The 57,281-nt window shown below is 61.8% G+C and carries 51 protein-coding genes and 1 pseudogene (2 of these 52 cut by a window edge); 30 read left to right on the plus strand and 22 right to left on the minus strand.

What is annotated here, in order from left to right:
* Window positions 1-649, minus strand: partial view of a LacI family DNA-binding transcriptional regulator gene (locus J2J99_RS24080; protein ID WP_168301110.1) — the 5' portion only. It extends 389 nt beyond the left edge of the window; the window shows 649 of its 1,038 coding nt (coding positions 1-649); the start codon lies at window positions 647-649; the stop codon falls past the left edge of the window.
* A gap of 170 nt (window positions 650-819) precedes the next feature.
* On the minus strand, window positions 820-1,452 hold the full coding sequence (locus J2J99_RS24085) for a TetR/AcrR family transcriptional regulator (protein WP_168301108.1): 633 nt from the start codon (window positions 1,450-1,452) through the stop codon (window positions 820-822).
* 111 nt (window positions 1,453-1,563) lie between these two features.
* Here J2J99_RS24085 and J2J99_RS24090 point away from each other — a divergent pair, with 111 nt between their 5' ends.
* From J2J99_RS24090 to J2J99_RS24105, 4 genes are all read left to right on the plus strand, one after another.
* Entirely contained in the window at window positions 1,564-2,637 is a 1,074-nt protein-coding gene (locus J2J99_RS24090; protein WP_168301105.1) for an efflux RND transporter periplasmic adaptor subunit, read from the plus strand.
* Window positions 2,634-3,722 (plus strand): efflux RND transporter periplasmic adaptor subunit, encoded by a 1,089-nt coding sequence (locus J2J99_RS24095; RefSeq protein ID WP_168301103.1) that lies wholly within the window; start codon window positions 2,634-2,636, stop codon window positions 3,720-3,722. Before J2J99_RS24090 ends, J2J99_RS24095 begins: the two co-directional genes overlap by 4 nt.
* Window positions 3,719-6,790 (plus strand): efflux RND transporter permease subunit, encoded by a 3,072-nt coding sequence (locus J2J99_RS24100; protein ID WP_168301099.1) that lies wholly within the window; start codon window positions 3,719-3,721, stop codon window positions 6,788-6,790. The genes J2J99_RS24095 and J2J99_RS24100 overlap by 4 nt, the downstream gene beginning before the upstream one ends.
* Before the next feature lie 313 nt (window positions 6,791-7,103).
* Window positions 7,104-8,555 (plus strand): NCS1 family nucleobase:cation symporter-1, encoded by a 1,452-nt coding sequence (locus J2J99_RS24105; protein WP_168301084.1) that lies wholly within the window; start codon window positions 7,104-7,106, stop codon window positions 8,553-8,555.
* Between the two features lie 64 nt (window positions 8,556-8,619).
* On the opposite strand, the gene J2J99_RS24110 is transcribed toward J2J99_RS24105, so the two are convergent.
* Window positions 8,620-10,503 carry a methyl-accepting chemotaxis protein gene (locus J2J99_RS24110; RefSeq protein WP_168301075.1) on the minus strand — a complete coding sequence of 628 codons (1,884 nt, stop codon included), beginning with the start codon at window positions 10,501-10,503 and terminating at the stop codon, window positions 8,620-8,622.
* A gap of 274 nt (window positions 10,504-10,777) precedes the next feature.
* On the opposite strand from J2J99_RS24110, the pseudogene J2J99_RS34605 reads away from it, so the two are divergent.
* Window positions 10,778-10,871, plus strand: a pseudogene (locus tag J2J99_RS34605) (DUF4272 domain-containing protein); the annotation flags it as partial.
* Window positions 10,872-11,007: 136 nt separating this feature from the next.
* Window positions 11,008-12,051, plus strand: a complete 1,044-nt coding sequence (locus J2J99_RS24115) for a magnesium and cobalt transport protein CorA (RefSeq protein WP_168301217.1) — start codon at window positions 11,008-11,010, stop codon at window positions 12,049-12,051.
* A gap of 7 nt (window positions 12,052-12,058) precedes the next feature.
* Here the strand turns inward: J2J99_RS24115 and J2J99_RS24120 are convergent, their stop codons facing one another.
* From J2J99_RS24120 to J2J99_RS24130, 3 genes are all read right to left on the minus strand, one after another.
* Window positions 12,059-12,832 (minus strand): phosphotransferase enzyme family protein, encoded by a 774-nt coding sequence (locus J2J99_RS24120; protein WP_207600978.1) that lies wholly within the window; start codon window positions 12,830-12,832, stop codon window positions 12,059-12,061.
* A gap of 1 nt (window position 12,833) precedes the next feature.
* On the minus strand, window positions 12,834-13,739 hold the full coding sequence (locus J2J99_RS24125) for an MBL fold metallo-hydrolase (protein WP_168300873.1): 906 nt from the start codon (window positions 13,737-13,739) through the stop codon (window positions 12,834-12,836).
* Window positions 13,740-13,808: 69 nt separating this feature from the next.
* Entirely contained in the window at window positions 13,809-14,279 is a 471-nt protein-coding gene (locus J2J99_RS24130) for a hypothetical protein (RefSeq protein WP_311043914.1), read from the minus strand.
* Window positions 14,280-14,328: 49 nt separating this feature from the next.
* Between J2J99_RS24130 and J2J99_RS24135 the strand changes: the two genes are divergently transcribed.
* From J2J99_RS24135 to glgB, 3 genes are read left to right on the plus strand one after another with little or no spacing between them, the layout of a single operon-like run.
* Window positions 14,329-17,553: an alpha-1,4-glucan--maltose-1-phosphate maltosyltransferase gene (locus J2J99_RS24135; RefSeq protein ID WP_168300872.1), complete on the plus strand. Its 3,225-nt coding sequence runs from the start codon at window positions 14,329-14,331 to the stop codon at window positions 17,551-17,553.
* Window positions 17,554-20,835: a maltose alpha-D-glucosyltransferase gene (treS, locus tag J2J99_RS24140; RefSeq protein WP_168300871.1), complete on the plus strand. Its 3,282-nt coding sequence runs from the start codon at window positions 17,554-17,556 to the stop codon at window positions 20,833-20,835.
* Entirely contained in the window at window positions 20,832-23,042 is a 2,211-nt protein-coding gene (glgB, locus tag J2J99_RS24145) for a 1,4-alpha-glucan branching protein GlgB (protein WP_168300870.1), read from the plus strand. Before treS ends, glgB begins: the two co-directional genes overlap by 4 nt.
* A gap of 6 nt (window positions 23,043-23,048) precedes the next feature.
* Here the strand turns inward: glgB and J2J99_RS24150 are convergent, their stop codons facing one another.
* Together J2J99_RS24150 and J2J99_RS24155 are read right to left on the minus strand one after the other, a co-directional pair.
* On the minus strand, window positions 23,049-24,677 hold the full coding sequence (locus J2J99_RS24150) for a thiamine pyrophosphate-dependent enzyme (RefSeq protein ID WP_168300869.1): 1,629 nt from the start codon (window positions 24,675-24,677) through the stop codon (window positions 23,049-23,051).
* A 31-nt stretch (window positions 24,678-24,708) separates the two neighbouring features.
* On the minus strand, window positions 24,709-25,890 hold the full coding sequence (locus J2J99_RS24155) for an amino acid aminotransferase (RefSeq protein WP_168300868.1): 1,182 nt from the start codon (window positions 25,888-25,890) through the stop codon (window positions 24,709-24,711).
* 149 nt (window positions 25,891-26,039) lie between these two features.
* Here J2J99_RS24155 and J2J99_RS24160 point away from each other — a divergent pair, with 149 nt between their 5' ends.
* Window positions 26,040-26,507: an Lrp/AsnC family transcriptional regulator gene (locus tag J2J99_RS24160; protein WP_168300867.1), complete on the plus strand. Its 468-nt coding sequence runs from the start codon at window positions 26,040-26,042 to the stop codon at window positions 26,505-26,507.
* A 23-nt stretch (window positions 26,508-26,530) separates the two neighbouring features.
* Here J2J99_RS24160 and J2J99_RS24165 read toward each other — a convergent pair whose 3' ends face one another.
* The 5 genes from J2J99_RS24165 to J2J99_RS24185 form a co-directional block, all read right to left on the minus strand.
* Window positions 26,531-27,292 carry an ABC transporter ATP-binding protein gene (locus tag J2J99_RS24165; RefSeq protein ID WP_168300866.1) on the minus strand — a complete coding sequence of 254 codons (762 nt, stop codon included), beginning with the start codon at window positions 27,290-27,292 and terminating at the stop codon, window positions 26,531-26,533.
* Window positions 27,289-28,329, minus strand: a complete 1,041-nt coding sequence (locus J2J99_RS24170; RefSeq protein WP_168300865.1) for a FecCD family ABC transporter permease — start codon at window positions 28,327-28,329, stop codon at window positions 27,289-27,291. Before J2J99_RS24170 ends, J2J99_RS24165 begins: the two co-directional genes overlap by 4 nt.
* Window positions 28,326-29,351, minus strand: coding sequence for an ABC transporter substrate-binding protein (locus tag J2J99_RS24175; protein WP_168300864.1), 1,026 nt, complete (start codon window positions 29,349-29,351; stop codon window positions 28,326-28,328). Before J2J99_RS24175 ends, J2J99_RS24170 begins: the two co-directional genes overlap by 4 nt.
* A 160-nt stretch (window positions 29,352-29,511) precedes the next feature.
* Window positions 29,512-29,793 carry a hypothetical protein gene (locus J2J99_RS24180; RefSeq protein ID WP_168300863.1) on the minus strand — a complete coding sequence of 94 codons (282 nt, stop codon included), beginning with the start codon at window positions 29,791-29,793 and terminating at the stop codon, window positions 29,512-29,514.
* A gap of 25 nt (window positions 29,794-29,818) precedes the next feature.
* Window positions 29,819-30,271: a hypothetical protein gene (locus J2J99_RS24185; protein ID WP_168300862.1), complete on the minus strand. Its 453-nt coding sequence runs from the start codon at window positions 30,269-30,271 to the stop codon at window positions 29,819-29,821.
* A gap of 167 nt (window positions 30,272-30,438) precedes the next feature.
* Here J2J99_RS24185 and J2J99_RS24190 point away from each other — a divergent pair, with 167 nt between their 5' ends.
* Together J2J99_RS24190 and J2J99_RS24195 are read left to right on the plus strand one after the other, a co-directional pair.
* Window positions 30,439-36,741 carry a HAMP domain-containing protein gene (locus J2J99_RS24190; RefSeq protein ID WP_168300861.1) on the plus strand — a complete coding sequence of 2,101 codons (6,303 nt, stop codon included), beginning with the start codon at window positions 30,439-30,441 and terminating at the stop codon, window positions 36,739-36,741.
* A 10-nt stretch (window positions 36,742-36,751) separates the two neighbouring features.
* Complete coding sequence (locus J2J99_RS24195) at window positions 36,752-38,419, plus strand: response regulator (RefSeq protein WP_168300860.1); 1,668 nt, start codon at window positions 36,752-36,754, stop codon at window positions 38,417-38,419.
* Between the two features lie 76 nt (window positions 38,420-38,495).
* On the opposite strand, the gene J2J99_RS24200 is transcribed toward J2J99_RS24195, so the two are convergent.
* Together J2J99_RS24200 and J2J99_RS24205 are read right to left on the minus strand one after the other, a co-directional pair.
* Window positions 38,496-38,801 carry a type II toxin-antitoxin system RelE/ParE family toxin gene (locus tag J2J99_RS24200; protein WP_168300859.1) on the minus strand — a complete coding sequence of 102 codons (306 nt, stop codon included), beginning with the start codon at window positions 38,799-38,801 and terminating at the stop codon, window positions 38,496-38,498.
* A complete protein-coding gene (locus J2J99_RS24205; protein WP_168300858.1) occupies window positions 38,801-39,082 on the minus strand; it encodes a type II toxin-antitoxin system ParD family antitoxin in 282 nt (93 codons plus the stop codon). Before J2J99_RS24205 ends, J2J99_RS24200 begins: the two co-directional genes overlap by 1 nt.
* 169 nt (window positions 39,083-39,251) lie before the next feature.
* Here J2J99_RS24205 and treZ point away from each other — a divergent pair, with 169 nt between their 5' ends.
* The 7 genes from treZ (at window position 39,252) to J2J99_RS24240 (ending at window position 44,105) form a co-directional block, all read left to right on the plus strand.
* Window positions 39,252-41,033 (plus strand): malto-oligosyltrehalose trehalohydrolase, encoded by a 1,782-nt coding sequence (treZ, locus tag J2J99_RS24210; protein ID WP_168300857.1) that lies wholly within the window; start codon window positions 39,252-39,254, stop codon window positions 41,031-41,033.
* 13 nt (window positions 41,034-41,046) lie between these two features.
* Window positions 41,047-42,969: a 4-alpha-glucanotransferase gene (malQ, locus tag J2J99_RS24215; protein WP_168300856.1), complete on the plus strand. Its 1,923-nt coding sequence runs from the start codon at window positions 41,047-41,049 to the stop codon at window positions 42,967-42,969.
* Between the two features lie 11 nt (window positions 42,970-42,980).
* Complete coding sequence (locus J2J99_RS24220; RefSeq protein WP_168300855.1) at window positions 42,981-43,181, plus strand: hypothetical protein; 201 nt, start codon at window positions 42,981-42,983, stop codon at window positions 43,179-43,181.
* A gap of 83 nt (window positions 43,182-43,264) precedes the next feature.
* Window positions 43,265-43,480, plus strand: coding sequence for a hypothetical protein (locus tag J2J99_RS24225; RefSeq protein ID WP_168300854.1), 216 nt, complete (start codon window positions 43,265-43,267; stop codon window positions 43,478-43,480).
* A gap of 10 nt (window positions 43,481-43,490) precedes the next feature.
* Window positions 43,491-43,676 carry a hypothetical protein gene (locus J2J99_RS24230; protein ID WP_168300853.1) on the plus strand — a complete coding sequence of 62 codons (186 nt, stop codon included), beginning with the start codon at window positions 43,491-43,493 and terminating at the stop codon, window positions 43,674-43,676.
* A gap of 9 nt (window positions 43,677-43,685) precedes the next feature.
* The gene (locus J2J99_RS24235; protein ID WP_168300852.1) at window positions 43,686-43,868 is read left to right on the plus strand and encodes a hypothetical protein; all 183 of its coding nucleotides are present in this window, start codon (window positions 43,686-43,688) and stop codon (window positions 43,866-43,868) included.
* A gap of 75 nt (window positions 43,869-43,943) precedes the next feature.
* The gene (locus J2J99_RS24240; RefSeq protein ID WP_168300851.1) at window positions 43,944-44,105 is read left to right on the plus strand and encodes a hypothetical protein; all 162 of its coding nucleotides are present in this window, start codon (window positions 43,944-43,946) and stop codon (window positions 44,103-44,105) included.
* A gap of 308 nt (window positions 44,106-44,413) precedes the next feature.
* Here J2J99_RS24240 and J2J99_RS24245 read toward each other — a convergent pair whose 3' ends face one another.
* The 3 genes from J2J99_RS24245 to J2J99_RS24255 form a co-directional block, all read right to left on the minus strand.
* Window positions 44,414-44,587: a hypothetical protein gene (locus tag J2J99_RS24245; protein ID WP_207600979.1), complete on the minus strand. Its 174-nt coding sequence runs from the start codon at window positions 44,585-44,587 to the stop codon at window positions 44,414-44,416.
* Window positions 44,588-44,634: 47 nt separating this feature from the next.
* A complete protein-coding gene (locus J2J99_RS34145) occupies window positions 44,635-45,357 on the minus strand; it encodes a hypothetical protein (RefSeq protein ID WP_246735428.1) in 723 nt (240 codons plus the stop codon).
* 112 nt (window positions 45,358-45,469) lie between these two features.
* Entirely contained in the window at window positions 45,470-45,730 is a 261-nt protein-coding gene (locus J2J99_RS24255; protein ID WP_168300849.1) for a DUF982 domain-containing protein, read from the minus strand.
* 276 nt (window positions 45,731-46,006) lie between these two features.
* Here J2J99_RS24255 and J2J99_RS24260 point away from each other — a divergent pair, with 276 nt between their 5' ends.
* The 5 genes from J2J99_RS24260 (at window position 46,007) to J2J99_RS24280 (ending at window position 47,835) form a co-directional block, all read left to right on the plus strand.
* Window positions 46,007-46,297, plus strand: a complete 291-nt coding sequence (locus J2J99_RS24260; protein ID WP_168300848.1) for a hypothetical protein — start codon at window positions 46,007-46,009, stop codon at window positions 46,295-46,297.
* A gap of 15 nt (window positions 46,298-46,312) precedes the next feature.
* On the plus strand, window positions 46,313-46,720 hold the full coding sequence (locus tag J2J99_RS24265) for a hypothetical protein (protein ID WP_168300847.1): 408 nt from the start codon (window positions 46,313-46,315) through the stop codon (window positions 46,718-46,720).
* Window positions 46,721-46,786: 66 nt separating this feature from the next.
* Window positions 46,787-47,035, plus strand: a complete 249-nt coding sequence (locus tag J2J99_RS24270) for a hypothetical protein (RefSeq protein WP_168300846.1) — start codon at window positions 46,787-46,789, stop codon at window positions 47,033-47,035.
* Between the two features lie 206 nt (window positions 47,036-47,241).
* Window positions 47,242-47,472, plus strand: a complete 231-nt coding sequence (locus J2J99_RS24275) for a hypothetical protein (RefSeq protein ID WP_168300876.1) — start codon at window positions 47,242-47,244, stop codon at window positions 47,470-47,472.
* 99 nt (window positions 47,473-47,571) lie between these two features.
* Window positions 47,572-47,835 (plus strand): hypothetical protein, encoded by a 264-nt coding sequence (locus tag J2J99_RS24280; protein ID WP_168300845.1) that lies wholly within the window; start codon window positions 47,572-47,574, stop codon window positions 47,833-47,835.
* 93 nt (window positions 47,836-47,928) lie between these two features.
* Here the strand turns inward: J2J99_RS24280 and J2J99_RS24285 are convergent, their stop codons facing one another.
* Window positions 47,929-48,999: a LacI family DNA-binding transcriptional regulator gene (locus tag J2J99_RS24285; RefSeq protein ID WP_168300844.1), complete on the minus strand. Its 1,071-nt coding sequence runs from the start codon at window positions 48,997-48,999 to the stop codon at window positions 47,929-47,931.
* Between the two features lie 175 nt (window positions 49,000-49,174).
* Between J2J99_RS24285 and J2J99_RS24290 the strand changes: the two genes are divergently transcribed.
* The 5 genes from J2J99_RS24290 (at window position 49,175) to J2J99_RS24310 (ending at window position 53,719) form a co-directional block, all read left to right on the plus strand.
* Window positions 49,175-50,002: an ABC transporter substrate-binding protein gene (locus J2J99_RS24290; protein ID WP_168300843.1), complete on the plus strand. Its 828-nt coding sequence runs from the start codon at window positions 49,175-49,177 to the stop codon at window positions 50,000-50,002.
* Window positions 50,003-50,079: 77 nt separating this feature from the next.
* The gene (locus tag J2J99_RS34515; RefSeq protein WP_168300842.1) at window positions 50,080-51,597 is read left to right on the plus strand and encodes an amino acid ABC transporter permease/ATP-binding protein; all 1,518 of its coding nucleotides are present in this window, start codon (window positions 50,080-50,082) and stop codon (window positions 51,595-51,597) included.
* 57 nt (window positions 51,598-51,654) lie between these two features.
* Window positions 51,655-52,791, plus strand: a complete 1,137-nt coding sequence (locus J2J99_RS24300) for an NAD(P)/FAD-dependent oxidoreductase (protein WP_168300841.1) — start codon at window positions 51,655-51,657, stop codon at window positions 52,789-52,791.
* A 90-nt stretch (window positions 52,792-52,881) separates the two neighbouring features.
* Entirely contained in the window at window positions 52,882-53,385 is a 504-nt protein-coding gene (locus J2J99_RS24305; RefSeq protein ID WP_168300840.1) for a hypothetical protein, read from the plus strand.
* Window positions 53,386-53,467: 82 nt separating this feature from the next.
* Entirely contained in the window at window positions 53,468-53,719 is a 252-nt protein-coding gene (locus tag J2J99_RS24310) for a hypothetical protein (protein ID WP_168300839.1), read from the plus strand.
* A gap of 17 nt (window positions 53,720-53,736) precedes the next feature.
* On the opposite strand, the gene J2J99_RS24315 is transcribed toward J2J99_RS24310, so the two are convergent.
* The gene (locus J2J99_RS24315; protein WP_246735426.1) at window positions 53,737-53,988 is read right to left on the minus strand and encodes a hypothetical protein; all 252 of its coding nucleotides are present in this window, start codon (window positions 53,986-53,988) and stop codon (window positions 53,737-53,739) included.
* Between the two features lie 77 nt (window positions 53,989-54,065).
* Window positions 54,066-54,794 carry an endonuclease/exonuclease/phosphatase family protein gene (locus tag J2J99_RS24320; RefSeq protein WP_168300838.1) on the minus strand — a complete coding sequence of 243 codons (729 nt, stop codon included), beginning with the start codon at window positions 54,792-54,794 and terminating at the stop codon, window positions 54,066-54,068.
* A gap of 123 nt (window positions 54,795-54,917) precedes the next feature.
* Between J2J99_RS24320 and J2J99_RS24325 the strand changes: the two genes are divergently transcribed.
* Window positions 54,918-55,880, plus strand: a complete 963-nt coding sequence (locus J2J99_RS24325; protein ID WP_168300837.1) for a lysylphosphatidylglycerol synthase domain-containing protein — start codon at window positions 54,918-54,920, stop codon at window positions 55,878-55,880.
* On the opposite strand, the gene J2J99_RS24330 is transcribed toward J2J99_RS24325, so the two are convergent.
* On the minus strand, window positions 55,827-57,281 hold the 3' portion of the coding sequence (locus J2J99_RS24330) for a phospholipase D-like domain-containing protein (RefSeq protein ID WP_168300836.1). It continues 72 nt past the right edge of the window; 1,455 of the gene's 1,527 nt are visible here — the last part of the coding sequence; its start codon lies off the right edge, out of view; its stop codon occupies window positions 55,827-55,829. The genes J2J99_RS24325 and J2J99_RS24330 overlap by 54 nt on opposite strands.

Consider the following 57,281-nt stretch of genomic DNA (forward strand, 5'->3'; position numbering starts at 1 on the left):
CCGGGACCGGAAGCTGTGCCGCGAGATAGGCATCGGAGAAGCCGTCATACCGGCGCTGGATGGTCGTGCGCCCCTTCCAGGTCAGGTGCAGGATGCGGCGATGCCCGAGCGCCAGCAGGTGCTCGATGCCGAGCCGCGCGCCGAAGCGGTTTTCAGGTGTCACGGTATCGACCAGCATGGTCGGGTCCTCGCCGTTGACGATGACGACGGGCATGTCGGCGGAGGCCAGGCTGCGGATAAGTTCCGGCTGATCGTCGTTCAGGACCACGATGCCGTCAGCGCGCTCCGCTTGCGCGATCCGCCTGACCTGCGCGCCGTCAATACGCCGGCCAGTGCTGACAAAAGGCACGATCCTGATGCCGCGGCGCTCGCATTCCCTCCGCAGACCGTTGAGGATCGTCCAACTGACCAGGTTAAGGTCGCTCTCCGGCGCCGCATCGTCAGGAATGGCGAGAAGCAGAACATGCAGGGCGGCGATCGTCGCCTTCTTTCTCCGGCGGTCGAGGTAACCCAGGCGTTTTGCCGAATCCAGAACCCTTTCGCGCACCTCGATCGTCAGCGGCGCGGTTCCGTTCAAGGCGTGCGAGGCCGTGCTCAGCGACACGTCGGCATCGCGCGCGACATCTTTGAGATTGACTTTGCGTTCCACTTTTTCCGTCACGAATTCAGGTGGGTCCTTCGCAGGCCCTTCTAACCCGATGTTTTCACATGAAAACCCTGAAAAAGCTACGTATCTTTTGCCTTATTTTTGCTCTTTCGCGAGCAGGGTGCCGCACAGCGACAACGAGCGATGATCGCGGCAGCTCGAAGTCATAGAAATCAAAGAGGCTTGGCAAGCAGGCCATTGAGAAGCAGGTCGAAATAGGCCCGCAGGAATTCCTCCTTGTTGGGAATGGCCACGCGGCGGTTGTCGAATATCAGCCGCAGAACCGTCGTCGTCAGGATGGGCGCGACCACGATGTCGGAGAACTCCACCGGAATTTCGCGAAACTCCCCAGACGCCACTCCCTCCAGAATCAGAGCGTCGACCTTGGCGATGATCGGCTCGATGAATTGATCGTGGTGGCGGTCAATGAGGTCGGGAAACCGGTGTCCTTCCGCAATGACGAGCCGTGTCAGTTCGCGGGTTGGGCGATCCTCGGCGATTTGTTCGTAGAGCAGGCCGAGAATGGACGTCAGCCGGTCGGTGGCGCTGCCACTGAGCGCGTCGGTGACCGCCAGCAGTTCCTGAAATGGCACGGAGAAATGATTGATCATCGCTTCGAAGAGCTTTTCCTTCGTCTCGAAGTAAACGTAGACCGTGCCCTTGGTGACGTTGACCCTGTCGGCGATGTCTTCCACGCGCGTGCCTGCAAAACCGCTTTTGACGAATTCTTCGAAAGCCGCATCCAGAATCTGGATGGGTCGCAACGCTTTCTGTTCCGCGCGTGTGAGCTTCTTCGGACCTGCCATTTTTCCTCGCCTCCCTTGTCGTGCACACCCTCTTCGCCGCGGCACAAAGTTTCATTGACTAATACGTCAGTCAATTATATAGCAGCTGCCGTTGAGAGCAAGAGGTCACCTATGAGAACCATTCTGATCGCCACGGCGATCGTATGCGCCGTCGGTCTCGCATCATGCAGCGATGAGGGCAGGCCGGCTGAGCCGGCCCCGCGGCAGGTCGGTATCGTCGTCGCCAAGCCTGAGCCGCTGGTTCAGGGGGGCGCGATCACGGGAGAAGTGCGGGCGCGTGTCCAGACCGATCTGTCCTTCCGCGTCAGCGGCAAGATCATCGAACGGCTGGTCGAGGTCGGTCAGTCCGTGAAAGCGGGGCAGCTTCTCGCGCGCATCGATCCGGAAGAGCAAAAGGCCGACCTGGATGTGGCGGCGGCCAATCTTCAGTCGGCCGAGGCGCAGCAGACCCAGGCGCAGCTTGCATTCGACCGGCAGCAGAGCCTGTTTCGGACGCAGGTGACGACCCGCGCTGCTCTCGATCAGGCGCAGGAGGCGCTTCTGACTGCGCAGGCATCGACAAAGTCGGCGCAGGCACTCTTCGAAACGGCGCAGGACACCTTGTCCTACACCGAGCTGAAAGCGGATGCCGATGGGGTGATCACCGCCCGCAATGCCGAGGTCGGGGAGGTGGCGCAGGCTGCTCAGGTCGTTTTCACGCTCGCGCATGATGGCGACCGCGATGCCGTCTTCGAGGTGGTGGAAAGCGCCTTCCTGCGTCCGATCGACGGCGACGGCACCGTAACTCTTTTGTCGGACCCGACGCAGAAGATCACGGCGAAGGTTCGCGAGATTTCGCCGACGATCGATTCCGCAACCGGCACCATCAAGGTCAAGGTGGCGATCTCGAGCGATGCTCCCATTCCGCTGGGCGTTCCCGTCGTTGGACGGTTCAATTACCTCGCACAGGACGTCATCCAGCTGCCCTGGTCGGCAATGACCTCGAAGGACGGCAAGCCGGCCGTCTGGATCGTCGATCCGGCATCCTCCGTGGTCTCGGCCCGGACGATCGAAGTTGCCGGCTACGAAACCGGCAGCTTCGTCGTGAAGTCGGGCGTGTCGGCAGGAGAGGTCGTCGTGAGCGACGGCACCAAGTTCCTCAGGCCCGGTGAGATCGTGTCCTACGTCAAGGAAGCTTCCAAGTGAGTATTCGTCTAAAGATAATCGCACTTATCCTGGGCACGGCCCTCGTCTCCTCCTGCGCGCCGAACGCAGAAGAGAGTAAGGACGAAACGCCTCGTCCGGTGCTGTCGACGACAGTCAGGCAGACGCCCGCCTCGAGTCTCAGCCTGACTGGCACCATCGAGCCGACCATCGAAACCGAACTCGGCTTTCGGATTCTCGGGCGGATGATTGCCCGCAATGTCAATGTCGGCGACGTCGTCAAGAAGGGTGACGTCGTCGCCGCCATCGATCCCGTGGCGCTGGAGCTTGCCGTTCGCAATGCCCAGTCCGATGTGGAAAACAGCGATGCCCAGCTTAGAAACGCCGTGACCACGGAGCAGCGCCAGCGCGCGCTGGTGCTATCGCGCTCGGGCACGGAAGCCTCGCTCGAAGAGGCCGAGCAGGCGAGGCGAACGGCCGCGGCCGCCGTCGCCAAGGCGCAGGCCAATCTCGACAAGGCCAAGGAGCAACTGGGCTATGCGCAGCTTCGGGCGGAATTCGACGGGGTTGTGACGGCGACTTCGGCCGAGGTCGGACAGGTCGTGTCGGCCGGCCAGACGGTCGTGACCATTGCCCGGCCGGACAAACGCGACGCCGTCGTAGACGTGCCGCAGGCAGCCGCTCAGAAACTGAAGATCGGCGCCCCCTTCGAAGTGACGCTACAGCTCGATCCGACGATCCGCACCTCGGGGATCGTGCGTGAAATCGCGCCGGAGGCGGAGTCCGCCACCCGTACGAGCAGGACCAAGATCGCGCTCACCGAACCACCGGAAGCCTTCCGGCTCGGAGCGGTCATCACCGCCTCGGCAACGATTGCCGCCGAGCCGGAGATCGTGCTGCCTTCCTCGGCGATCCTTGCCGGCGGCGACAGGCAGAGCGTCTGTATCGTCGACGTGCCCGGCAAGAAGGTGTCGCTGCGCCGCGTAAAGATCGCCGGCGACGTCGTCGACGGCGGCACTGTCCGCGTAACCGAAGGGCTCGCACCCGGAGAACGGGTGGTCGTGGCGGGCGTGCATAAACTTGAAGATGGCCAGCCCATCAGGATCGACCAGGAGATCAGCCAGTGAAGTCCTTCAATCTTTCCGACTGGGCGCTCGAACGCCGTTCGCTCGTCTGGTACTTCATGATCGTCTTCCTTCTCGCAGGCGCCTTCTCCTATCTGAACCTCGGCCGCGAGGAAGACCCGAACTTCACGATCAAGACGATGGTGATCACGGCCCAGTGGCCCGGTGCCTCCGCCGAAGAGGTGACGCGGCAGGTGACCGACAGAATCGAGAAGAAGCTGCAGGAACTGGAATCGCTCGACTATACCAAGAGCGAGACCGTGGCCGGCCAGGCGACCGTCTTCGTCGAACTGCTGCCGACGACCAAGGCTCGGGATGTCGCGCCGACCTGGCTGCGCATCCGCAACATGATCGCCGACATCAAGGGCGATTTTCCGAGCGGCGTCGTCGGTCCGTTCTTCAATGACCGCTTCGGCGATGTTTTCGGAAACATCTACGCCTTCACCGGCGACGGTTTGACCCAGCGGCAGCTTCGCGATCTTGTCGAAAACGCTCGCTCTGAGGTCCTGAAGGTGCCTGATGTCGGCAAGGTCGACGTGATTGGCGCGCAGGACGAGGCGATTTATCTCGAATTCTCCACCCGCCAGATCGCCGCCCTTGGCATCGACCAGCAGTCGGTCATCCAGACCTTACAGGCCCAGAATGCCGTGACGCAATCCGGCTTCGTCGATGCCGGGCCGGAGCGCATCGCCTTGCGGGTGAGCGGACAGTTCACCTCCGAGGAAAGCCTGCGGTCGATCAATCTGCGCATCAACGACCGCTTCTTCCCGCTGACCGACGTCGCCACGATCACGCGCGGTTACGTCGATCCGCCGTCGGCGCTGTTCCGCTTCAACGGTCGGCCGGCAATCGGGCTTGCCATCGGCATGAAGCAGGGGGCCAACCTCCTACAGTTCGGCGAGGCGCTCGATGGGGAGATGAAACAGGTCGTCGCCGATCTTCCTGTTGGTGTGGATGTCCACCGCGTATCCGATCAGCCGGCGGTGGTCGACGAAGCTGTTTCGGGCTTTACCCGTGCGCTCTTCGAAGCGATCGTCATCGTGCTCGTCATCAGCTTCATCAGTCTCGGCCTTCGCGCCGGCATGGTGGTAGCGATCTCCATCCCCCTCGTGCTCGCCATCACCTTCGTCGTGATGGAATATTCCGGCATTTCGCTCCAGCGCATCTCGCTCGGCGCACTCATCATTGCGCTCGGCCTGCTCGTCGACGACGCCATGATCGCCGTCGAAATGATGGTGGCTCGCCTGGAAGCAGGCGACGATCTCAGGAAAGCGGCGACCCATGTCTATACATCGACGGCGTTTCCGATGCTGACCGGAACGCTCGTCACGGTCGCGGGCTTCATCCCGGTCGGTCTCAACAACAGCGCCGCCGGCGAATTCACCTTCACGCTGTTCGTGGTGATCGCGGTTTCGCTGGTCGTCTCCTGGATCGTGGCAGTGCTGTTCACGCCGCTTCTCGGCGTCACCATCCTGCCGAAGACGATGAAGTCGCATCACGAGAAGAAGGGACGCTTTGCCGCCATCTTCTCCTGGCTGCTGAAGCTCGCCATGCGCTGGCGCTGGATCACCATCGTGCTGACGGTCGGCGTCTTCGCCCTTTCGGTCGGCGGCATGAGGCTGGTGCAGCAGCAGTTCTTCCCGAATTCGGACAGAACCGAGCTCGTCATCGATTGGAATTTGCCGCACAACAGTTCGATTGCCGAGACCAACCGGCAGATGGCCAAGTTCGAAAAGGATATGCTGGCCGACAACAAGGATATCGATCACTGGACCACCTATGTCGGCCAGGGCGCACCGCGCTTCATCCTCTCCTTCGACGTGCAGACGCCCGACGTGTCGTTCGGACAGACGGTGATCGTCACGAAGGGGCTGGAGGTGCGCGACAAGGTGCGCGCAGAGCTGCAGGCCTATCTGACGAAAACCTTCCCCGGCACCGACGCCTTCGTGAAGCTTCTCGACATCGGCCCGCCGGTGGGCAAACCGGTGCAGTACCGCATCAGCGGTCCTGACATTCAGAAGGTGCGCGACATATCACAGCAGTTTGCCGGCGTTGTCGGTTCGCATCCGCTGCTGTCGAATATGGTCCTGGATTGGAACGAACCCTCGCGCGTGGTGAAGGTCGATGTCCTGCAGGACAAGGCGCGCCAGCTCGGCGTCTCTTCCGAGGACATCGCAACTGCGCTCAACGGTATCGTTGAAGGCTCGACGGCGACGCAGATTCGCGACGACATCTACCTGGTCAATGTCATCGGCCGGGCGAGGGCGTCCGAGCGCGATTCCGTTCAGACGCTGCAGAATCTGCAGCTCTCGACCTCCAACGGCAAGGTTGTGCCGCTCTCGGCGGTGGCGAATTTCCGCTACGAGCTCGAGCAGCCGACGATCTGGCGTCGCGACCGGCAGCCAACCATCACGCTCAAGGCAGCGGTTATCGGCTCGACGCAGCCGGCTACCATTGTCGATGAGCTGAAGCCGAAAGTCGAAGCGTTCCAGAAGAACCTTCCGGTCGGCTACAAGGTGGAAGTGGGCGGTGCGGTCGAATCCAGCGCTGACGCCCAGGGGCCGATCGCCGCTGTGGCGCCGTTGATGCTGTTTACGATGGCAACCATCCTGATGATCCAGTTGCAAAGCTTCAGCCGCCTGTTCCTGGTCTTCGCGGTCGCGCCGACGGCGCTGATCGGCGTGGTTGCGGCGCTCTTGCTGAGCAATGCGCCGATGGGCTTCGTCGCCATCCTCGGCATTTTGGCGCTGATCGGCATCCTGATCCGCAACTCGGTCATCCTGGTCGTGCAGATCGAACATCTGCGCGCCGAGGGTGTTGCAGCGTGGCAGGCGGTCATCGAGGCGACCGAACACCGGATGCGGCCGATCATGCTGACGGCGGCGGCCGCCACGCTCGCACTGATCCCGATCTCGCGCGAGATCTTCTGGGGGCCGATGGCCTACGCCATGATGGGCGGCATCGTCGTCGGAACCGCGCTCACCCTGCTGTTCCTGCCGGCGCTCTACGTCGCCTGGTTCCGAATCCCGAGGGACGAGGCTGTCCGGGCCGACGCCGCGGCGGAAGCATGAGGACGGGTCTTGACGGCTGTCAAATGCAGCTGCCGCGGCGGCGGCTACATAGCGGCCGGCGCACGACCGCCGGCGACGTCGGCGCCTTGGTCTTCGATGCCGCCGGCGCGGCGGTCGCAAGTCCGTTTCGACTGGCCGGTCGGGTCGCTGCCGCTCAATGGCGGTGACGAGCCCGCCGCGCGGGCACCAGGCATCTGTATAAGGCGACCATTAGCATTGTGTACAATGTGACTATTAAATTGTCAGATGCCTAAATGAAGCGCAGACTTTCCTCCCGTGGTCGAGTCGCCACAGTGGATATGGGAGGGCATTCATGAGCATTCGAGACCCGTCTCCCTCGTTGTATAACGAGGACCTTGCGCCCGCCACGGAGCGCAAATGGGGTGCATTCAGTATCTTCAACGTCTGGACGTCCGATGTCCACAGCCTGTGGGGCTATTATCTGGCGGCGAGCCTGTTTCTCCTCTGCGGCAGCTTCATCAATTTCGTCATCGCCATCGGCATCGGGTCTCTGGTCATCTTCTTTCTGATGAGCCTTGTCGGCAATGCCGGCGTACGCACCGGCGTACCCTTTCCGGTTCTGGCCCGTGCCTCCTTCGGCACCTTCGGCGCCAATGTCCCGGCACTGGTCCGCGCGGTGGTCGCCTGCTTCTGGTACGGGGCGCAGACTGCCGCCGCGTCCGGCGCGATCGTTGCCCTGCTGATCAGGAATGAGAGCTTGCTCGCCTTCCATCAGAACAGCCACATGCTCGGCCACTCGACCCTCGAACTCATCTGCTACGTCATCGTCTGGGCGCTGCAGCTGCTGATCATTCAGCGCGGCATGGAAACGGTCCGCAAGTTTCAGGATTGGGCCGGTCCGGCCGTCTGGATCATGATGCTGATCCTGGCGGTCTATCTGGTCGCCAAATCGGGCACTTTCTCCTTCGGCTCGGAAATTCCGCGCGACGTGCTGATCGAGAAGACCAAGGATGCCGGCGTGCCGGGTGAACCCGGCTCGATTGCGGCGCTCGCCGCCGTAGCGGCCACCTGGATCACCTATTTTGCCGCGCTTTACCTGAATTTCTGCGATTTCTCTCGTTATGCGACGAGCGAAAGGGCGCTCAGGAAAGGCAATCTCTGGGGCCTTCCGATCAATCTTCTGGCCTTCTGCCTCGTCGCAGGCGTCACGACCACGGCTGCCTTCACCGTCTACGGCGAGGTGCTGCTGCATCCGGAGATGATCTCGGCGAAATTCGATAGCTGGTTCCTGGCACTGCTTGCTGCGTTGACATTTGCAGTCGCCACGCTCGGCATCAACGTCGTGGCAAACTTCGTGTCGCCGGCCTTCGACTTCGCCAATGTCTTCCCGCGCCAGATCAATTTCAAACGCGGCGGATATATCGCCGCTCTGATCGCGCTCGTGCTTTACCCGTTCGCTCCCTGGGAGACCGGTGCTGCGCATTTCGTCAACTTCATCGGTTCGACGATGGGGCCGATCTTCGGCATCATGATGGTGGACTACTACCTCATCCGGAAGAGCCAACTGAACGTCGAAGCGCTCTACCGTGAGAATGGCGAGTTCCGCTTCCAGAACGGATGGCATGGCAACGCCTTCATCGCATTTGTGGTCGGCGCGCTGTTTTCCTCGATCCTGCCGACCTTCACCTCGATCCTGCCGGATTGGTGGGGAACCTATGGCTGGTTCTTCGGCGTTGCCATCGGCGGAGCGATCTATTTCGTGCTGAGAATGGGCGCGCGGCGCAATCCGGCCTTCGCCGCATGACCAAATAACAGAGGCGCCCGGAACGGCGGGCGCCTTTTACTTCGGATCTCCTGCAGACATCCGTTCAGCGGCGTGCGGCAACCGCATGGATGGCTGCGCGGCCGGCGGATTGGGCCATGGTCCTCGCCGTCGCGCGAAGGGCGGCGGATTGGCCGGAGGCCGTATCGTTCAGCCGGAACTGGGCGACGAGCTCGCGAAGCTTCTGGGCTTCCTGCGCGAGCGAGTCCGATGCCGCCGTCGACTGTTCCACCATCGCTGCGTTCTGTTGTGTGGTCTGGTCCATCTGATTGACCGCGACGTTCACTTCGCTCAATCCGACCGACTGTTCTTTCGCAGACGTGGCGATTGAATCCATATGCTGATTGATCTGGGTGATGAAGCCGCCGATGGTCTTCAGGGCCTGACCGGTGTCGCGCACCAGCTTGACGCCGCTTTCCACCTCTTTCGAGGAGTTCTGTATCAGGCCCTTGATTTCCTTTGCAGCACTCGCCGAGCGCTGCGCGAGTTCGCGCACTTCCTGGGCGACGACGGCGAAGCCCTTGCCCGCTTCGCCGGCTCTCGCCGCTTCCACACCGGCGTTCAGCGCCAGAAGGTTGGTCTGGAACGCGATCTCGTCGATGACGCCGATGATGTTGGAAATCTGCTGCGACGAGGTCTCGATGCGTTCCATCGCTTCCTCTGCATGGGAGACGACTTCCACGGAAACGCCGGCGCTATGGTTTGCCTCCGTGGCCACTGCGCGCGTCTCCTCGGTTCGTTTGCTGGAGTTCGACAACTTGGCGGTGATCTGCTCCAGTGCGGCGGCCGTCTCTTCGAGCGAGGCCGCCTGCTGCTCCGTGCGCTTGGAAAGATCGCTCGCCCCGGAAGAAATTTCCCGCGTGCCTTCGTCGATCGTGCCGATGCTTTCGGAAATTGCTCTCAGCGTCGCGCCGAGTTGGGTCACCGACTGGTTGAAGTCATGGCGCAGCACCTCGAAGTCGGGCGCGAAGGCCTCGTTGAGCTGGAAGGCGAGGTCGCCCGCGGCGAGCCGCTTCAAACCGGCGGCAAGACCCGAAGTGGCAATGCGCAGCCGCTCCGAAGCGTCTTCTTCCGCCTGCTTCTGGGCGGCAACGCGATCGGCTTCCGCCTTGTTGCGATTTTCTTCGGCCTCCAGCGCCAGCCGCTTGTTCGCAATCGCCGCTTGGCGGAAGATTTCCACTGCCGCAGCCATCGAGCCAACCTCATCGGCGCGGTCGGCAAAGGGAATTTCCGAACCCGTGTCCCCCTCGGCCAGGCGCCGCATCGAGGCGGTGATGCCGGTGATCGGGTTGGCGATGCTTTTCAGCACGAAGGCGACGGCGCCGAGAACCAGCAATCCCGCAAATCCGATCGCGGCAAGAAGGTAGAATTCTATCGAGGTGAAGGTTTCCTTGCTGAGTTCGGCAGCCTTGTTGCTGCCGTTGACATCCAGCTCGACGAGGCTTGTCGTTGCTTCCTTCAGCTTGTCCGAGTAGGCGCGCATCCCTGCGCCCAGGTATTGCCCAGCCTCCTCGGTTTTGTTGGCGCGCGAAAGGACGAGCAATTGCGAGCTGCTGGCGATGTAGCCTTCGACGCTCTCCTTGATCGTCTTGATTAACTCACGCTCGCGGTCGGACGAAGCAAGCGGAAGGTAGGCGTCCACCGATCTGCGAATGGCATTCTCGGCGACAGCAATGGACTCTTCACGCGTCTTCTTCTCCGCTTCGCTCTGCGCGATGACGTGATCGCGGTAGGCGAGGCGCAAATTGGTCATGTTGAGATTGATTGCCTGCGAAGCCTGCACGCTCGGCAGCCAGCGGGTTGCGATTTCCTCGGTCGAGCCGTTGGTCTTTCGTAGACCATCGACGGCGAGATAAGCGACAAGACCGAAAAGGAGGGCTATGCCGCCGAAGATCAACAGCAAACTCGATTTTATGTTTGGACGACGCATTAAAGTCTCCATCGAACGGTCCCGGCCTCACACCGGCCTTTGTAACGAAAAAAATTTAACGATGTGTTCCGGAAGGTAACAAGGCCGTTTACCAGTTTTCCGGAAACTCGCCGCCCCTTGCGTGTTCATGATCCCACCTAGACAGGAAAATGCCTATCAATGGCCGTCAGGGATGGCAGGAGCCGGTTATGATGAAACGCATATTTCCAGTCCTTTCTTGCTTTGATCCTTCCGGTGCAGACAGCCGTTTCTCAAATCCCTGACGAAGGGCAGGCCCGCGGCCGGATTGGACAAGGGCGTCGTTTACGAACGCCACTACGCCCTCAACGGGCTGATCGGACTGGGACGACACCTCCACGGACACATGATGCCGTCCTGCGCCCAAACCCCCTTCCACCAAGGCGGATGCATGTTTGGTGAAATAGCATTATGATCGCCACGACGCGGATCGGCGAGGAGGCCGGCCATGGCGGGGCTATCCCTGGAAATGGAGGACGACAGGATTTGGAACGGTTGAAGGATCCGGACAGTGTTTCCCCGCAGGCCGGCAGCGGCTCTGCATCGCCGCGGCATGAGCGGCGGGGCGTGGTGGCTGCCGCCGTATACCAGAACGGGCAGCGCATTCGCGACATCAGGATAGAAGAAGCCGGCGAATGGCGCAGCCGGGAGAATGCCATCGTCTGGATCGGCCTGCATGAGCCGGACGAGGTGCTGCTGCACCAGGTGCAGGCCGAGTTCAATCTCCATCCGCTGGCGATCGAGGACGCGGCGCAGCCGCATCAGCGCCCTAAGCTGGAAATCTACGGGGACGCGATGTTCATCGTCGCCCGCACCGCCCACATGAAAGATGGCGAGATCATCTTCGGCGAAACGCACCTGTTCGTCGGCCGCGGCTATGTCGTCTCCGTTCGGCACGGGGAGTCTTCTTCGTACCTGGCGGTCAGGCAGCGATGCGAGGCGACGCCTGCCGCGCTTGCCCATGGCGAGAACTACATTCTCTATTCCATCCTCGATTTCATCGTCGACAACTACATGCCTGTCATCGAGGTCGTGCAGGAGGAGGTCGAGAAACTCGAGGATCTGGTACTGCGCGAACAGCTGGGAAAGTCCGACATCGAACGGCTTTACCTCCTGCGCCGCAAGCTCTTGCGGCTGCGCAACGCCGTCGTGCCGCTGGTCGACGTCTGCCGTCGATACGAGCACATCGATCTTCCCGGCATGGACCCGACGTTGCAGTCGCTGTTTCGTGATGTGACCGATCATGTGCGCCGGGTGCAGGAGGATATCGACGCGCTACGCGAGGTCCTCGCCTTCGCTTTTGAGGCAAGCGTCATGATCGGCCAGACGGAGCAGACGGCGATTGCCCGTAAGCTCGCCGCCTGGGCGGCGATCCTCGCCGTTCCTACCGCGATCGCCGGCATCTACGGGATGAATTTCAGCGACATGCCGGAATTGAAATTTCAGTATGGTTATTTCGTCGTGCTCGGCGTTATCGTTTTCCTATGTCTCTGCCTCTTCGGCTTCTTCCGACGAAAGAAATGGCTTTAGGGCGCTGTCAGCACAGCATTTGCAGCAACCGAGCGCGATGCCGTCTGAGATAGGCGATGTCGTTGAGATACAGCTTCGCGTCTCCTGAAGCCACGTCTTCCACGAAGGTGTCGTCTCCGGCTGCGGCCCTGGCCAGCATGAAATCGACGAGGGCCTGAAGCCGCCTGCAGATTGTTTCGGGAAGCGCCTGCCGTTCCTCTGACGTCGCCCCGTAAGCGGTGCAGAAAATCTCCGCCCGCCGTAGCTGCTCGTCGAGACTTGATGTCGCGGATGAATTGGAAGGATCGGACAAGGGCGCCCAGCGATAGACCGCATAGGCAAGATCCCATAAGCGCGGTGCGGGATGGGCTGTATCGAAATCGATGATCCCGACCGCCTCGTCGTCAGCGGTGGCGACATTGTAGGGCGCAAAGTCTCCGTGGCAGACGATCTCGCGCGGCTCCTGCGATGGCAGCATCCACCTCTGGGGCTCGCGATCCGATTCCAGGAAGCCTTGCGAAGCTGCATGAAAATCGCGCAGAAGCCTAGCCGCGGAAATCAGCATGGGCTCCGATCCGGTCAGGGGATCGCCAAGATCTTCGCAGACACGCCCGGCAACGTAGCTGACGATCTCCCGGCCGTTCGCGGCTATCTCGACAGGCTGCGGTGCCCGTAGGAAACCGCTGCTTCTGAGATGGCGCAGAAACCGGTGCACCGTCGGCGTCCACGCGCCGGAAGGCCTGGTAACGGTCTCGCCGTCGCCCCAGATCTGCCCGGCCCGCCCGCCCTCCAATGGTTTCATGTCATCGCCTCCCCGTCCGGTCTCCTCGCTTCAGTTCTTCGATACGGGCCTGAACCGTGGCTCCGAGATTTGTCTCATGGCAGTTCCGGTAGAATGCCTCCGCGTCCGAAGGCATGTCGTCGGGGAGCGCGATCAAATCTTCAAGTCGGAAGCCGCCGGCTTGGCTGAGCCGCGGATCCGCCAATTCACTCTCGGCCAAACCGCCGACACGATCGGACAAGGTTTCGAAATAGCTGAGATTGCCAGTCACGATCGAAGGGGACGAGGTCTTTCCATGCGCGGGAATGACAAGCTTCGCGTCGAGATCACGGATTCGTTCGAGCGAGGTACGGATCAAACGAAGGTCATCGGCGCTTTTGCTCCAGACTTCAGGGATAGGGTATTCCACCGCATCGACGGCCAGACAGATGCGCAGTTCGGGAATCCAAACGGCAATGTGGTCGGGTGTATGCCCAGGTGTGTGGATCAGTTGGAGTGTCAGATCGCCGCCGTTGAGGGCCATCGAACCGAAGAAGGAGATGTCGGGCGCGGTGAGCTCGACATTCCGAAACCGCGATTCCTGGCTCGATTTGTCTCTCAGAATCCGCAGCGCGGAAGGATCCCGCAGGCGATCGAGTGCTGCGGCATGCGCGATGATCGGGGCGCGCCCGGAAATGGCGGCATTGCCCCAGCAGTGATCCCAATCCATATGCGAGTTGACGACGATCAGCGGCGGCGTCTTCCCCTCTTCCTTTGCATCGAGCAGATCCAGCGCAAGCCGGCACTGCTCGGGCGTGCCGAGCGTGTCGATCAGCACGTTGAATCTCTCGGTCCGGACGAACACCGCATCCACCTCGTCTCCGGCCCTGATGATCACGATCCTCTCGTCGAGTTGGGGATAGGAGCACAAGTCCACCGATGCGTTCACGTCTGGATGCCTCTCTTACAATCGCAATGACTTCACGCAGGCAGATCAAATCCTGATCTGCATCCTCCCTCAGGGGCGCTCGCCGGCTTCCTTGCGGTCAAGCACCCGTTTCACAGGAACATGCACTTCCGACCGCCTCGTTACCGCGTTCGCCTCGGCGGCTATGCATATCACGATCACGCTGGATTTCGAACGGCAGAGACTCCTCGGCATCCATTGCGCCTGAAGCGGGACCGCGCATCGGGCAACCAGCACCTTGCCGTTGGGCTCCAGCGCTTCCCATTGCTGATGACTTTTGGCGTTTTCGTGCACGATGAAACGCTTGGCTTCCTCACGAATTTCGAACAGGCCGTGCTTGACAGGGGTGGAGCGATCGGACTCGACGCTCCAGGAGGCGAGGCACGCTACGCAGGTCGGCAGGTGATGAAGACTATCGCTCGAAGCATTTTGGTGCACTCTCCAGCGCTCGATAATTTCCGGATCGGAACATGCCGCCGGCGATGCCCATGCAGCCGTGAATTGACAGGTTGCGTGGAACAACCTCCGCCAAAGGAAGTTTGCCCGAAAAGCAAACTCGAGGCGGCGGCCGATGTTGTTATCTGCGAAGCAGGGTGCGCTGAACACCCCACCCAGGATCTATTATGTCAATCCGCTACTTCTCCAGCGTATCGATGCATGGCGCGAGGTTTTCGACCACGCCGCGGATACCGGTTTCGACCATGTTCTAACGGCGCCCCTCTTTGACAGGGGCGGGGATTGCAGCGTTTTCACCTCCCATGACCTCGACCGCCTCGATCCTGAACTGCAGCTCGGAAGTGCGGTCGAGGAAGGCGTATCCCGCCTGGCGGAGGCTGCCGACAAGAGCGGTGTCGGTTTGATGATGGATCTGATGCTGGACGGGAAAGCGCGGAACCCGCAAGCGGGGTATCGTCCCGTGGATCCCCGGCGTTCGCCGCTCGATCCGCCGGAGCCGATGACGGCGATGGGAGCGGAGCAGCAGTCGCAGCTGCTGGCGGAATGGACCGAGCGGCTGCGGCGTCTTTCCGACGCCGGCCTCTCCGGGTACCGTGTGCTCGGGATCGATCGGACGGCACCGGCCTTTTTCAAATCGCTGATTGCGGGGGTGCGCGAGAAGGCGGACGCGCAATTTTTCGCCTGGACGCCCGGCACCGATTTTGCGGTGAGAAGCGCGATCGCGGATGCGGGGTTCACCGGATGTTTTTCATCGATGGCCTGGTGGGATCTCGACGAGAGGTGGTTCGTCGAAGAGCATCACGTTCAGGAGCCGCTCGGCTGGCAGATCGCCTTCCCCGAGCCGCCCTTTGCCAGGCGCATCGCGCACGGGACCGAGAGCCGCGAAATCCTCGAACGGCGCGCCGTCAGGGCGCTGCGCCTTGCCGCCTCGCTCGGCGGCGGCCTGATGGTTCCTATAGGATTCGAATATGGCGCGGCGACGCCGCTCGATCCGACCCATGGCGACGGCTCGGGCTTGCGGAAATTCCGCCACGATCTCGCCTTCGATATCTCCTCCGAAATCCGCCTTGCCAATACCGAGGTCGGTCGGACCGGCCAGGGGCACGCTCCGTGGCTTCGCCTGATTCGTAACGCCAGCGGGCCGGTCTCGGCGCTCGTGCAGTCCGAAGCGCAGGATCTTCGCACCGCCTCCGATGTAAGCTTCATCCTGCTCAACCGGGACCTCAGACGAAGCGCGCCGGCACCCCTGACTGCACTGCGTGAAGCGGCTTCCGGCTTTCTTCCCGCTGCCGATGGCGCGGAGCTGCGCTTGCGGGCAGGGGAGGTCCGGGTGATAGAAGGCAAGGCGCCGCACCCGATCACATCGAGGCCGGCTTTCGAGGTGGACCAGGCGACGGCGTCGCCGCGGCTTGCCATTGAGAACATCACGCCACGGGTCGATGACGGGCGGTTTCCCGTCAAGCGCGTCGTCGGCGAGAGCGTTATCGTCGAAGCCGATATATTTGCTGACGGCCACGATCCGCTCGCAGCTGTCCTGCTTTGGCGGCCGCATGACGTCATGGCGGAGTGGAACGAGACGCCGATGCAGCTGGTCGAGAACGACCGCTGGCGTGCCGAATTCCTGCTGGAGCGCATGGGGCGTTACGAATTTGCCGTCGAGGCGTGGAAAAACCCGTTCGCTATCTTCCGCTACGAGCTGACCAAGAAGAACGACGCGAGGCTGGACTTGAAGCTGGAGCTTCAGGAGGGATTGAACCTCGTTCGCACCGCCAAGGCGCAAGCGCCGGCAGCGCTCAGCGCCGATTTGCAGGCTCTGATCGACAATCTCGAAAAGGCTTCCGATCCCGAGCGCACGGCGATCCTGCTCGCTCCCGAGACATCCGAGCTGATGAACAGCGTCGACCGGCGTCCGTTCCGGCTTCGCTCCACGGCAAGCGCCGTCGATGCCGAGCGCAAGGAAGCAGCCTTCGCCAGCTGGTATCAGATCTTCCCGCGCTCGCAGAGCGGCGATCCGAACCGGCACGGCACCTTCGACGACGTCATTCCGAGGCTGGCCGAAATTCGCGGCATGGGCTTCGATGTGCTTTATTTCCCGCCCATCCATCCGATCGGCACGACCAACCGGAAGGGGCGCAACAACAGCCTGAAAGCCGCCCCTGGGGATCCTGGAAGCCCCTATGCCATCGGCTCGGAAGATGGCGGCCATGACGCGATCCATCCCGAGCTCGGCGATTTCGAGGATTTCGGCCGGCTGGTCGAGGAGGCGGGCCGGCATGGGCTGGAAATTGCTCTAGACCTCGCCATCCAGGCGTCGCCGGATCATCCCTGGCTGAAGGAGCATCCGGGCTGGTTCGACTGGCGCCCCGACGGCACGATCAAATATGCCGAGAACCCGCCGAAGAAATACGAGGATATCGTCAATGTCGATTTTTACACGAAGGACGCCTTGCCTTCGCTATGGGTGGAGCTGAGGGATATCGTCCAGCTGTGGGTCGACCAAGGCGTCAAGCTGTTTCGCGTCGACAATCCGCACACCAAGCCCTTTCCGTTCTGGGAATGGCTGATCGGCGATATCAGGGCCCGCCATCCCGAGGTCGTCTTCCTGTCGGAAGCCTTCACCAAGCCGAAAGTCATGTATCGGCTGGCGAAGATCGGTTTCTCCCAGTCCTACACCTACTTCACCTGGCGCAACGCCAAGTGGGAGCTCGAGGAATATATGCGGGAGCTGACCGAGACGGCGCCGAAGGAATTCTTCCGTCCGCATTTCTTCGTCAACACGCACGACATCAATCCGGATTTTCTCCAGAACGCGCCGCGCCCGGCCTTCCTTATCCGTGCGGCGTTGGCAGCAACGCTTTCGGGCCTGTGGGGCGTCTATAACGGTTTCGAATTGTGCGAGGGGCGCCCGGACGCCAAGCGGAAGGAATATGCCGACAGCGAGAAATACGAGATTCGCGCCTGGGATTACGACCGGCCCGGCAACATCATCGCCGAAATCAGGATGCTGAACCGCATCCGCAACGAAAACACCGCGTTGCATTCGCATCTCGGGCTGACGCTGCTCCCCGCCTGGAACGACAACATCCTGTTCTTCGAAAAGGCGAGCCGCGCGCGCGACAATGTTTTGCTGATCGCGATCAGCCTCGACCCCCATAATTTCCAGCAAAGCGACGTGGAGCTGCCGCTTTGGAAATGGTCGCTCGGGGATGGCGGCGCGCTCGACGTCGAGGATCTGGTTGGTGGGCATCGTTTCACATGGACCGGCAAAAGGCAGACCGTCGCGCTCAATCCGCAGGTCCTCCCCTTTGCGATCTGGCGCGTTCGCGCAGCGGAGGCATGAATGGACACGATGAACTCCGGTAACACCGAACCGCTGCTCTGGTACAAGGATGCCATCATCTACCAGCTGCACATCAAGTCGTTCTACGATGCCGATGGCGACGGCGTCGGCGATTTTGCCGGGCTGCACCAGAAGCTCGATCATATCGCGGCTCTTGGCGTCAACGCGATCTGGCTGCTGCCTTTCTTTCCCTCGCCGCGCCGCGATGACGGCTATGACATCGCCGATTACGGCAATGTCAGCCCGGATTACGGAACGATGGAGGATTTCCGCGCCTTCGTCGACGCCGCCCACCAGCGCAATATCCGCGTCATCATCGAACTCGTCATCAATCACACCTCCGATCAGCATCCCTGGTTCCAGCGTGCGCGCCAGGCGCCGGCGGGCTCGCCCGAACGGGATTTCTACGTCTGGTCGGACAGCGATCAGAAGTTTCCGGAAACGCGCATCATCTTCCTCGATACGGAGAAATCCAACTGGACATGGGATGCGGTGGCCGGCGCCTATTACTGGCATCGTTTCTATTCCCACCAGCCGGACCTCAATTTCGACAGTCCGCTCGTGATGGAGGAGCTGCTGAAGGTGATGCGCTTCTGGCTGGAGACCGGTATCGACGGTTTCCGTCTCGATGCGATCCCCTATCTCGTCGAGCGCGAGGGAACGATCAACGAGAACCTTCCCGAGACGCATGCGATCCTCAAGCGCATCCGTGCCGCCCTCGACGCCACCCATCCTGGCGTCATGCTGCTCGCCGAGGCCAATCAGTGGCCGGAAGACACGCGCGAATATTTCGGCGACGGCGACGAGTGCCATATGGCGTTCCACTTCCCGCTGATGCCGCGCATGTATATGGCGATTGCCAAGGAAGACCGGTTTCCGATCACCGACATCCTGCGCCAGACGCCTGAAATTCCAGAGAATTGCCAATGGGCGATTTTCCTTCGCAACCACGACGAGCTGACGCTGGAAATGGTGACCGACGCCGAGCGCGACTATCTCTGGGAGACCTATGCTTCCGACAAGCGCGCCCGCATCAACCTCGGCATCCGGCGGCGCCTGGCGCCGTTGATGGAGCGCGACCGCCGCCGCATCGAGCTGATGAACGCGCTGCTTCTGTCGATGCCGGGAACGCCTGTTATCTATTACGGCGACGAGATCGGCATGGGCGACAATATCTATCTCGGCGACCGTGACGGGGTGCGGACGCCGATGCAATGGTCACCCGACCGCAATGGCGGCTTCTCCCGAACGGACCCGGCGCGCCTCGTCCTGCCGCCGATCGCCGATCCGCTCTACGGTTTCGAGGCGGTCAACGTCGAGGCGCAGAGCACCGACGCGCATTCGCTGCTCAACTGGACGCGCAAGATGCTGGCGCTGCGCGGCCGCCATCCCGCCTTCGGGCGCGGCTCTCTGCGCTTCCTCTCGCCCGAGAACCGCAAGATCCTCGCCTATCTGAGGGAATATGACGGCGAGACGCTGATGTGCGTCGCCAACCTTTCGCGGCTGCCTCAAGCAGTGGAGCTCGACCTCTCGGCCTTCGAGGGCCACGTGCCGATCGAACTGACGGGCATGTCGCCCTTTCCGCCGATCGGGCAACTGACCTATCTCCTGACGCTGCCGCCCTATGGCTTCTTCTGGTTTCAGCTGGAGGCCGATGCCGATCCGCCGGCATGGCGTACTGCTCCGCCCGAACAGTTGCCCGACCTGGTGACGATGGTCATTCGCCGCGGCCTGCTCGATCTCGTCGACGAGCCTACGCATATGCGCGTCCTCAGCAACGAAATCCTGCCCGCCTATCTCTGCCGACGGCGGTGGTTCGGGGCGAAGGACCAGCCGCTTCAGGCGGCGCGGCTGATCTCGGCGACGCCGATCCCCTTTGTCGACGGTGTCGTTCTCGGCGAATTGGAAGCGGTTCTGCCTGACCATACCGAGTCCTACCAGTTGCCGCTGACGGTCGCATGGGACGATGCCCATCCCTCGGCGCTGACCCAGCAGCTCGCGCTCGGGCGGGTTCGCCAGGGCAGGCGCGTCGGCTTCCTAACGGATGGATTTGCCGTGGAGCCTATGGCGCGCGGCATCCTGCGCGGGCTCGCCGACCGCTCGCGCATCACCGGGCGTACCGGCACGCTGGAGTTTCTCGGCACCGAAAGGCTCGACCGGCTACAGGTCACCGACGATATGCCGGTCCACTGGCTTTCAGCGGAGCAGTCCAACAGTTCGCTGATCGTCGGCGAAGTCGCCATGATCAAGCTGATCCGGCACATCTTCCCGGGCATCCACCCCGAGGTGGAGATGACGCGATTCCTCACCCGGGCCGGCTATGACCACACCGCGCCGCTGCTCGGTGAGGTCGCGCATACCGATTCCAGCGGGCGGCGTTCGACCCTGATCATCGTCCAGGGCGCGATCCGCAACCAGGGCGACGCCTGGAACTGGATGCTGAACAATCTGCGCCGCGCCGCCGATGAGCTTGTGTTGAACGACCCGGCCGTCGAGCCGGGCGACGACGTCTTCCGTTCGCTGATCAGTTTCGTCGCCATGGTCGGTATGCGATTGGGCGAATTACATGTCGTGCTCGCAGGGGAGAACGCGGACTTGGCTTTCAGCCCTGTCATCGCCGGCGACGAGGAGGTGGAGGCGATTAAGAAGGCCGTGGCGGGCGAAGTCGCCTTTGCCATGTCGAAGCTTGCAGAGCGTGAGGAGAATGTCGAACCTGCGGTCGATCAACTCGCCGCACCGCTTCTCGAGCGCCGAGCCGAAATCGTCGAGCTTGGCGCGAGCCTGGCCGAAAGCGCCCGCGGCACGCTGATGACGCGCACGCACGGCGATTTCCATCTCGGCCAGATTTTGGTCAGCGAGGGCGATGCCGTCATCATCGACTTCGAAGGCGAGCCCGCGAAAAACCTCGCCGAGCGCCGGGCCAAGACGGTTCCTCTGCGCGATGTCGCCGGGCTTCTGCGCTCGCTCAGCTATCTCGTCGCCACCGCCCAGCTCGATAATGACGCGGTAACAGAACATGAAAACGAGGTCCGCCGAGATGCCATCGCCCGGTTCGGGCGCGATGCCGAGGCGGCCTTCCTCGATGCCTATTGGCAGGCGGTCTCCGCCTCTAAGGCGCTCGCCATGCCGGCCGAACAACGCAGGCGCGTGCTCGATGCCTTTCTTCTGGAAAAGGCCGCCTACGAAATCGCCTATGAAGCGCGCAACAGGCCGAAGTGGCTACCGATCCCGCTCGCCGGCCTTACCGAAATCGTATCGCGCTTAGCAGGAGTCACTGCATGAATGTCGAACGCTCGGAACTTCTCGCCGGCATCGGACACGATGCGCTTTGGGCACTGATCGAAGGGCGCCACGGCGATCCCTTCTCGATCCTCGGCCCGCACGAGAGTGGCGGAATGACTGTGGTGCGCGTCTATCTGCCCGGAGCAGAGGCCGTCGATCTGATCGAAGCGGCGAGCGGCAGGGTTGTGACGCCTTTCAGCATCGCTCACCCTTCCGGCCTGTTTGCGGCGGCCACGGCCGCGAGAATGGGATACAGGCTGCGGATCCAATGGCCGGATGGCGAGCAGGTCACCGAGGATCCCTATAGCTTCGGACTTTTGCTCGGAGAACTCGATCTTCACCTGATATCGGAAGGCACGCATTACAGCCTGAGCCGCACGCTCGGGGCGGTGGCGATGTCGGTCGACGGTGTGGCGGGCGTGCGGTTCGCGGTCTGGGCGCCGAATGCACGCCGTGTCTCGGTCGTCGGCGATTTCAACGCCTGGGACGGGCGGCGAAATCCGATGCGGCTCAGGCAATCGGCCGGCGTCTGGGAGCTGTTCGTTCCCCGGTTGGCGCCCGGCGAACGATACAAGTTCGAGATCGTCGACGCGCATGGGACCTGCCTGCCGCAGAAGGCCGATCCGGTGGCGCGCGCCAGCGAGGCCGCCCCGTCCACCGCCTCGATCGTTGCCTCGTCGACGCCGTTTCGATGGACCGACGATGCCTGGATGAGAGGCCGGTCCCGGCAGGAAAGGCTGGAGGGCGCGATTTCCGTCTACGAGGTGCATGCCGGCTCCTGGCTGCGCGATCAGAAGGACGGCAACCGATCGCTCGATTGGGTCGAGCTCAGCCAGCGGCTCGTTCCCTATGCGCGCGAGATGGGATTCACCCATATCGAGTTGCTACCGATCATGGAGCATCCGTTCGGCGGCTCCTGGGGCTACCAGCCGCTCGGCCTGTTCGCGCCGACCGGGCGCTACGGCACGCCGGAGGATTTCGCCTATTTCGTCGACCGCTGCCACGGCGCAGGCATCGGCGTCATCCTCGACTGGGTGCCGGCCCATTTCCCGACCGACGTCTGGGGTCTTGCCCGCTTCGACGGCACCGCGCTCTACGAACACGAGGATCCGCGCGAGGGCTTTCACCGCGACTGGAACACGCTGATCTACAATCTCGGCCGCAACGAGGTGAAAGGCTTCCTGATCGCCAGCGCACTCGAATGGCTCGAGCGCTACCATGTCGACGGGCTGCGCGTCGATGCGGTGGCCTCAATGCTCTACCGCGATTACAGCCGCAACGCGGGGGACTGGATTCCCAATCAGTACGGCGGCCGCGAGAACCTGGAAGCGGTAGAATTCTTCAAACATCTGAACAGCATCATCCACGAGCGCTGCCCGCATGCGATAACCGTTGCCGAGGAATCGACGGCCTGGCCCGGCGTCACCAAGCCGCCGACAGAAGGCGGGCTTGGCTTCGATATCAAATGGAACATGGGCTGGATGCACGACAGCCTGAGTTATATCGAGAAGGATCCCGTCTACCGAAGCTATCACCACGGCACGATGACCTTCGGCATGATCTATGCCTATTCCGAGCGTTTCATGCTGCCGATTTCCCATGATGAGGTGGTTTACGGCAAAGGCTCGCTGCTGACGAAAATGCCGGGCGACGATTGGCAGAAATTCGCCAATCTGCGCAGCTATCTCGCTTTCATGTGGGGACACCCGGGCAAGAAGCTGCTGTTCATGGGAAGCGAAGTTGCCCAGCCGGGCGAATGGAACCATGACGCATCAGTGAGCTGGGACGTCCTGGACCGGCCGGCGCATGTCGGCATCCAGCGCCTGGTGAAGGATCTGAATGGCCTCTACGGCGAGGAAGCGGCACTTCAGTTCGGCGATTTTCATCCCGAGGGCTTCGAATGGGCAACTGCCGACGACAGCGTCAACTCCGTTCTCGGCATGCTGCGTTATGCCCCGGACCATTCTTCCTCGGTCCTCGTCGTCGCGAATTTCACGCCGGTGCCGCGCTACGGCTACAGGATCGGCGTGCCCCGCGATGGCGTGTGGATCGAGCGGATAACGACGGATGCGCCGGAGTATGGAGGCTCTGGGCTCGTCAACGGCGCAGTGTCGAGCGAACCCATCCCAGCTCACGGCCGGCCCGTCTCCCTGTCGCTGGCGCTGCCCCCGCTGGCGACGGTCTTTCTCATGGGACCGTCGCCCTGACAAGCTTCATTCGGCGTGCGGAGCCGGATGAATGAAAGGCCAGGGGCTCGCCTCTGATCCCCTATCGATAGGGACCTCGATGAGCACGGGCTCATCGAGCGCGAGCGCCTTCTCCAGCACCACACGCAATTCGCCAGGGCTCGCCACCTTGAAGGACCGGACGCTAAAGCTCTCGCCGAGAGCGACGAAATCCGGATTAACGAGTTCCGAGCCGAGATAGCGGCCTTTGTAAGTCTGCTTCTGATCGCGCAGCACATTGCCGTAGGCGGAATTGTTGAAAACGATGGCGACGACAGCAATCTTGTGCTGCACGGCGGTGGCAAGCTCCTGAACGCCGAACATGAAGCCGCCGTCACCGGAAACGGAGATAACCGCCTTATCGGGATTGGCGACTTTTACGCCGAGCGCCGTGTTGAAGCCGAAACCGAGATTGTCCTGATAGCCGCATGTTACATATTGGCGCGGGCCGTAGACCGGGAAAGCAAATCGGGCAGTGAAGCCCATCTGGCTGATTTCCTCGACGAAGAAGCCGTCTCTCGGCAGCGCATCGCGGATGGCATCGAGATAAGCGAGCTGCGGCTGCACCGCCTGAAAACGAGAGCGGGCGTCTTCATTCAGCCCGGCAAATTCGCGTGTCCTATCTTCGCGGCTGGCGCCTGCCAGCGCATCGATCAGCGCCCGCGTTCCATCTCCCGCATCCGCGACGATGCCGACATCGGGCTTGAGACGCACCATCTCGGTCGGGTCGATATCGATGCGGATGATCTTGAGGCCCTTGGGAAGCCACTTCCACCGCATGAACTGCAATTCGAGCCGGCTGCCGATCCCGATCAGCACGTCGACCTTCTTCCAATATTCATAGGCGGCGACGAAATTCAGGTAGTTCGGATGATCGTCGGCGACGATCCCCTTGCCAGAGCGGTGGGAGGTGACCGGCGCCTGCAAGAGCTCCGAAAGCGTGGCGATCTCGGCGCCAGCATCCGCCGCGCCGCCGCCGACCATGATCATCGGATTCCGAGCGCCTGAAATCAGCGCCGCCGCGGCGGCGATCTGATCGGGATTGACGGCGGGATGAGCGGCTCTCGTGCCGAGGGGTAGATCGGTTTCCGGGCCGGATTGTCCGAACACATCCCACGGGGCTTCGACTGCTCCCGGACCCTGGCGGCCGGAGAGCATTTTGCCGATCACCTCTGATAGAACCGGACCGGCCTCGGACTGGTGGTTGATGCGCTCCGCCCTCTTGGTGATCCCGCGCATCGTCGCGAGCTGGTCCGGCAGTTCGTGCAGCTGTCCTCTTCCTTGCCCGATCAGGTGCGACATGATGTTGCCGGTGACGCAGAGCACGGGCGCGTTGGCGCCGTATGCGGTGCAAAGCGCCGCGCCGGAATTGAGGACCCCGGGGCCGGGGACAACTGTATAGGCACCAACCCGGCCGGTAGACTTCGCATAGCCGTAGGCCATATAAGCGGCACCCTGTTCGTGCCTTGTATGGATGAAGCGAATCTTGTCACCGGCGCCGTAAAGCGCGTCATTGAAGTCATACATGTGGGCGCCCGGAATGCCGAAGACCGTGTCGATCCCATGGGCGACAAGCGAACGGGTTATCGCCTGGCCGGTCGTTTCTTTCCTGCTCATTTGGAAATCCAATGGCTTGAGTTCGGTTATGTCACTGTAGCTTCAAGCAACCTTCGGCTCGAAGTGCGGCGACGATGGCACCGGCGTCGGACGGCTGCATGCCGGCAAGGTTCATGCGGCCGGAATCGGCCATGTAGATGCCATGCGTGGCGCGAAGTGCCGCCGCCGTTTCCCTGGACATGGAGAGATTGGAGAACAGGCCGCGCTGGCGGCTGATGAAGGCGAGATCGGGTGCGGCGGCGGCGAGCGCCGCCCGATTGCCGTTGATGCGCTCGCACATCTCCTCGAGTTCGGCGCGCCACATTGCCGACATCTCGGCGCTTTCGAGAATGGTCCTGACGATCGCCGCGCCATGATCCGGCGGCATCGACCAGTTGACGCGGGCCAGTGCGGCCATGTTGCTTTCGGCCTTCCCGATGTCATCGGCATTGCGGGTCATGACATAGAGCGCGCCGACGCGCTCGCGATAGAGGCCGAAATTCTTGTCACAGGAATAGGCGATCAGCGCCTCGTCGACGGCTTCGAGGATCATGCGTGTCGGCGCTGCATCCTGTTCGAGGCCGTCGCCGAGCCCCTGATAGGCAAGATCGATGAACGGCACGAGCTTGTGCGCGACGAGGAGCTCGGCAATCCGCCGCCACTCTTCCGTGGTGAAATCGATGCCTGTCGGATTGTGGCAACAACCGTGAAGGAGCACGACATCGCCCGGATTGGCGAATGACAGGGCCTCTACCACGCTTTCGATTTTCACCTGCTGCGACGCGAGGTCGACGAATGGATATTCCTTTACAGCCAGTCGCGCCGAACCGAAGATCGGGGCGTGGTTGGGCCAGCTCGGCGTGCCCAGCAGAACCTTCGCCAATGGATTTGCCACCTGGACGAGTTCCGCACCGAGACGCAGCGCGCCGCTGCCGCCCGGCGTCTGGATGCCGACAAGACGCTCACCGAAAGCCGGCGACTTTCCGAAGATGATCGGCTGCAGGAGACGGACGAATTGCAGATCGCCCTCCGGGCCGAGATATTTCTTGCTGTCCTGCGTTTCCAGAAGGAACTGCTCCGCCGCCTTCACGGCCCGCATGACAGGCGTGCGGCCCATCGCGTCGCTATAGACGCCGACGCCGAGGTCGATCTTTCCGGCGCGCTCGTCGGCCTGGAAAGCCTTGATGAGGGCAAGCAGGCTGTCTGCCGGCCGGGTCTTCAGTTGTTCAAACACAGGTCCACCTCCGTTTTATCTCTCATCGGAGACTAACGGAACTCAGGCGGCGAATTTCTGCGATTATCCTCCTTCACCGGCAAAATTATGCAGATAATCGGCGCGGCATCGGTATAATGCGCAGAAATTCACCGTCCGAGGGCCCGGCCATGCTTGACCAGTTCGACATCAAACTCCTTGCCGCTCTCCAGCAAAACAGCGAGATGACGCAGAGCGAGTTGTCTCAGAAGGTCAATCTCTCTGCGACCCAATGCGCACGCCGCCTCGAAAGGCTGCGCAATGAGCAATATATCCAGAGCGTCGTGGCTATTCTCAACCCCGCAAAACTGGGTTTCAGCGTCGTCGCCCATACGCTCGTCAGTCTGCGTGCGCATACGGAAGGCGGAAATGAGCGGCTCCATCGCTTCATCGAGACCGCACCGGAAATCCTGGAATGCTATTCGCAGACGGGTGACGCCGATTTTCTGATGAAGGTCATGACGCGCGACCTCGACCATCTCAGCCAATTTCTCGAACGCATGATCCGGGTCACCGACAATCTGGCCTCGGTCAAGTCGAGCATCGTGCTGAAGACGATCAAGAAGACGACCGCTCTGCCGCTGCAGATCGTGACGTGAGACGTCGTGTGGTTCCGGCCGCCTCATCTGAGATAATGGATGTGCGGGCGCGAATGATAGGGGGAGGCCTCGACGCGCGCCTCGATGGAAAAGACGTCGCGCAACAGGCTTTCGCTCAGCACGTCGTGGGGCGCGCCGGAGGCGACGATCTTGCCCTGTTGCATGATGATCAGCGCATCGCAGAACATGGAGGCATGGTTGAGATCGTGCAGGGCGACGATGCTGGTGATCGGCAGTTCCGAGACGAGCCGCATCAGACCGATCTGGTGCTGGATGTCGAGATGGTTTGTGGGTTCGTCGAGGATTAGCTCCTGCGGCGACTGGGCGAGCGCCCTGGCGATATGGGTGCGCTGCTTTTCGCCGCCCGACAGGCTCTGCCAGCGGTCGTTGCGCTTCTCCGCCACGCCGGCGCGGGCAAGCGCCCCTTCGACCGCCTCTTCGTCCGCGTTGGTCCAGCCGGAAAACATGGAGCGGTGCGGGAAGCGGCCGAGCTTGACGACGTCGATGACCTTCAGATTGGCATTGGTCGTGGCATGCTGCTCGACAAAGGCGATGCGCCGGGCGATCGAGCGACGGCTGATCTTGCCGATATCATCGCGGTCGAGCGTGACGCGGCCGGAATGCGGACGCCTGAGGCCGGCGAGAAGCCGCAGCAGCGAGGTCTTCCCGGAGCCGTTCGGCCCGAGCAGGCCGAGCATCCGGCCGGGTTGAGCCTCCATGGAAACGCTGTCCAGGATGGTCTTCCTGCCAATTTTCCAGGTGAGGTTGTCGGCCTTGATGCTCATGACGCGCGCTGAAACCGGTAAAGGATGATCGAGAAGAAGGGAACGCCAACCAGCGCCGTGACGACGCCGATCGGCAGGATCTGGCCGGGAATGAGGGCGCGCGCGGCAATATCGGCGAACACCATGAAAATCGCCCCTGATATGGCGCAGGCCGGCAGGAGGCGGATATGGAGCGGCCCTATGACGAAGCGGGCGACATGCGGCACGACAAGTCCGACGAAACCGATCGAGCCGACCATGCTGACGATCGTTGCCGTCATCATCGCGGTCAGTGCGAAGAGCGCCATGCGGATGCGGCCGACATTGACGCCGAGCGAGGAGGCGGCTTCGTCGCCGAAGGCGAAGGCGTCGAGCACGCGGGCATAGAACAGACAGGCGACGAGGCCGAGGCCGACGACGATCGAGACCAGCGCGAATTCCGGCCAGCGCACGCCGCCGAAACTGCCGAGCAGCCAGAACATGACGTCGCGGGCCTGCTGCGCATTGGCCGAGGTGGTGACGATATAGGAGGTCGAAGCGTTGAAGAGCTGCGATGCGGCGACACCGGCGAGGATGGTGCGGTCCGCGCCGCCGCGCGTACCGTTCGAGAGCAGCGCCACGAAGAAGAAGGCCGCGAAGGCGCCGGCAAAGGCGCCTGCCGACAGCGACACCGCGCCGGCGCCGAGGCCGAGGATGACGATCGCGACGGCGCCGGTGGAGGCGCCTGCGGAGATACCGAGCACATAGGGTTCGGCGAGCGGGTTGCGCAAGAGCGACTGCATGACGGCGCCCGACAGCGCCAGACCCGCGCCGCAGAAGGCGGCGACCAGCGCCCGGCTCAGACGATAATCCCAGATGACCGTCTCGTGTATGCGGTTGAGCTTCACCGCGCTCCAGCCCAGCCTGTTGGTCACGGCCGAAAACGTGGTTGCGAACGGAATCGGCAGGTCGCCGATCCCGACGCTGACGCCGATGGCGACAGAGATGAGGCAGAGGGAAGCCAGAAGCAGTGCGGTGACCGCTCCCAGCTGCCGGAAGAGACGTCCCGCCTCGGTCACTTCAGCAGACCGAGGGCCTTCAATTGCTCGGCCACCTGTTCGGCGCCGTAGATCGTGCGGATGGTCGGGTTCATGGCCTGGCCGTCCATGACTACGAGCGCCTTATTCTTGACAGCAGGGATCTGGCTGACGGCCGGATCGGTGTTCAGGTACTTGATCTTGGCCTCGGGCTTGTCGAGCTCCCAGCGGTTGCGATCGAGGCTGGCGACGACGATGACGTCGGGATTGGCGGCGATGATGCCTTCCCAGCCGATGGTCGGCCATTCCGCTGCCGTGTCGATCGCATTGCGTCCACCGAGCAGGTCGGCGATGAAGCCGGAGGCGCTGTTCTTGCCGCCGACATAGGCGTCGGCCGACGGGCTGGGGCTGGAGAACCAGAAGACGTAGGACAAATTCTGGCCGTCCTTGGCAATGTTTCCGCGCAGCTTGGCTTCACGCGCCTTGAAGTCGGCGATCAGCGCCTGGCCGCGGTCGGCGACGTCGAATATCTGCGAGAGTTCGTCGATCTCCTTGTAGAGAAGATCCATGCTCCACAGCTCGCCGCGGCTGCCGTATTGATCCTCGACATCCCTGGTGCTGAGGCAGGTGCTGGGCGAGAGATAGGTGGCAACGCCGACCTTGTCGAAATCCTCGCGCTTGGCGATCTTGCTGTTCGGTCCGACGAGGCTCGGCAGGGCGACGGCCACGAAATCCGGATTTTCGGCGAGCATGGATTCGAAGGTCGGCATCTCGACGGTGAGAAGCTTGACCTTGGCATTGGCCTCAGCGAGCTGCGGCAAAACCTTGCTCGGCCAGAAGGCGGTGCCGACCATCTTGTCCTGAAGGCCTAGCAGCAGCAGGATTTCGGCGCTGTTCTGGCCCAGCCCGATCGCCCGCTCTGGCGCCTTCTTGAAGATCATCTCGGCGCCGCAATTCTCCAGTGTCAGCGGGTAGGCTGTCGAACCGGCAATTGACGGATTGGCGGCAAGGCCGATCAGGGCGGAGAGGCCGCAGGCGGCCAGAAGCGATTTAAAGCTTGTCACGATGAAATCCCGGTGCGTGAATATATGCGGCCGGGGTATAGCCACAGGAACGACCGGAAAACAAGACAAAAAGGATCAACTTATCGCAAAAATCGACGGCACTGAACATTGCCGCCGGAACAGTGTTCGCCAGTGTCGAGCAAAAACCCTTCGAACATGATCAGCTGAGCTTGCCCACAAGCCTGGCATAGTCCGAAAAAGTGGCGCCTTCGGCTTTTCCGCCGGCTTCGCCGGCAAGCTGCAGTACGCGGATCGGAAATAGGATTGCCGCCAAGTTGGCGCCGGACAGCTCGTGGTCGTCGTCTTCCTCAATCGCCTTTTGAGCTTTCGAGAGCGCGGCATCGATCTCGCCGCGCGTGAGCAGTTCCTTTTCCACGATGGCGTCGAATATCGAGGCCATCGCCATGATCAGGCCCTTGAGCTGCAGATTGGCGGTATTCATGAGAACTCCCAGGTGAAGAAAGGACCTAGTCTGGCTCGACGGGCCGGATTGTTTCGACCGAGACCGTACCCTCGAGTATACCGCGCTTTATATCATGTCTGTTCCGATCGATCTCTATCACGGTGTAGAGTTTATCGTCGCGAAAGGCGCTAGCATTGGCGGTCGTGACGTCCTCGGCGGGCGCTGCATCGACTTCCATGAAATCGAGTTCTCGTGCGGCCGCGACGATCCTGGCATCGCCTGGCGTTCGGGCGGCCACGACGATCGTGCCGTGATTGGTGGCATTGCCCCATCTGGGGTCATCGAGTTTGGCAATCGGTTCCAGCCGATAGATGTTGAGCACCTCGCCGCCGGCTTCTGGCGATGCCTCCGCGGCGGCATCCTGCATCTGCGCCTGGCTCTCGACCGACCGCCCAAAGGTCGTCGGGCTGGTCGCGTTGTTGATCTCGTCTTTGCCTGTCCTTGAGACGTTCGACATGTCGCTCTCCTTGTCAGGGCGGAAACGACGGGCGGCGGGAAACTGTTCCCGCGCAGGCAAAGTTTGGCCGTTGACATTGGGTTAGGCCTATCTCTGCAACCCTGCGGCACACCCATACCCTTTTTCCAGTCGAGCACTAATTACCCTCTGTCGAACAGGGGGATTTCGTGAGCACGCAAACCGGTGAATTTTCGCGCGACAACGCTGCGGCCGAGAGCCTCAACGGGCATGACCACAAAAGCATGGCGTTCGACGATGCCAGCGCCCTTCTCGAAGTGCTGGTCGCAGTCAGACGCGGTGATTTTTCCGTACGGATGCGCTCCGACCTGACCGGTGTTACCGGCAAGGTCGCCGACGCCCTCAACGACATTATTGCCGCCAATCAGCGCATGGCCCAGCAGCTTGAACATGTCGGCCAGGTCGTCGGCCGTGACGGGCGAACGAGCACGCGGGTGCGCTTCGGCCTTTCCGACGGGTGCTGGTCCGAGATGGAGGGGTCGATCAACGATTTGATCGACGATCTGCTGTGGCCGACGACGGCGGTGACGCGCACGATCACGGCGGTCGCCAAGGGTGACCTGCTGCAGACCGTGCCGCTCGATGTCGACGGTCGGCCGCTCAAGGGTGAGTTCCTGCGCTCGGCCGATATCGTCAACACGATGATCAAGCAGCTGAGCGTCTTCACCTCGGAGGTGACCCGTGTCGCCCGCGAGGTCGGCACCGACGGCAAGCTCGGCGGCCAGGCGCAGGTGCCCGAGGTTACCGGCGTGTGGAAGGACCTGACCGAAAGCGTGAATTCGATGGCCTCGAACCTGACGGCGCAGGTGCGCAACATCGCCGAAGTGACGATCGCCGTGGCCAACGGTGATCTTTCGAAGAAGATCACCGTCGACGTGCGCGGCGAAATCCTGCAGCTGAAGGAAGCGATCAACACCATGGTCGACCAGCTGCGCTCCTTCGCTTCGGAAGTGACGCGTGTCGCCCGCGAGGTTGGCACGGAAGGCAAGCTGGGCGGCCAGGCGCTGGTGCCGGGTGTGGCCGGCACCTGGAAGGATCTGACCGACAGCGTCAATGCCATGTGCGGTAATCTGACGGCCCAGGTGCGCAACATCGCTCAGGTGACGACGGCCGTGGCGCGCGGTGACCTGTCGCGCAAGATCACCGTCGACGTCTCGGGCGAAATCCTCGAGCTCAAGGAAACCATCAACACCATGGTGGATCAGCTCAACGGCTTCGCCGGTGAGGTGACGCGCGTGGCGCGCGAGGTCGGCACCGAGGGCCGGCTCGGCGGTCAGGCGCAGGTGCCGGGTGTCGCCGGCACCTGGAAGGACCTGACCGACAACGTCAATTCCATGGCCTCGAACCTGACGGCACAGGTGCGCAACATCGCCGAGGTTTCCACTGCGATCGCCAATGGTGACCTGTCGAAGAAGATCACTGTTTCGGTGTCGGGCGAAATCCTCGAGCTGAAGGAAACCATCAACACGATGGTCGACCAGTTGAACGCCTTTGCCTCGGAAGTGACACGCGTCGCCCGCGAAGTGGGCACGGAAGGCCGGCTCGGCGGCCAGGCCAATGTGCGCGGCGTCGCCGGCACCTGGAAGGACCTGACCGAAAACGTCAACTCGATGGCGGGCAACCTGACGGCACAGGTGCGCAACATCGCCGAGGTTTCCACCGCGATCGCCAATGGCGACCTGTCGAAGAAGATCACGGTCCCGGTTTCGGGCGAAATTCTCGAGCTGAAGGAAACCATCAACACGATGGTCGACCAGTTGAACGGTTTTGCCGGCGAAGTGACGCGTGTGGCGCGCGAGGTCGGCACGGAAGGACGGCTCGGCGGCCAGGCGAACGTGCGCGGTGTGGCCGGCACCTGGAAGGATCTGACCGACAGCGTCAATTCCATGGCCTCCAACTTGACCGGCCAAGTGCGTAACATTGCCGAAGTCGCGACCGCGGTCGCCCAGGGCGACCTGTCGAAAAAGATCACCGTTCCGGTATCGGGCGAAATCCTGGAGCTGAAGGAAACCATCAACACAATGGTCGATCAGCTGAACGGCTTTGCCGGCGAGGTGACGCGCGTGGCGCGCGAGGTCGGCACCGAAGGCCGGCTCGGCGGCCAGGCGAATGTGCTCGGCGTCGCGGGCACCTGGAAGGATCTGACCGACAGCGTCAACTCGATGGCCGGCAACCTGACGGCACAGGTGCGCAATATCGCCGAAGTCTCGACCGCGATTGCCAATGGCGACCTGTCAAAGAAGATCACCGTGTCGGTCTCGGGCGAAATCCTCGAGCTCAAGGAAACGCTGAACACCATGGTGGATCAGCTGAACCGCTTCGCTTCGGAAGTGACGCGCGTCGCCCGCGAAGTCGGCACCGAAGGCAAGCTCGGCGGCCAGGCGCAGGTGCCAGGTGTCGCCGGCACCTGGAAGGACCTCACCGAAAACGTCAACTCCATGGCCTCCAACCTCACCGGCCAGGTTCGAAACATCGCTGAGGTTACGACCGCCGTGGCGCGCGGCGACCTCTCGCGGAAGATCACCGTCGACGTGAAGGGCGAAATCCTCGAGCTGAAGAACACCATCAATACCATGGTGGACCAGCTGAACGCCTTCGCCGGCGAAGTAACGCGTGTGGCCCGCGAGGTCGGCACGGAAGGCAAGCTCGGCGGTCAGGCGCAGGTCTCCGGGGTAGCCGGCACCTGGAAGGATTTGACCGACAGCGTCAACTCGATGGCCGGCAACCTGACGGCACAGGTGCGTAATATTGCCGAGGTGGCGACGGCGATCGCCAATGGCGACCTGTCGCGCAAGATCACCGTCGACGTGCGCGGCGAAATCCTGCTGCTGAAGGACACGCTGAACACCATGGTCGATCAGCTTCGCTCCTTTGCCGGCGAAGTGACGCGTGTCGCCCGCGAAGTCGGCACCGATGGCCGGCTCGGCGGCCAGGCCGTCGTTCCCGGCGTTGCCGGCACCTGGAAGGACCTGACCGACAACGTCAACTTGCTCGCCGCAAACCTGACGACCCAGGTGCGCAACATTGCCGAAGTGACGACCGCCGTGGCGCGCGGCGACCTCTCGCGGAAGATCACCGTCGACGTGAAGGGCGAAATCCTCGAGCTGAAGAACACCATCAATACCATGGTGGACCAGCTGAACGCCTTCGCCGGCGAAGTGACGCGTGTGGCCCGCGAGGTCGGCACGGAAGGCAAGCTCGGCGGCCAGGCGCAGGTGCCAGGTGTCGCAGGCACCTGGAAGGACCTGACGGACACCGTCAACGTCATGGCCGCCAACCTGACCGAGCAGGTGCGCGGCATCGTCAAGGTCGTGACCGCGGTGGCGAACGGAGACCTCAAGCAGAACCTCACCGTCGCCTCCAAGGGCGAAGTCGCCGCACTCGCCGAAACCATCAACAACATGACCAATACGCTTGCCACCTTCGCCGACCAGGTGACCACGGTGGCGCGCGAGGTAGGCGTGGAGGGCCGCCTCGGCGGCCAGGCGAACGTGCCGGGTACCGCCGGCACCTGGAAGGATCTGACCGGCAACGTCAACCTGCTCGCCGCCAACCTGACGACGCAGGTGCGCGCCATCGCCGAGGTGGCGACCGCCGTCACCAAGGGCGACCTGACGCGTTCGATCAAGGTCGATGCGCGCGGTGAAGTGGCCGAGCTCAAGGACAACATCAATACGATGATCGACAACCTGCGGCTCACGACCGAGCGCAACACCGAGCAGGATTGGCTGAAGACGAACCTCGCGCGCTTCACCAACATGTTGCAGGGGCAGCGCGACCTGACGCTGGTCGGCAAGATGCTGCTGTCGGAGCTGGCGCCGCTGGTCGGCGCCCATCAGGGCGTCATCTACCAGGTGGATGCCGACGAGAACCAACCGTTCCTCTCGCTGCTGTCGGTCTATGCGCAAGGGGGCGAGGCGGCGCATCCGCCCCGGCTCGACTTTGGCCAGGGCCTCGTCGGCCAGTGCGCCAGCGATGCCCGCCGCATCCTCGTGACCGATCTGCCCGAGAATGTCGTTCCGATCAGCTCCGGCGTGTTCACGACCCTGCCGAGAAGTGCGATCGTGCTGCCGGTGCATTTCGAGGGCCAGGTGAAAGCGGTGATCGAGCTCGCCTCCGCCGGTGAATTCACCGAGCTGCAGCTCTCCTTCCTCGACCAACTGACGACATCGATCGGCATCGTTCTTAACTCGATCGAAGCAACCATGCAGACCGAAGGCCTGCTCAAGCAGTCCCAGCAGCTCGCCGCCGAGCTGCAGACGCAGCAGCGCGAACTGCAGCAGACCAACGAACAACTCGGGCAGAAGGCGCAGCAGCTCGAGGAACGCAACGTCGAAGTCGAGGCGAAAAACCAGGAGATCGAACAGGCGCGGCGCGCGCTGGAAGAAAAGGCGGCCGAACTGGCGCTGACCTCGAAATACAAATCCGAGTTCCTCGCCAACATGTCGCACGAGCTGCGCACGCCTTTGAATTCGATCCTCATCCTCGGTCAACAGCTCGGAGAAAATCCGGACGGCAATCTGTCGGGCAAACAGGTCGAATTCGCCAAGACCATCCACGGCGCCGGCACCGATCTGCTCAACCTCATCAGCGACATCCTCGATCTCTCCAAAATCGAGTCCGGAACGGTCTCGGTCGATGCCGAGGAGATCTTCGTCAGCAACCTGCTCGAAGTGATGGCGCGGCCGTTCCGGCACGAAGCGGAAACACGGAACCTGTCTTTTGCGGTCGAGGTCGGCGCAGACGTTGCGAAGAGCATCATTACCGACTCCAAGCGGCTCCAGCAGATCCTCAAGAACCTGTTGTCGAACGCCTTCAAGTTCACGGCGCAGGGCGGCGTGACACTGCGCGTTGCATCGGCAACAGGCGGCTGGTCGTCGGATCACCCTTCGCTTCGGCACGCGCCGTCGGTGATCGCCTTTGAGGTCGTCGATACCGGCATCGGTATTCCGCCGGAAAAACAACGCATCATCTTCGAGGCGTTCCAGCAGGCGGATGCCTCGACGAGCCGCAAATACGGCGGCACCGGCCTCGGATTGGCGATCAGCCGCGAACTGGCAAACCTGCTCGGCGGCGAGATCCAGCTGCGGAGCACGCCCGGCGTCGGCAGCACCTTCGTTCTTTACCTGCCGCTGACCTACGTCGGTGCCGGTGCGGTTGCACCCAGGCCGGTTCCGGCGCCGGCGAATGTCGTGGAATTCGCCGAGGCGGCGGCAAGCCGCCGCGCCGAGAAGCCCGCCGAACATGTGGCGGACGACCGTAACCGGCTAGAGGCCGGCGACTCCGTGCTGCTCGTCGTCGAGGACGATGCGCATTACGCCCGTGTGCTGGTCGATCTCGCCCGCGACAACGGGTTCAAGGTGCTGGTGGCGATGCGCGGCAGCGATGCGCTGACGCTCGCGCAGGAATACAAGCCGTCGGCGATCTCGCTCGATATTTTCCTGCCCGATATGCTCGGCTGGACGGTGCTGAGCCAGCTCAAGCAGAACCCACAGACGCGGCATATTCCGGTGCAGATCATCAGTCTGGACGAGGATCGACAGCATGGACTTACGCGCGGCGCTTTCGCCTTCATGAGCAAGCCGACGACGCCGGAAGGCCTCGGCAAGGCGCTGTCGCGCCTGAAGGCCTATGCCGAGCCGCGTCGCAAGCAGTTGCTGCTCGTGGAGGACGACGAGGCGGAGCGGTTGAGCGTCACTGCGCTTCTCGGACATGACGACATCGACATCACCAGCGTCGGCTCCGGATCCGAAGCCCTTGCCGCATTGCGACGCAATACCCCTGATTGTGTGGTGCTCGATCTCTCTCTTCCCGATATGTCGGGTTTCGAAGTGCTGGAGCAGATACGCGACGACCTCGAAATCGGCGAGGTGCCGGTGGTCGTCTTCACCGGCAGGGAGCTCTCTGCGGAAGAGGACGCGACGCTCCACAGCATGGCTCGCAGCGTCGTCGTCAAGGGTGTGGAGTCGCCCGAGCGGCTTCTCGATGAGACCGCACTCTTCCTGCACCGGGTCGTCGCCGATCTGCCGGCGGCAAAGCAGGCTACGTTGCAGGAACTGCACAGTTCGGACGAGGATCTCGTCGGCGAGACCGTACTGCTCGTCGACGACGACGCCCGCAACATCTTCGCACTCAGCAGCGTGCTGGAGCGCCGCGGCATGCGGGTTTTGACAGCGACGACCGGCAGCGAAGCCATCGACGTCATCAACAACGAACCCTCGGTTGCCATCGTGCTGATGGACATCATGATGCCCGGCATGGATGGCTACGAGACGATGCAGGTCATCCGCTCGGAGCTCCGCTTCCGGCGGCTGCCGATCCTGGCGCTAACCGCCAAGGCCATGAAGGGCGACCGCGAGAAATGCCTGGAGGCGGGCGCCTCGGATTACCTGGCGAAGCCCGTCAACACAGAGCAACTGCTGTCGGCTCTGCGCATGTGGCTGCACCGCTGAGGATCCGGTCATGAGCCCCGTCAATATCCTCCTCGTCGACGACCAGCCTGCAAAGCTTCTGAGCTATGAGGTCATTCTCGAAGAGCTCGAGGAAAATCTGATCAAGGCGCAGTCGGCGCGGGAAGCATTCGAGCACCTGTTGCGCACCGAGATCGCCGTGATCCTCGTCGACGTCTGCATGCCCGAGCAGGACGGATTCGAACTCGTCGGAATGATCCGTCAGCACCCGCGCTATCAGAACACGCCGATCATCTTCGTCTCGGCCGTGATGCTGGCCGAACCGGACCGGCTGCGCGGCTACGCGGTCGGCGCCGTCGACTACGTCTCCGTCCCGATCGTGCCCGAGGTGCTGAGGGCCAAGGTCCGGGTGTTTGCCGATCTGTACAGGAAAACGCGGGAACTCGAACGCCTGAATGCCGAGCTGGAGGCGAGGGTGCACCAGCGCACCGCCGAGCTCGAAACATCGGCGGCGCAGTTGCGTCAGCTGAATGAAGAGCTCGAGCACCGGATCGACCAGCGGACGCGCGAGCGGGAGGAGGCGCTGGCGCAGCTCTTCGAAGCGCAGAAGCTCGACACGATCGGTCACCTCACAGGCGGCGTGGCGCACGACTTCAACAATCTTCTCATGGCGGTGCTCGGCAGTCTCAGCCTGCTGAAGAAACGTCTGCCGGCGGATGAGCGTAGCGAACGCCTGGTGACGAATGCCATCCAGGCGGCTGAGCGTGGCACGGCGCTCACCCAGCGCCTGCTCGCCTTCGCGCGCCGACAGGAGCTGAAGCCGCAGGCAGTCGACTTCCTCAGGCTGTTTGAAAATGTCGAGGACCTGCTCGCCAAGGCTGTGGGGCCGCGCGTCGAGATCCGAAAGTGCATCCCGGCGGATCTGGCGCCGCTGCTGGTGGACAGCAACCAGCTCGAGCTGGCGCTGCTCAACCTCTTCGTCAATGCACGGGATGCGCTCGAAAGCGGCGGCACGGTGACGGTCGCCGCGGCGGTGGAAGAGGCACGGCCGACCGGCCTTGCGGGCGGGAATTACATCAAGATATCGGTCTCGGACGATGGCGAGGGGATGGACGAGGCGACGGTCCTGCGCGCCGCCGAGCCATTTTTCACGACCAAGGGGATCGGCAAGGGCACCGGTCTCGGCCTGTCGATGGTGCACGGCCTGGCAGCACAATCGGGCGGTTCGATCCAGATTTCGAGCGCGAGAGGCAAGGGCACCACCGTCTCCCTCTGGCTGCCCGTCGCCGAGAGCTTCACCACGGCACAGCCGGCCGTCGCACCGCCGGCGGAACCCGTGAAGCCGGTGTCGCGATCGCTTGCCATTCTTGTCGTCGACGACGATGCGCTCGTCAGGACCGGAACCGTGGCGATGCTCGAGGATCTCGGACACCTGCCGCGGGAAGTGGCCTCCGCTTCCCAGGCCCTGGAATTCTTCGCCGGCGGACAGGAGTGCGATCTTGTTATCACCGATCACGCCATGCCGGGCATGACCGGCGCCGAGCTCGCACGTCACCTTCGTGCAGCCTTCCCCAGCCTGCCCGTGATCCTCGCTTCCGGCTATGTCGAGCTTGCCGAGGACCAGGGGCTCGGGATGATCAGGATGACGAAGCCGTTCACGCAAGAGCAGCTTCAGACGGCTATGGAAGAAGCGCTCCGGGATAAGGTCGCTGCGGCGTGATCGACGAATCGAGTGGCAGGCGGTTCACTTTGACAGGCGGGCAGCGTGCGATTGTGATGAGTTTAGGAACGCTGCTCTAACTTTCTACGCTTGCAAACCGCTGGCCGGCATAGAGGATACGGATGATAACAACTTCGGTGGGCTCGACAACGAATGCCACGCTCACCCGACGCTCAAAGCCGATTACGCGCAAGCCTGGGCGAATATGCTCACGGAGGCTGCCCCGTTCAGGATACGTCTCGAACCCACCCACGAAGGTCCTGATGCGGGCCACATATTCGCGGGCGACGACGGCTGACGCAGATTTCTTACGAACGAAAGCATAGATACGCGCCAAATCCAACTCCGCCTCGTCGGTGAGGCGGATATGATGGCGCTTCATTAATCTGCTTCCCGATCGATCTCGTCCATGCGCTCTTCAAGCCGCTTCCAGACCTCGTCGAGGGGTTTAGCTTTGGTGGGATCAGCCTTATATGCGTCATAGGTTGTCGCAACTTCTGTTCGAAGCCAATGCTCGACAGCATTTTCGCGTTCTTGCAGAGCTCTCAGACCCTCGCGGATAACTTCACTTTCTGAGGCGTAATCACCGTTGGACACGCGTTGCTTGACCAGCTTCGCCATTTCCAGGGGTAATGTAATGCTCATCTGCTGCGTCGAACGCATCGATTGCACTCCTATCTCTTTGCACCTCAATAACACATTATGGGATGGAATCCTACTCCCCTCAGCGGACAGCCGCTGCTGGCAACCGCAGCTTCCCATGGCTTGCAGGCGAAACTTTTTGCTCCCGTAAAAGTTACCCAGATCCCGTCCATTCATCAAAGGCGCTCTCTTGACCAAAATGATGTTCGGTCCCGCTTTCAGCGAAGACGGCATTCTGTTCCGCCTCTGGGCTCCTCTGCATGAGCGTGTGGCAGTGCGCATCGAAGACGCGGCTCCCCGTCCGATGCAGGCGACTGAAGATGGCTGGCATCGCTGCATGGTCGCGGATGCCGGCGCCGGCACGCGCTACCGTTTCGTGCTGCCCGATGGTCTGGAAGTTCCCGATCCGGCCTCGCGCTTCCAACCGCAGGATGTGCATGGTCCGAGCGAAGTGGTCGACCTTTCATCCTATCGCTGGAATTCTAGCGAATGGACCGGTCGGCCTTGGGAAGAGATGGTCATCTACGAACTGCATGTCGGCTGCTTCACAGCGCAAGGAACTTTCAGGGCTGCGATCGATCGGCTCGACCATCTGCATGAACTGGGCGTGACGGCGTTGCAGATCATGCCGGTCAGTGACTTTCCGGGCCGCTACAATTGGGGCTATGACGGCGTGCTGCCCTATGCCCCCGACAGCAGCTACGGCCGGCCGGAAGATCTAATGGCGTTGGTGGATGCTGCACACGAGCGCGGCATCTCGGTCTTCCTCGATCTGGTCTACAATCACTTCGGCCCGGACGGGAACTATATCCCGTCCTATGCGCCGCTCTTTACCGATCATCATAAGACACCCTGGGGCCACGGCATCAATTACGATGGCGAGGGGTCGGAGATGATCCGCGAATTCGTCATCGAGAACGCCCTCTATTGGATCACCGAGTTCCGGCTCGACGGTCTTCGCTTCGATGCCGTCCATGCCATCAAGGACGACAGCAAGGAACATCTTCTGCATGCACTTGCCCGCCGCATCAGGGCTGCGGCCGGCGACCGGCATGTTCACCTGCTCGTCGAGAACGAGGAAAACGACAGCGAACTGCTGCAGCGCGATGGCAGCGGCGCGGTGCGGCTGTTCACGGCGCAATGGAACGACGACCTGCACCATGTGCTGCATATCGCTGCGACCGGCGAAACCTTCGGCTATTATGCCGACTACGCCGGTGATGGCGATAAGCTCGGCCGTGCGCTGGCGGAAGGCTTCGTATTCCAGGGCGAGCATATGCCATATCGCGGCGGGAGCCGGGGCAGGCCGAGCGGCCATCTGCCGCCGACCGCCTTCGTATCGTTCATCCAGAACCATGACCAAATCGGCAACCGGGCGCTCGGCGACCGCATCATGGCCGCGAGCCCGGCTGATGCCGTCAAGGCCGTCATATCAATTTACTTGCTGGCGCCCGAGGTCCCGATGCTGTTCATGGGCGAGGAATGGGCCGCCGGGGAACCCTTTCCGTTTTTCTGCGATTTCGACGAGGATCTGAACGACAAAGTCCGGAAAGGCAGGCGCGAGGAGCTGTCGCGCCTGCCGGGCTTCGATGCCGACGAGCTTCTCGACCCGACGGCGCCGTCGACTTTCGCGGCCGCCAAGCTCGACTGGTCGAAATGCGCCTCATCGGAAAGGCTCGAATTCTACAGGAGGCTTCTCGACCTTCGGCATCAGCGAATCGTACCCTTGTTGAAGGGCGCCGGCGGGGGAAACGCGGCCCATCGCTCGGATGGTGCGACATTTGCGGTGGATTGGACCCTGGCCGGCGATCGGCGCCTTCATTTGGACGCCAATCTCGGCAGCGAGGCGGTGCGGCCTCCTAAGCGGTGCGACCAAGGCGAAACGATCTTCTGCCTCGGCAGCGGCGATGGAGGCCAACTGGCCCCCTGGACGGTGATCTGGCGCATCTCGAAAGACGAGGGCCTGGCATGAAGGCGATCGGACGATGAAGTCTGCCGAGCTCGACAAACTCGCCCGCCAATACGGGATCAGCCTGACCAGGCCCAGTCCCTACGACGACCGCGAGGTGGCGATTTCCGCCGACACCAAACGCAAGATACTCTCGGCTCTGGGAGTTGAACTGTCGGCACCGATCGATCCCGCCATGCAGCAACCGCAACGGGGGCAGGAACCGGAGCGGGCGAATAAGACGATCCCCAAGTCATTTCTGCCGGACTTCCTTTTCAAGACAGGAATCTGGGGGATTAACCTACAGCTCTACGAACTGCGTTCGGCGCGCAATTGGGGCATCGGAGATTTCGAGGACCTGTGCGATGTGGTTGAGCTGGCGGGGAAGCTAGGGGCTGATTTTGTCGGCCTCAATCCGCTTCACGCACCATTTCTTGCTGATCCCGATCGCTGCAGCCCCTATGAGCCCTCGAGCCGGCAGCATCTCAATCCCCTCTATATTGCGGTCGACAGAGTGCCGGGTTTTGTCCGTAGTGCCGAACTCGAACGGCAATTGGAGGCACTTCGCCAGAGCGACCTCGTCGATTATGCCGGAGTTGCGAGGGCCAAGCTGGGAGCTCTGCGTGATCTCTGGCGCACCTGGCTGCATGCAGGTGCCGCCGACGACACCTATGATCCCGTAGATTTCGATGCGTTCATCGCGCGAGGCGGCAACAGCTTGCGGCGGCATGCGCTCTTTGAATGTCTGTCGCTTTCCATGGTGGAACGTGGGGCAGGCGCCGGCTGGCAGACATGGCCCGCAGATTTTCAGCGTGCCGACAGCGCAGCCGTCGCAGAATTCGAGCGCGATCACGAAGACGATGTGCGGTTCCATATGTGGCTGCAATGGGTCGCCCACCGGCAGATGGTACAGGCGGCCGAGCGGGCGCTGAAAGCCGGAATGCGGATCGGCCTCTATCTCGATCTTGCCGTAGGCGAGGCGGTCGACGGATCGGCGACATGGAGCGAGCCGAATGTTTACATCTCGAAGGCGACCATCGGCAGCCCGCCCGATCCGTTCGCGGTGGAGGGACAGGACTGGCATCTTGCAGGCTATCTGCCTTCCGCGATCGCTGCAGGAGACAGCTCGCCTTATCGGCGCATGGTGAACGCTGCCATGCAATATGCCGGTGCGATCCGTATCGATCACGCCCCGGCGCTCCGACGCCTCTTTCTGGTGCCGCTCGGCAGCAGGCCGGATGACGGAGCCTATGTCCACTACCCCCAGTATCGGCTCCTGCAAATCCTTGCAGAATCGTCCGCCGAGCATCGATGCCTCGTCATAGGGGAAGCGCTGGGAATGATCCCGCCGGATTTACCGGACGATCTGGCGGCCGCGCAGATCCTTTCGTACCGCATTCTCTCCTATGAACAGGACGAGAAAGGCTTCAAGCCGCCGGATGCCTACCCCGTTTTCGCCTTGACCTGCATTTCGACGCACGACCATCAGACACTTGCCGGCTGGTGGCGCAGCGCCGACGTCCGGGATCGCAGCGACCACAGGATCGTGCCGCCCGATCTCACGGAAAAACATCTCCGGCATCGTCAGCATGAGCGGCGAAATCTGAAGGCGGCGCTCCGCGCTGCCGGCATCGACGTGCCGGCCCGTCTCAGCGCAAAGGCAAGCCGTGAGAGCCTGAGGGGACTCACCGTCAGCGCCTATCGCTTCATCGCCCGGACCCCGTCGCTTCTCGTCGCCGTCCGGCTTGCCGACCTGATCGACGAGACGCGACCCACCAATATCCCGGGAACGAGCAAAAGCTATCCGAACTGGAAACCGAAGCTGTCGGTTTCGCTCGAGGGCTTGGCGTCGATCTCCTTGCTGGATCGCGTCGCGGCGACAATGGGGGAAGAAAGACCGCGCATTCGCGCGGCGAGGGAACGATCGGGACGCAGGCGAATTTTGAATAGACAGGGATAAGGATCGCCGAGATGAAAGCCACAAAACCGCTTGTCGAAGTCGCCGTGGAGACCGAGGAAGGACAGGTGCCGCTGGGCATCATGAACGCCAAGCAGGCAATGTCGCTTCCAGACGAGCTCGATGTGAAGGTATCGCATCCTGATCACGAGCCGGGCAGCACTGACAATTTCATTCGCAAGGACGAGCTGCACCGGCACTTGGGCGAGTCCTAGGATGCGATCAGGCGATTTGAGTTTCAAGCCCGGAACCTCTGCAGGCCTGGAATGTTTGACTCGATAAACCGAAGGAGAAGATCATGGCACATGCCGATCGGAAGCATATTGGCGCTGGCTCGAAGGGAAAGGGCGACGGCAGCGGCGCGATGACCAATCTCGACCAGGAACAGCTTCCCGATAACATGGTCCTTTCGAACCGCGACAAGACGCAGCATTCCAAGGCGCGCGGCCTCGACGGCAAAGCGGTTCAGACCGAACAATATTCCGATCACAGCTCCAATCGAAATCCCCAATGAGGACAAGGTGATGAGCAGCAGATTACCCCCCGTTCCAGCCGAGAATGTCAGCAACAAGGGAGCCGCAGGCAAGGCGATGCGGCCTGACGCACAGGACGCCGCAATGACAAGCGGCAGCGAAAACCCTGAAAAGAAGGGGCAGCAAGGAAACACCAAAGTCAACACCACCCATCAGGGTTACCAGCAGGACAGGTAGGAGGCATCGATGTCTACGTCGAGGAAGAGCCTGTCAACTATCCGCCAGGGCGGCCCGGGCGCATCCCAAGAAAACGCCAAGGCGCCGCTCGAAATACCGAAGCCGGCAGCCGATAGACGCACGCGAAGCAAGGTCTCCGGTGGCGGAGGCGAGCATGATCGCCACCACACCCACAATGCAAGGGAGAAGTGAGGGACAGACCTGGCGACGGAACTTGCCAAAGGCGCGAGCGTCGCTTCACATGATCAACATGACGGAAAACAGACCATGACGACCGCGTTCATCCTTGTTGCACTGGCTCTCATCTTCATCTACGCCGGCCCGACATTGCTTTGCCTCTGCGTCGGTTATGCTGACTACATGATCGAGCGGCGCCGACATTTGCTGGCTGTAAAGCACGCCGTAAAACGTCGCAGCGACGAGCTTTAGGTGTCCGGCTCACGGCGCCTAGTGGCTTCGCAATTGTTCTTGGCGGCGCTGCAAGTTACCGCCGGTGCGGACAGAAGCCTAGCTCCGTCGCGGGATCTCTATGGTAAATAGGTTCGTCGGCCGCTGGTAAGCGGCGGCGGAATCAGCCAACGCTTTCCGGCTTCGCGACTACATTGGACTCAATCGGAGTTTGTCTCTCCTCTTGGCCCAGGTTTCCCTTAGGATAACCTCTCCACGGTCCTTTCAGATCTCGTTTGTTTCATTCGATTTCCCCGGATCCCTTGTCCGCGGCTTCCTCGACATCATGATCAGGTAGAGCGGTGCTTTACTTCCTTGGCCGCGACCACGATGCCTCTGGCTGTTCCCGCCAAGGCAATTTCGGCCGCGATGAGAGGGTGCTTGCGCACAAGCTTGCCCAGAGCCTTGGCGGTCGCTGCCGCTTTGGCCTGGGCCAATACGCCTTCATCGGCGTGTTTGCGCAAGAGAGATTCCAGCTTTCGCATTGAATGCTTTGTGGGCGGCGTCGCGCCTAATGCACGGCGACGCCCTTCCGAGGGTTTTCTTCGGCCCGTTTCCGGATTTTCTTCGGAAGCGCCGAGCTGGCGGCGTCGCGCACGACATCGACCGCGGCATCTGTGGCGCTATGAAAGGCCCGTCCGATCAGCCCAAGGGCCTTGGTGCCCTTGCGCGTTCCCGATTTTGCGGCGCCGGCGATGTCGTCGCTATCCTCTATCAACACGGCAGCGGCAGCGCCCGCGCCGGCGATCAGCGCCTTTCCCAAGATGTCGCGGCCCGTGGGGCTCGCTAATAATGTCTTCAGTATGGAGTTCTTGCGGACGCCTTTCGGCACCTTGTAGCCTGCGATCTTCTTCGGAATCTTTGCGTTCGCCATAGCACATCTCCTTTTGCTCGTGGAAAACGCGTTGAAGTACACCCTGTTCCCCTGGCTGACGCAGCCGCTATAGCAGGAATACCGCCAGCCTGCGGGTACCGTGGGAGCGTTGCTCTTGAGCAGATCCGGGGCGGGAAACATCTCGATCAATCCCGCGACGAGGTCGTCGACATTGGTCTTGCCATCATTGAAAAGCTGGATGGCGGCGCTGCACAGGATCTGGCTGTCGTGTTCGCTCACCGAGACCCGAAATGGCGATACCAGCTTATGACAGCCTTCGACAGGCATTTGAAATCCTGCGGCTGTATCGGTCTGTGGAAAACCGCCATGAATGTCCGCCGAGTTGCCGGTTAATATCATCGCTCTTCACCAACCGAAGATAATGGCGCCCTTTCTGATACCAAGCGGCTTGTTTCCTTGGTGCATTATCGCACGCAGCCGCTATTCGAGCGCTGCCAAGCCTTTCTTGCCTTCACGCCAGAACACCGGCCGCAATGGCGGCCTGGATGAAACGTTGGCGAGCCAGTTCTGCACTTCCGCGTCGGCGAAGCGCATCGACGCAGCGCCGCTTGGCTTCGAAATAACCGCCGCCCCGAACGTCGGACCAGCGATGGTTCAGGGCATCGAGTGCGGCGTCCGGGCCTTCTATCCGCTGCTGCTCGCTCTCTGCTGTGTGGATGAACACCGGATATTGCCAGACCAGTTGGAAATCCACCTCGATGATGTCAGCCATGAGATGATCCCGTATAGTCGTTCGAATGGCCGGACTTCCGTCTGTCTCGGAAGGTCCGGTGCCGGGCCGTGTGACCAAACGCACGGTGGGCCTTCGCGGGGAGCCTCGATGCTTCGTGGTTCATATGGCATCTCCTTTGGTGGCCGAACTACGCCACGGCACCGTTGTTCCTGTTCGAAGTGGAACTCCTCCCTGGCGCCGTCGTGTTTCGGAACAATGCACGGCGCCCCTTGTTAGTTGTGCGACAGGCAAATGCCGAAGCAGTCGGAGGATTCAATGAGGCGAAGCATGGGGCTGGGCCTGGTTTTGGCCATCGCGCTGACGGGCTGCACGACCAGCTCAGGGAGCTACGCGTCGGTTGGGCTGGCGCCCATTCCAGGCAGCATCACCTATCACGGGCAACCGCGCACAAAGCTGACGAAATCGCCGGTCGGTTCATCCTTCCCGCACACCTTCACGGATCAGTGGGGGCGGCAAGTGGAGGAGATTTACATTATCCGGCCCGATCGGAGCTTGCTGATCGCCGAACGCCATTACCGACCGGTATTTTCGCTTGACGACGACTAGGAAGGAGATCCGATCATGCCGCGCCGCAAGGACACCCTGGGGACGACGCTCGATACCGAAGGAGCCAAGATCGGTGAGCCGGTTCCGAAAGCGATCATCGATATCAACACTGCCTCGGTCGGGGTCCCCCGTCAGGCTGAGGATGATTTGCGCACAGAATTGAGCGCTCTGCAGCAACAGGTTGACAGACTTCAGCAGCAGGTCATCAACGCCGGGCTGTCGGCGAAGAGCGGTGCCGGAAAAGCTGCCCGCCAAGCCGGGGCTTTAGCGAAACATCATCCGCTTTCAGCGTTTGCACTCACGGCTGCTGTCGCGGGTGTGTTGGCCTTTGCCTCACGTCAGTTCTCCCCGCCGCGCCGGCGTGCGCCGTCGGGCCTGCGAGATCTCGGGTATTTGTACGAGAGGATGCGCGAGCGGATCTGACAAGATTTCAGGATTGCCAGGATCCCGATTCTGCCCGACTCTGTGTCGGTCAAGAAGGGAAAATGCATGCTTGACCTCCTTATACGAAGCGCTCTCGATGTTGCCCGTCGCGCGGAGCGCCTGATCGAAGCAGTGAGAGGGCTGCTTAACAGGCATGATCTCGATGAGGTCGAGCGATATGAACTCGCTGATGAGATCGAACGGCTGAGGGACGCGGTTTTTGCCGTCGACGAGGCCGTGCGGTCGCTCGCGCGCAATAGCGAAGGCTGGTCGCAGGCGGCGAGTGGCCATGCGATACAGACGACATTGCACTGACTTGCTCGCAGCCACTTGGCGCCACAACTAAGTGCCTGGTGGGCCATGGTTTTCCTTGCGGACAATGGCATGTCACGCCGATGTCACGCGACCCGGGAGGCAATACGTGCTTGATTAGGGCATTCGGCGCTTCCGATTTGCCGACCGGGTGCGCGGGAAAAAAGGAAAATGACGGGCGGGGGCGCTATTATCGTTGGGGCATGGCGATGACTTTGGAGACCTCCGGGCAGACATCAGAGCCCGACGAATTCGTATTTCCGGTTCACACCCGGACGATCGCGCAGATACGCTATGATATTGTTGGCCAGGTCATGACGGTCGTTTATCATGACGGCCGCTCGCGCACTTCCACCGGTATACAAGGCCCGGCGATGCTGAGAATCCTCGCCCAGCGTCCGCTGGAGCGTTCCCCGTTTCTGTTGCGAACGGTGATTTGATAAAGAAATCGGCGCATCCGCAGCTAAATCGTCCTCATGGTGCATCCATTTCCCGGGAACCGCGTTCATCCTCGATAGCCAGTCTATGGAGGGAAGAGGATGACCTTTCCACGGCCGAAAGCCGAAGCTCCCGCTCAGCGCTTCGAAGAAGCGAGCGCTGCTGCACGCGACGCTTTGCAAAAGCTGATTGCAGCCGCCAATGAAGCCGGATGGGGGACCGAGGAAATATCGGTCGCATTCCTCGAGGCCGCGCGGTTTTTGCACGAAGCCAACAGACGAGATCAAGATCCTGCCGACGATCCCTCCATCAGCGAGGTGCCGGGCAAGCGCGAGCAGATTGGGCATGGGGAACTTTTTGATTAGAGCAAATCCAGGAAAAGCGCGAAGCGTTTGTGCGTGCGGACTTGCGACGCCCCGCGTTTCAACACGTTCGGGGGTCCCGCGGAAGGGGAAAGCTCATCGGCCGACCCTTGCGACCGAGCCGCGTATGACGAGGCTCGTGCTGATCCGCAGCCGTTCGGCGGCAAGGGGGATTTGTTCGATACGGGCGATGAGCCGTTCCCCGGCGAGCTTGCCCATCTCGTAGACCCGTTGGTCGACTACGGTGATCGGCGGAACGGTAACGCTGGTCCAGTCGGCGTCTAGGAAGGAAATCATCGAGATATCCTTCGGGATCGACAGGCCGAGCGACTGCAGCGACTTGAAGATGCGCAATCCAACGAGGCTATCCGATGCCAGGAGCGCGGTTGGAGGGGATGGATCCAAGAGCAGTCGTTGGACGACGTAATCCGTTTGCGGCTGATCCGTGGCGCCGAGCCGCACATAATGCACGGGACTTGGCAAGCCTGCCTCCGTCAGGACGCTCACGAAACCTTCCACGCGTTCGCGCACGGCGGAGTTCGATATCCGCCCGATATCGGCCAGGCTTCCGCCCTCGGCCTCCATGGCGGACACGTAGGCGAGACGGCGATGTCCTTGCTCGACCATAAAGCGCGTCGCGGCGATTGCGGCCTCTCGATCATCGCCGGTCACGGCATCGACTTCGAGCTCCGGGATGTTCCGGTCGAACAGAACGAGCGGCACGCCGGCGCGGCGGACATGCCGGAGATGATCGACGCTGTCGCAGCGGGCCGGGGTGACGATCAAGCCATCGACGCGCTTGCCGATCAGCAGGTCGACGGCCGATTTTTCCGCGTCGAGCTGTTCGCCCGAATTTGCGATGATGACGTTGAAGCCCGCAAGGCGGGCCATATCGCTGATACCGCGCACCGCCAGGCTGAAGAAAGCGTTTTCGATGTCGCCGACCACTACGCCGATAATGCCCGATCTTCCGGTGCTCATGCTGCGCGCGAGCTCGTTCGGTCGGTATTCCAGAGCGGCGGCGGCCGCAACGACTTGGTCCCTAATCTTGTCGCTGACGACACCATAGCCGCCAAGCACGCGGGCAGCCGTCGCCTTCGAGACCTTCGCCGCCTTCGCGACGTCGGCGACCGTGACTGAACGTTTCGGAGCAACGGGATCTTCCATGTTGCAGCACTACAAGAGTTGTTGACGGGCGGTCAATTGACGGATATCAAAATATCAAAGAGACCGGTCTCTTTTGATAAGAGACCGGTATCTTTACTCTCGTGCCGCAAACGCGCAGCCGAGGTTGTGAGCCCTAGTGCCGACAAGAGCATTCCTTTCAGAGTGGAGAACGAACATGAGGTTTCTTGAATCATTTCCGGCTGTCGTCGCGCCGTTGAGCGCGGGCCTCCTGGCATGCCTTCTGGCCGCGGGAGTGGGGTCTGCGACAGCCGCCGACAATCCTTACAAACTCATCGAACCTGGCGTCATCAGCGTCGGAACGATGGGTGATGCCAAGCCCTACACGTTTGCAACGGCAGACGGCCAGTTCACCGGTTTCGACATCGAACTGTTTCTCAACGTCGTATCCCGCCTCGGTTTCCCCAAGGACAAGGTGACCTTCACCGGCCAGGAATTTTCCGCACTTCTGCCCTCAGTCGCGAACGAGCGCTTCGACGTTGCCGTTGCGGCGATCGGAACCACCGAAGCCCGCAAGAAGACGGTCGATTTTTCCGATGGCTATCTCGCCGGCTATCTTTCCGTGTTGACGCCGGACGCCAGCATCAAGGATGCCGACGGGCTCAAGGGCAAACGTCTCGGCGTCGTGCAGGGAACCCTACAGGAAATCTACGCCGCTAAGAATTTCGGCGGTACCGATCTCGTCAAATTTCCCGACAACAATTCCGCCGTTGCCGCACTCAACAACGGCACGATTGATTCCCATTTTCTCGACTACGAGGCGGCCAAGCAATATGGTGAGCGCTTTCCGGCGCTGAAGATCGCCGTTAATATTCCGTCCTTCGATGCGCCGGCCGGCTTCGTGATCCGGAAGGGCAACGACGCCTTCCGCACGGCGCTGAACGGCGCTCTTCACGACGCTATGCAGGACGGCACCTGGAAGACACTTTATCAGAAGTGGTTTCCCGGCTCGCCGATGCCGGATCAATATCTTCCCAAGAAGTGAGATGCGGCCGTCCGCCAGCAGCGGACGGTTGGTCTTTGCCGGCCGCCTGGCCGGCAGGAGCTTCAATGGGGATGACGATGAACTGGATTGACAATCTGCGCCGCAGCTTTCTCGACTGGGATGCGATGGCGGATGTGCTGCCGAGCATGATCAGCGTCGGCCTGAAGAATACGCTTATTCTTGCCGCCGCTTCGACGGTGCTCGGCGTCGTGATCGGCATGGTGCTTGCCGTCATGGGCATTTCACAGTCTCGCTGGCTGCGGCTGCCGGCGCGTGTCTATACTGACATCTTTCGCGGGCTGCCGGCGATCGTCACGATCTTGGTCATCGGCCAGGGTTTCGCCCGTATCGGGCGCGATATCTTCGGCCCATCGCCATTCCCGCTCGGCATATTGGCGCTCAGTCTGATCGCCGGCGCCTATATCGGCGAGATCTTCCGCTCGGGCATCCAGAGCGTCGAGCGCGGCCAGATGGAGGCCTGCCGGGCGCTCAGCATGAGCTATGGTCAGGGTATGCGGCTGATCGTCATCCCGCAGGGCATCAGGCGCGTGCTGCCGGCGCTGGTCAACCAGTTCATCGGCAACGTCAAGGATTCGAGCCTCGTCTATTTCCTCGGATTGCTCGCCTCCGAGCGGGAGATTTTCCGTGTCGGCCAGGATCAGGCTGTTGTGACCGGCAATCTGTCGCCGCTGCTGCTGGCGGGTGCCTTCTACCTCGTGATCACGGTGCCGCTGACGCACTTCGTCAATTATATCGACGCAAGGCTTCGGTTGGGAAAACAGGGGCGGGGTTCGGGTGCGGCGAGCGGATTGGTTGAGGTCAGCGAGCTGCAGGCCGCCGCCGGCCCGGCAGCCGACACGCCACGGTTCAAGGGCGGCGCACTCACTATACGGGGCTTGAGCATGGCCTATGGAGAACTCGAGGTCCTGAAAGGCATCGATCTCGACATTGCCCCTGGCAGCGTCACCTGCGTCATCGGCCCGTCGGGCTCGGGCAAATCGACATTGCTGCGCTGTCTGAACAGGCTGGTCGAACCGAAGGGTGGCGATATCCTGCTCGATGGCGACAGCATTCTCGCCATGAAGCCGGAGAGGCTGAGACGCCGCGTCGGCATGGTGTTCCAGCACTTCAACCTGTTTCCCGATCACACCGCGCTCGAAAACGTCATGCTGTCGTTGACGAGGATCAAGAAGATGCCGAAACGGCAGGCGCGGCGCATCGCCGAGGCGCGCCTGGCCGAGGTCGGACTTGCCGCGCGCAGCGATCATCGGCCGGCAGGCCTTTCCGGCGGGCAGCAGCAGCGCGTCGCCATCGCGCGGGCTCTTGCCATGGATCCCGAGGTCATCCTTTTCGACGAGGTGACGAGCGCACTTGACCCCGAACTTGTGAAGGGTGTGCTCGACCTGATGGCGACCCTCGGCCGCCAAGGCATGACGATGGCGGTGGTGACGCATGAAATGGGATTTGCCCGCAGGGTGGCCGACCAGGTCGTCTTCATGGACGAGGGCCGCATCGTCGAGGCAGGATGCCCCGAACAGATCTTCGACAATCCCAGAAGCGAGCGGCTGCAGCGCTTCCTCGCGGAAGTCCTTTGACGCGCCCGCGTTGCATGGCGTTCGAATGAGATAAGAGCAGGATACAAGGTTATTGACATGAATGCTTCCCCCAAACCTTCGAAGGTCGTCGTCATCGGCGGCGGCATATTCGGCGTCTCGACATCAGTTCATCTCGCCCGGCTCGGAATCGCCACCGTTCTCGTCAATGACGGTCGGCTTGCCAATGGCGCTTCCGGCCGGTCGCTCGCCTGGCTGAACTCCGCGCGGAAACGTTCCGGCGCCTATCACCGGCTGCGTCTCGCCGGCATTGACCGCTACCGCACACTGGCTGCCCGCTATCCGGATGCGTCGTGGCTGCGCTTCGACGGCGGCTTGACCTGGGATGCGGACGATGACGGCAACGAGATCGCCGAAATCTACGATTATGAGCGTGATCTCGGCTATCACGCGCGATGGCTTGTCCCGGAGGAGATTGCCGGGGCGACGCCGGGCGTCGATGCGCGCGCCGTCACGCCGCAGGGCGCAATCTTCAATCCCGGGGAAGGCTGGGTCGATCTTCCCGCTCTGATCGACACGCTTGCGGAGGAATTCCGCTCGCTCGGCGGTGAGATTGTCACTGACGCCGGACGGGCGACGATCGATATCGAAGGCGCGCGCGTGCGCGGGGTGACGTCAGCGAATGGCAGGCGCTGGGACGCCGAGTCCGTGCTGCTCGCTGCTGGCGCCGCCGTTCCCGCAATCGTGGCCGAAGCCGACCAGCAGATCGAGGATGCGACCCCCGTCGCCCTTCTTGTCAGAACCAAGCCGGTCCGCCACCCGCTGAAGGCCGTGCTCAACACCCCGCGTGTCGCCATACGGCGGACGCCCAATGGCGGCTTTGCGCTGGATTCCGCCTGGTCCGAGGAAGAGGTGAGGGTCAACCCGGATGGCAGCTACGATGTCAGGCGATCGACGCTCGACGGTCTGCTGCGCGAAGCGTCAAAGGTTCTCGAAGGCAATCCGGCGCTGGAGATCGAGGATTACGGCGTCGGCCCGAAGCCGATCCCGGGCGACGGCGAGCCGGTCTTCGGCGAATTGCCGTCGATCTGGGGTTATTTCGTCGCCTTCAGCCATAGCGGCGCGACCCTCGGCCTGATTGCCGGCGAACTGCTCGCCGACGAAATTGCCACCGGACGCCGCCACCCGCTGTTGGCGGATTTTCGGCCTGAACGTTTCAGTCCGCCAGGACGCTGAATCGTGACAGAGACGCAGCGGCCAAGTCGACGGGTGGGATCAATTTGAGCCATCGGGCGTTCTGCCGTGAGGAAACACGGGAGACGCATCATGTTCAAGAATGAATCCGGCAGTGGCGCGGACAATAGGCTCGACGACGCCGGCATCCCGATGGCAAATAGAGAAGAGGCGGATATTAATCCCGATCTCATCAGGCGCGAGGGTTTTGCAAGCGAGGCAGAATACCGCGCCTACCTCGCCACGCTTGGCCGGGAAATTCCGTTCGACGCCTATGTGGTGGAGACCGTGGAGATCTCCGAAGGGCATGCGCTGGAAGGTCGTTTACGGGAGTTGCGAGAGGAGCTCGAAACCCTCCAGGCGCGTCTGCATGTGATCAGGCGACAGGCCGTAACCGTCTTGAGCGAAAATGCCCGCTGGGCCGATGCCAGCGCCCATGCGCAACTCGGTCACCGGCCATGGCTCAAGCTGGCGGGCGCGATGGCGGCAGCCTTTGTCGTCACCAGGGGCCTCCGGCGATTGCCTCTCGGGACTGTGGTGACCACGGCGCTGCCCTTGGCCGCCGCCGTGATCAACCGGAAGCTTGCCAGAGATTGAGGCCCGAAGAGCTGGTCTGATACGAGCGCCATTTTCTCGCCGAAGTGTTCGTGCCATCTTACTGTCTGGAAGGGAGATGAATATGGCTGGACATGACGACCGCTATGTCGAGATCACGACGCGTCTTCGCTCGATGCGGTCGTTCTGCGACTTCCTCTCGCAAGGTGGAATCGTCCGCGTCGCCTTGTCGGACGGCGGACCCTACAAGGACGTCACCGCCGTTCTGCTCGAACGGAACCGCCGGGAGGCGGAAGCGCTCGCCCGCACCCGCAGGCAGCTTTATCCCGACCTCGCCGATGAAGATGTAACGCCGCCGCTCTATAGCCGTCACTGACCCTTCTCAAGCCGCGGTCACGCCACGTTTTCCGGTTCTTCCAGCAGGAACTGCCCAATCAGCTGGCGTCGGCCAGGAACTCGGCCATTGCTGCCGACAGGTTGCGAAAGTCGCTCAACGACCGCAAGACGAAGTTGGAAATATCCATTCGCCCCTGAAGCAGGCTCGAAGGCATAAAGGCCTATCGCGCCGACGGCCATGATGCAGGGAACGACGGACACAATCACCAGCGCATGAATGCGCACACGTGATAACAGCCTTCTCAACATCACCCCTCCTTCCCAAGAGCACAATCGGTTCCGAGCGAAGGCCTCCTCGTCCGCTCGCCCCGGATACCCTTGAAGGATCAGGAGAAACTGATTTCGGCAAAGAGAGGGAGATGGTCCGACGCAACCCTCGTCAGGCGATTTTGCAGGACGGTGGCTCTATTGACGACAAGGTCGTCGGTGACGAAGATGTGGTCGAGGCGCATCAACGGGTAGCGGGAGGGAAAGGTCGATCTTGGCGCGGCCTTGCCTCCAATCTGGGCGTCCTTCAATGACCGCGTGGCAAGCCGGTACGTCGCGGATGACGGAATGGCGTTGAAATCGCCGCAGAGAATAGTCGGAAGAGGTTCCTCGATGGTGCCGCGCAGCCAGCCGGAATTCAATAGCGTCGTCATCTGCCGGATACGCTCGCGCCCGCGAAGGCCGAGATGAGTGTTGACGACCAGCAGCCTCCTGTCGCCGACCAGGACTTCGACGGAAAGCGCGCCGCGCTGTTCGCCGATGGAGGGCAGCGGACCGGCCTTGACCGCAGACGTCGGCAGCGCCGTGATGATCGCATCGCCATATTGCTCTTCGGCAATCGATAGCGCCGGATGAAAATGAGCCTGCATATTCAGCAGCGAGGCAATCAGATGGGCCTGGTCGATGCCGCCGGTCCTCCGTCTCAGAACATCGACTTCCTGCAGAGCGACGATATCGGCTCCAGCCTCGGCGATGACCGAGGCGATGCGGCCGGGGTCGAGCTTCCGGTCGTTGCCGATGCAACTGTGCACGTTATAGGTCAGGAGTTTGATCGATCTATCCGGCATCGGCCCGCTAAAGCTGGTCTCCCCACAAGAGACAGGACTGGTTCTCCGGTGGGGAACACAAAACTCTTTTGATCGTTCCAGATGATCGAGCCGTGGCGCTCGCACTTTGAAAACGGACAATCGATGAGTCTCAAAAACGCAATCTGGAATGGACTGCTCATTGCCGCCCTTTGTATCGCGGGCTTTCTTCTCTATCGGATCTTCCGCCAGTACAGCCTGGAACAGATCGCTCAATCGGTCCGCAGCATACCTTTTCCGACCTTCTGCTCAGCCCTTCTGTTTGCGACGGCATCTTATCTCTGCTTGAGCTGTTTCGACTTTCTGGCGATCCGCGCGCTCGGCAAATCCCTGCCTTACCGGAAGATCGCGCTCGCTTCTTTCATCAGTCTTTCGCTCGGCCACAATATCGGATTTGCTGGGCTGAGCAGCGGCGCCTTCCGCTATCGTTACTATTCCCGCTGGGGTCTGACGGCCGAGGACGTGGCGAAGATCATCCTGTTCTGCGGCGTCACCGTCGGTCTCGGGTTGATCACGCTCGGCGCACTTGCTCTGATCGTCAATCCCGGCGATGCCGGCCGTCTGCTGCGCATCGACCCGGCGAGTACCCGGCTTTTCGGTCTGCTGGCGCTCGCCCTGCCGGTCGTCTATGCGGGGCTGGCGTTTTTCATCCGCGGCAGGCTGAGGCTCTGGCGCTGGTCGTTTCAGCTGCCGCGATTTTCGATCGCGCTCGCCCAGATTGGGGTCGGGACGATCAACTTCATGCTGGTGTCCGCCTGTCTGCACCAGATGCTTTCGGTCTTCGGCGACGTCGCCTTCTTCAGGTCTGTGACCGCTTACGTGCTCGCCAATTCCGCGATCCTTGCGACGCATGTCCCTGGCGGCCTCGGCGTACTCGAGGCCACGGTCTCCTATGCCGTGCCGCAGGAGGCCTCGATCGGTGCGCTGATTGCGTTTCGCTGTATTTATTTCTTCATTCCGCTGGCGCTCGGCACCGCACTTCTCGTCGTCAGCGAAGTGATTTTCCGGCGCCAATCACGCGGAGCGGACCAGGAGACGGAAGAGCGCGCCGAGGCTCGATCGGCCTAGGAGCCTGAAGGGTCGGGCTGGGTCAAAGAACCCGGTACCCCTTATCGGTGAAATACTGCCCGACAGATCGACGGCAAACTCCCGCAAGCCCCGAGGCCCATCATTGAGCCTGTCGATTGCTTGGATGAGCGAGTCGCTCTGCGCAAAGGCTGCGGCAAAGGTCTCCTTGGTCGTTCCGAGGTATTCGGCCAGCAGGTGATTGCGCAGATCCGCGATTCCGCCGCGGTGCTCGTCATCGCCGGCCTCAAGAAGCATGTCGCACTCCGAATCCAATCCCTCCGAACGGTTATTGAGATTGGAGGAGCCGATGCGGATCAATTCGTCGTCGGCAATGATCAGCTTGGAATGGATGAGCACGCTCACCCCGCCGTCCTTTTCCGGCACTTGCTGCCCGGGCACTGACGGCCCGGGCACTGGCGGCGCGGGCACGACGGGATAGTAGACCCTGAAGCGGTCGGCACGATCGGAGCGCTTGAGGCGGCGGATGACGCGATCCCGATTGCCGCCCATGAAGAATTTTTCGATAAGGCCATGGGAACGACGGGTGCAGATGACGACTATCTCGGGGCCATCTTCCTCCTGCAGCCGCGCGGCGAGGGCATCAGCGACGCGGAAGGAGGCAAGATATTGCGCTTCGATGTAAAGCTGCCGCCGTGCACGGGCGATGATATCGAGTGTCGAGGCGATGCCGTCGCTGATGCCGGCGCGGAAAGTGGTTCCCGGCTCCGTCAGCACGAAGCTCACGGGGATCTCTTTCAGCGAAAGGGGAAAATCGCCCGGCCATTTGAAAGGTAACCTCTCAGCCAGCGGTCCATGCTTTTCGCCGGTGGCGCTTTCCCAGCGCCGCCGCGCGATATCGCCGATCAGCCTGGCCGCGTCGCCGGTGACCATTGCCTGAACGTCATGCAGCGGATCGTAGGACACGCCATTGGGGTCGCGGCGCAATGCCTCCCTGGCGCGGTGGCGTCTCGTATCCCATCGCCGCGACGTCAGGTCCATGCCGCCGATGAAGGCGACGGCGTCGTCGATACAGACGAGTTTCTCATGGTGGCAGCCGCGCAACGTGTTTTGAAGTTCGAAGCGCAGATCGATCCTGGCATTCCTCGGGAAGTTTCTCTTGCTGATCACCTGCAGGGATTTTCCCGAATAGATCGGCCCGAGCGCCCAGATAAGGATACGTATTTCAAGTGCCGGATTTGCCGCTGCCAGGGCATGCAGCAGGTCCGCCAATGTTTCGTCGTTTTTTTCCGGCTCCATCCGGATGTCCGGATTGAAATCCCACCCGACGATCCAGACGCTGCGACGCGCCTGCCGCAACGTTTGCGCCAGCTCGGCAAAATACCGGTTGCCATTGATCAGGAAGGCTGCTTTTTCGGCGTAGCCTTCCAGTTCCTGTTTTTC

Origin of the sequence: Rhizobium binae (genome assembly GCF_017357225.1) — a bacterium.
Classification (GTDB): domain Bacteria; phylum Pseudomonadota; class Alphaproteobacteria; order Rhizobiales; family Rhizobiaceae; genus Rhizobium; species Rhizobium binae.

Excerpts from the sequence above, each read along its gene's own strand:
- J2J99_RS24085 (WP_168301108.1), bottom strand. The coding sequence starts at position 1,452 with ATGGCAGGTCCGAAGAAGCTCACACGCGCGGAACAGAAAGCGTTGCGA.
- J2J99_RS24090 (WP_168301105.1), top strand. The coding sequence starts at position 1,564 with ATGAGAACCATTCTGATCGCCACGGCGATCGTATGCGCCGTCGGTCTC.
- J2J99_RS24105 (WP_168301084.1), top strand. The coding sequence starts at position 7,104 with ATGAGCATTCGAGACCCGTCTCCCTCGTTGTATAACGAGGACCTTGCG.
- J2J99_RS24110 (WP_168301075.1), bottom strand. The coding sequence starts at position 10,503 with ATGCGTCGTCCAAACATAAAATCGAGTTTGCTGTTGATCTTCGGCGGC.
- J2J99_RS24120 (WP_207600978.1), bottom strand. The coding sequence starts at position 12,832 with ATGAAACCATTGGAGGGCGGGCGGGCCGGGCAGATCTGGGGCGACGGC.
- J2J99_RS24135 (WP_168300872.1), top strand. The coding sequence starts at position 14,329 with ATGTTGTTATCTGCGAAGCAGGGTGCGCTGAACACCCCACCCAGGATC.
- treS (WP_168300871.1), top strand. The coding sequence starts at position 17,554 with ATGGACACGATGAACTCCGGTAACACCGAACCGCTGCTCTGGTACAAG.
- glgB (WP_168300870.1), top strand. The coding sequence starts at position 20,832 with ATGAATGTCGAACGCTCGGAACTTCTCGCCGGCATCGGACACGATGCG.
- J2J99_RS24150 (WP_168300869.1), bottom strand. The coding sequence starts at position 24,677 with ATGAGCAGGAAAGAAACGACCGGCCAGGCGATAACCCGTTCGCTTGTC.
- J2J99_RS24160 (WP_168300867.1), top strand. The coding sequence starts at position 26,040 with ATGCTTGACCAGTTCGACATCAAACTCCTTGCCGCTCTCCAGCAAAAC.
- J2J99_RS24165 (WP_168300866.1), bottom strand. The coding sequence starts at position 27,292 with ATGAGCATCAAGGCCGACAACCTCACCTGGAAAATTGGCAGGAAGACC.
- J2J99_RS24180 (WP_168300863.1), bottom strand. The coding sequence starts at position 29,793 with ATGAATACCGCCAATCTGCAGCTCAAGGGCCTGATCATGGCGATGGCC.
- J2J99_RS24185 (WP_168300862.1), bottom strand. The coding sequence starts at position 30,271 with ATGTCGAACGTCTCAAGGACAGGCAAAGACGAGATCAACAACGCGACC.
- J2J99_RS24195 (WP_168300860.1), top strand. The coding sequence starts at position 36,752 with ATGAGCCCCGTCAATATCCTCCTCGTCGACGACCAGCCTGCAAAGCTT.
- J2J99_RS24200 (WP_168300859.1), bottom strand. The coding sequence starts at position 38,801 with ATGAAGCGCCATCATATCCGCCTCACCGACGAGGCGGAGTTGGATTTG.
- J2J99_RS24205 (WP_168300858.1), bottom strand. The coding sequence starts at position 39,082 with ATGCGTTCGACGCAGCAGATGAGCATTACATTACCCCTGGAAATGGCG.
- malQ (WP_168300856.1), top strand. The coding sequence starts at position 41,047 with ATGAAGTCTGCCGAGCTCGACAAACTCGCCCGCCAATACGGGATCAGC.
- J2J99_RS24220 (WP_168300855.1), top strand. The coding sequence starts at position 42,981 with ATGAAAGCCACAAAACCGCTTGTCGAAGTCGCCGTGGAGACCGAGGAA.
- J2J99_RS24225 (WP_168300854.1), top strand. The coding sequence starts at position 43,265 with ATGGCACATGCCGATCGGAAGCATATTGGCGCTGGCTCGAAGGGAAAG.
- J2J99_RS24230 (WP_168300853.1), top strand. The coding sequence starts at position 43,491 with ATGAGCAGCAGATTACCCCCCGTTCCAGCCGAGAATGTCAGCAACAAG.
- J2J99_RS24235 (WP_168300852.1), top strand. The coding sequence starts at position 43,686 with ATGTCTACGTCGAGGAAGAGCCTGTCAACTATCCGCCAGGGCGGCCCG.
- J2J99_RS24240 (WP_168300851.1), top strand. The coding sequence starts at position 43,944 with ATGACGACCGCGTTCATCCTTGTTGCACTGGCTCTCATCTTCATCTAC.
- J2J99_RS34145 (WP_246735428.1), bottom strand. The coding sequence starts at position 45,357 with ATGATATTAACCGGCAACTCGGCGGACATTCATGGCGGTTTTCCACAG.
- J2J99_RS24255 (WP_168300849.1), bottom strand. The coding sequence starts at position 45,730 with ATGGCTGACATCATCGAGGTGGATTTCCAACTGGTCTGGCAATATCCG.
- J2J99_RS24260 (WP_168300848.1), top strand. The coding sequence starts at position 46,007 with ATGAGGCGAAGCATGGGGCTGGGCCTGGTTTTGGCCATCGCGCTGACG.
- J2J99_RS24265 (WP_168300847.1), top strand. The coding sequence starts at position 46,313 with ATGCCGCGCCGCAAGGACACCCTGGGGACGACGCTCGATACCGAAGGA.
- J2J99_RS24270 (WP_168300846.1), top strand. The coding sequence starts at position 46,787 with ATGCTTGACCTCCTTATACGAAGCGCTCTCGATGTTGCCCGTCGCGCG.
- J2J99_RS24275 (WP_168300876.1), top strand. The coding sequence starts at position 47,242 with ATGACTTTGGAGACCTCCGGGCAGACATCAGAGCCCGACGAATTCGTA.
- J2J99_RS24280 (WP_168300845.1), top strand. The coding sequence starts at position 47,572 with ATGACCTTTCCACGGCCGAAAGCCGAAGCTCCCGCTCAGCGCTTCGAA.
- J2J99_RS24285 (WP_168300844.1), bottom strand. The coding sequence starts at position 48,999 with ATGGAAGATCCCGTTGCTCCGAAACGTTCAGTCACGGTCGCCGACGTC.
- J2J99_RS24290 (WP_168300843.1), top strand. The coding sequence starts at position 49,175 with ATGAGGTTTCTTGAATCATTTCCGGCTGTCGTCGCGCCGTTGAGCGCG.
- J2J99_RS34515 (WP_168300842.1), top strand. The coding sequence starts at position 50,080 with ATGAACTGGATTGACAATCTGCGCCGCAGCTTTCTCGACTGGGATGCG.
- J2J99_RS24300 (WP_168300841.1), top strand. The coding sequence starts at position 51,655 with ATGAATGCTTCCCCCAAACCTTCGAAGGTCGTCGTCATCGGCGGCGGC.
- J2J99_RS24305 (WP_168300840.1), top strand. The coding sequence starts at position 52,882 with ATGTTCAAGAATGAATCCGGCAGTGGCGCGGACAATAGGCTCGACGAC.
- J2J99_RS24310 (WP_168300839.1), top strand. The coding sequence starts at position 53,468 with ATGGCTGGACATGACGACCGCTATGTCGAGATCACGACGCGTCTTCGC.
- J2J99_RS24315 (WP_246735426.1), bottom strand. The coding sequence starts at position 53,988 with ATGTTGAGAAGGCTGTTATCACGTGTGCGCATTCATGCGCTGGTGATT.
- J2J99_RS24320 (WP_168300838.1), bottom strand. The coding sequence starts at position 54,794 with ATGCCGGATAGATCGATCAAACTCCTGACCTATAACGTGCACAGTTGC.
- J2J99_RS24325 (WP_168300837.1), top strand. The coding sequence starts at position 54,918 with ATGAGTCTCAAAAACGCAATCTGGAATGGACTGCTCATTGCCGCCCTT.